At 64.2% G+C, this 57,317-nt stretch carries 51 protein-coding genes (1 of these 51 running past the window's edge); 15 read left to right on the forward strand and 36 right to left on the reverse strand.

Translation table 11 applies throughout. The features are described from left to right. Positions 1-139: 139 nt before the first annotated feature. Both TVB01_RS04490 and TVB01_RS04495 read right to left on the reverse strand, forming a co-directional pair. Positions 140-1,771 carry a peptide ABC transporter substrate-binding protein gene (locus TVB01_RS04490; protein WP_422454452.1) on the reverse strand — a complete coding sequence of 544 codons (1,632 nt, stop codon included), beginning with the start codon at positions 1,769-1,771 and terminating at the stop codon, positions 140-142. Between the two features lie 348 nt (positions 1,772-2,119). Next, positions 2,120-3,958, reverse strand: a complete 1,839-nt coding sequence (locus TVB01_RS04495) for an ABC transporter ATP-binding protein (protein WP_422454454.1) — start codon at positions 3,956-3,958, stop codon at positions 2,120-2,122. Between the two features lie 91 nt (positions 3,959-4,049). Between TVB01_RS04495 and TVB01_RS04500 the strand changes: the two genes are divergently transcribed. Next, positions 4,050-4,679 carry a PH domain-containing protein gene (locus TVB01_RS04500; protein ID WP_422454456.1) on the forward strand — a complete coding sequence of 210 codons (630 nt, stop codon included), beginning with the start codon at positions 4,050-4,052 and terminating at the stop codon, positions 4,677-4,679. Positions 4,680-4,714: 35 nt separating this feature from the next. Here the strand turns inward: TVB01_RS04500 and TVB01_RS04505 are convergent, their stop codons facing one another. The 3 genes from TVB01_RS04505 to TVB01_RS04515 form a co-directional block, all read right to left on the reverse strand. Further along, entirely contained in the window at positions 4,715-5,734 is a 1,020-nt protein-coding gene (locus TVB01_RS04505; RefSeq protein WP_422454458.1) for an ABC transporter permease, read from the reverse strand. Next, positions 5,731-7,272, reverse strand: coding sequence for an ABC transporter permease (locus tag TVB01_RS04510; protein WP_422454460.1), 1,542 nt, complete (start codon positions 7,270-7,272; stop codon positions 5,731-5,733). Before TVB01_RS04510 ends, TVB01_RS04505 begins: the two co-directional genes overlap by 4 nt. 194 nt (positions 7,273-7,466) lie before the next feature. Then, positions 7,467-9,266 carry an ABC transporter family substrate-binding protein gene (locus TVB01_RS04515; protein ID WP_422454462.1) on the reverse strand — a complete coding sequence of 600 codons (1,800 nt, stop codon included), beginning with the start codon at positions 9,264-9,266 and terminating at the stop codon, positions 7,467-7,469. A 433-nt stretch (positions 9,267-9,699) separates the two neighbouring features. Between TVB01_RS04515 and TVB01_RS04520 the strand changes: the two genes are divergently transcribed. The 4 genes from TVB01_RS04520 to TVB01_RS04535 all read left to right on the forward strand — a co-directional run bounded on the left by TVB01_RS04520 (position 9,700) and on the right by TVB01_RS04535 (position 12,954). Continuing rightward, complete coding sequence (locus TVB01_RS04520) at positions 9,700-11,301, forward strand: hypothetical protein (RefSeq protein WP_422454464.1); 1,602 nt, start codon at positions 9,700-9,702, stop codon at positions 11,299-11,301. Continuing rightward, complete coding sequence (locus TVB01_RS04525; protein WP_422454466.1) at positions 11,298-11,840, forward strand: NUDIX hydrolase; 543 nt, start codon at positions 11,298-11,300, stop codon at positions 11,838-11,840. Before TVB01_RS04520 ends, TVB01_RS04525 begins: the two co-directional genes overlap by 4 nt. Before the next feature lie 57 nt (positions 11,841-11,897). Next, positions 11,898-12,509: an NAD(P)-dependent oxidoreductase gene (locus TVB01_RS04530; RefSeq protein ID WP_422454467.1), complete on the forward strand. Its 612-nt coding sequence runs from the start codon at positions 11,898-11,900 to the stop codon at positions 12,507-12,509. 103 nt (positions 12,510-12,612) lie between these two features. Further along, positions 12,613-12,954, forward strand: coding sequence for a hypothetical protein (locus TVB01_RS04535; protein ID WP_422454469.1), 342 nt, complete (start codon positions 12,613-12,615; stop codon positions 12,952-12,954). Here the strand turns inward: TVB01_RS04535 and TVB01_RS04540 are convergent. Then, positions 12,934-13,947 (reverse strand): hypothetical protein, encoded by a 1,014-nt coding sequence (locus TVB01_RS04540; RefSeq protein ID WP_422454471.1) that lies wholly within the window; start codon positions 13,945-13,947, stop codon positions 12,934-12,936. The genes TVB01_RS04535 and TVB01_RS04540 overlap by 21 nt on opposite strands. A gap of 90 nt (positions 13,948-14,037) precedes the next feature. On the opposite strand from TVB01_RS04540, the gene TVB01_RS04545 reads away from it, so the two are divergent. After that, the gene (locus TVB01_RS04545) at positions 14,038-14,601 is read left to right on the forward strand and encodes a TetR/AcrR family transcriptional regulator (RefSeq protein ID WP_422454473.1); all 564 of its coding nucleotides are present in this window, start codon (positions 14,038-14,040) and stop codon (positions 14,599-14,601) included. Positions 14,602-14,757: 156 nt separating this feature from the next. After that, entirely contained in the window at positions 14,758-16,683 is a 1,926-nt protein-coding gene (locus TVB01_RS04550; RefSeq protein ID WP_422454474.1) for an MFS transporter, read from the forward strand. Positions 16,684-16,770: 87 nt separating this feature from the next. Here TVB01_RS04550 and TVB01_RS04555 read toward each other — a convergent pair whose 3' ends face one another. The 3 genes from TVB01_RS04555 to TVB01_RS04565 all read right to left on the reverse strand — a co-directional run bounded on the left by TVB01_RS04555 (position 16,771) and on the right by TVB01_RS04565 (position 18,620). Then, positions 16,771-17,475: a hypothetical protein gene (locus tag TVB01_RS04555; RefSeq protein ID WP_422454476.1), complete on the reverse strand. Its 705-nt coding sequence runs from the start codon at positions 17,473-17,475 to the stop codon at positions 16,771-16,773. Between the two features lie 76 nt (positions 17,476-17,551). Then, positions 17,552-18,109 carry a dihydrofolate reductase family protein gene (locus TVB01_RS04560; protein ID WP_422454477.1) on the reverse strand — a complete coding sequence of 186 codons (558 nt, stop codon included), beginning with the start codon at positions 18,107-18,109 and terminating at the stop codon, positions 17,552-17,554. 157 nt (positions 18,110-18,266) lie between these two features. Continuing rightward, positions 18,267-18,620 carry a DUF1801 domain-containing protein gene (locus TVB01_RS04565; protein ID WP_422454478.1) on the reverse strand — a complete coding sequence of 118 codons (354 nt, stop codon included), beginning with the start codon at positions 18,618-18,620 and terminating at the stop codon, positions 18,267-18,269. Between the two features lie 311 nt (positions 18,621-18,931). Between TVB01_RS04565 and TVB01_RS04570 the strand changes: the two genes are divergently transcribed. Beyond that, a complete protein-coding gene (locus tag TVB01_RS04570) occupies positions 18,932-19,576 on the forward strand; it encodes an NAD(P)-dependent oxidoreductase (protein WP_422454480.1) in 645 nt (214 codons plus the stop codon). A 180-nt stretch (positions 19,577-19,756) separates the two neighbouring features. On the opposite strand, the gene TVB01_RS04575 is transcribed toward TVB01_RS04570, so the two are convergent. Together TVB01_RS04575 and TVB01_RS04580 are read right to left on the reverse strand one after the other, a co-directional pair. Continuing rightward, positions 19,757-21,073: a GmrSD restriction endonuclease domain-containing protein gene (locus TVB01_RS04575; protein ID WP_422454482.1), complete on the reverse strand. Its 1,317-nt coding sequence runs from the start codon at positions 21,071-21,073 to the stop codon at positions 19,757-19,759. 67 nt (positions 21,074-21,140) lie between these two features. Beyond that, a complete protein-coding gene (locus TVB01_RS04580) occupies positions 21,141-21,884 on the reverse strand; it encodes a DUF262 domain-containing protein (protein WP_422454484.1) in 744 nt (247 codons plus the stop codon). Positions 21,885-22,060: 176 nt separating this feature from the next. On the opposite strand from TVB01_RS04580, the gene TVB01_RS04585 reads away from it, so the two are divergent. Then, positions 22,061-22,891, forward strand: coding sequence for a hypothetical protein (locus TVB01_RS04585; protein ID WP_422454486.1), 831 nt, complete (start codon positions 22,061-22,063; stop codon positions 22,889-22,891). Between the two features lie 233 nt (positions 22,892-23,124). Further along, positions 23,125-23,349: a recombinase family protein gene (locus TVB01_RS04590; protein WP_422454626.1), complete on the forward strand. Its 225-nt coding sequence runs from the start codon at positions 23,125-23,127 to the stop codon at positions 23,347-23,349. 333 nt (positions 23,350-23,682) lie between these two features. On the opposite strand, the gene TVB01_RS04595 is transcribed toward TVB01_RS04590, so the two are convergent. The 5 genes from TVB01_RS04595 to TVB01_RS04615 form a co-directional block, all read right to left on the reverse strand. Further along, a complete protein-coding gene (locus TVB01_RS04595; RefSeq protein ID WP_422454487.1) occupies positions 23,683-26,652 on the reverse strand; it encodes a type III restriction-modification system endonuclease in 2,970 nt (989 codons plus the stop codon). 3 nt (positions 26,653-26,655) lie between these two features. After that, on the reverse strand, positions 26,656-28,611 hold the full coding sequence (locus TVB01_RS04600; RefSeq protein ID WP_422454489.1) for a DNA methyltransferase: 1,956 nt from the start codon (positions 28,609-28,611) through the stop codon (positions 26,656-26,658). A 48-nt stretch (positions 28,612-28,659) separates the two neighbouring features. Continuing rightward, complete coding sequence (gene ychF, locus TVB01_RS04605; RefSeq protein WP_422454491.1) at positions 28,660-29,769, reverse strand: redox-regulated ATPase YchF; 1,110 nt, start codon at positions 29,767-29,769, stop codon at positions 28,660-28,662. 138 nt (positions 29,770-29,907) lie between these two features. Beyond that, a complete protein-coding gene (locus TVB01_RS04610; protein WP_422454493.1) occupies positions 29,908-30,981 on the reverse strand; it encodes a 4-hydroxy-3-methylbut-2-enyl diphosphate reductase in 1,074 nt (357 codons plus the stop codon). Positions 30,982-31,039: 58 nt separating this feature from the next. Next, on the reverse strand, positions 31,040-31,864 hold the full coding sequence (locus TVB01_RS04615) for a hypothetical protein (protein WP_422454495.1): 825 nt from the start codon (positions 31,862-31,864) through the stop codon (positions 31,040-31,042). A gap of 179 nt (positions 31,865-32,043) precedes the next feature. Between TVB01_RS04615 and xseA the strand changes: the two genes are divergently transcribed. Both xseA and TVB01_RS04625 read left to right on the forward strand, forming a co-directional pair. Then, positions 32,044-33,321 carry an exodeoxyribonuclease VII large subunit gene (gene xseA / locus TVB01_RS04620; RefSeq protein ID WP_422454497.1) on the forward strand — a complete coding sequence of 426 codons (1,278 nt, stop codon included), beginning with the start codon at positions 32,044-32,046 and terminating at the stop codon, positions 33,319-33,321. A gap of 37 nt (positions 33,322-33,358) precedes the next feature. After that, entirely contained in the window at positions 33,359-33,592 is a 234-nt protein-coding gene (locus TVB01_RS04625; RefSeq protein WP_422454499.1) for an exodeoxyribonuclease VII small subunit, read from the forward strand. A 9-nt stretch (positions 33,593-33,601) separates the two neighbouring features. On the opposite strand, the gene TVB01_RS04630 is transcribed toward TVB01_RS04625, so the two are convergent. From TVB01_RS04630 to galU, 11 genes are all read right to left on the reverse strand, one after another. Then, entirely contained in the window at positions 33,602-34,819 is a 1,218-nt protein-coding gene (locus TVB01_RS04630) for a pyridoxal phosphate-dependent aminotransferase (RefSeq protein ID WP_227894386.1), read from the reverse strand. Positions 34,820-34,939: 120 nt separating this feature from the next. After that, complete coding sequence (locus tag TVB01_RS04635) at positions 34,940-35,908, reverse strand: ABC transporter substrate-binding protein (protein ID WP_422454502.1); 969 nt, start codon at positions 35,906-35,908, stop codon at positions 34,940-34,942. Continuing rightward, a complete protein-coding gene (locus tag TVB01_RS04640; RefSeq protein WP_422454504.1) occupies positions 35,905-36,654 on the reverse strand; it encodes an ABC transporter permease in 750 nt (249 codons plus the stop codon). Before TVB01_RS04640 ends, TVB01_RS04635 begins: the two co-directional genes overlap by 4 nt. Beyond that, positions 36,654-37,346, reverse strand: coding sequence for an ABC transporter permease (locus tag TVB01_RS04645; protein WP_422454505.1), 693 nt, complete (start codon positions 37,344-37,346; stop codon positions 36,654-36,656). The genes TVB01_RS04640 and TVB01_RS04645 overlap by 1 nt, the downstream gene beginning before the upstream one ends. A gap of 2 nt (positions 37,347-37,348) precedes the next feature. After that, positions 37,349-38,518 (reverse strand): ABC transporter ATP-binding protein, encoded by a 1,170-nt coding sequence (locus tag TVB01_RS04650; protein ID WP_422454507.1) that lies wholly within the window; start codon positions 38,516-38,518, stop codon positions 37,349-37,351. A 124-nt stretch (positions 38,519-38,642) separates the two neighbouring features. Further along, positions 38,643-39,104, reverse strand: coding sequence for an NUDIX hydrolase (locus TVB01_RS04655; protein ID WP_422454509.1), 462 nt, complete (start codon positions 39,102-39,104; stop codon positions 38,643-38,645). Beyond that, positions 39,101-40,015: an N-acetylglucosamine kinase gene (locus tag TVB01_RS04660; RefSeq protein ID WP_422454511.1), complete on the reverse strand. Its 915-nt coding sequence runs from the start codon at positions 40,013-40,015 to the stop codon at positions 39,101-39,103. The genes TVB01_RS04655 and TVB01_RS04660 overlap by 4 nt, the downstream gene beginning before the upstream one ends. Positions 40,016-40,097: 82 nt before the next feature. After that, complete coding sequence (locus tag TVB01_RS04665) at positions 40,098-41,390, reverse strand: phosphotransferase (RefSeq protein WP_422454513.1); 1,293 nt, start codon at positions 41,388-41,390, stop codon at positions 40,098-40,100. Between the two features lie 8 nt (positions 41,391-41,398). Further along, the gene (locus tag TVB01_RS04670) at positions 41,399-42,175 is read right to left on the reverse strand and encodes a hypothetical protein (RefSeq protein WP_422454514.1); all 777 of its coding nucleotides are present in this window, start codon (positions 42,173-42,175) and stop codon (positions 41,399-41,401) included. Positions 42,176-42,463: 288 nt separating this feature from the next. Then, positions 42,464-43,078, reverse strand: coding sequence for a GNAT family N-acetyltransferase (locus TVB01_RS04675; RefSeq protein WP_422454515.1), 615 nt, complete (start codon positions 43,076-43,078; stop codon positions 42,464-42,466). 5 nt (positions 43,079-43,083) lie between these two features. Then, positions 43,084-43,986: a UTP--glucose-1-phosphate uridylyltransferase GalU gene (galU, locus tag TVB01_RS04680; RefSeq protein ID WP_422454517.1), complete on the reverse strand. Its 903-nt coding sequence runs from the start codon at positions 43,984-43,986 to the stop codon at positions 43,084-43,086. Positions 43,987-44,054: 68 nt separating this feature from the next. Here galU and TVB01_RS04685 point away from each other — a divergent pair, with 68 nt between their 5' ends. The 3 genes from TVB01_RS04685 (at position 44,055) to cpaB (ending at position 45,944) form a co-directional block, all read left to right on the forward strand. Then, entirely contained in the window at positions 44,055-44,666 is a 612-nt protein-coding gene (locus tag TVB01_RS04685; RefSeq protein WP_422454519.1) for a 5-formyltetrahydrofolate cyclo-ligase, read from the forward strand. 93 nt (positions 44,667-44,759) lie between these two features. After that, positions 44,760-45,056 carry an FmdB family zinc ribbon protein gene (locus TVB01_RS04690; protein ID WP_422454521.1) on the forward strand — a complete coding sequence of 99 codons (297 nt, stop codon included), beginning with the start codon at positions 44,760-44,762 and terminating at the stop codon, positions 45,054-45,056. Between the two features lie 144 nt (positions 45,057-45,200). Next, positions 45,201-45,944: a Flp pilus assembly protein CpaB gene (gene cpaB, locus TVB01_RS04695; RefSeq protein ID WP_422454523.1), complete on the forward strand. Its 744-nt coding sequence runs from the start codon at positions 45,201-45,203 to the stop codon at positions 45,942-45,944. Between the two features lie 70 nt (positions 45,945-46,014). Here the strand turns inward: cpaB and TVB01_RS04700 are convergent, their stop codons facing one another. The 9 genes from TVB01_RS04700 to guaB all read right to left on the reverse strand — a co-directional run. Further along, positions 46,015-46,230 carry a hypothetical protein gene (locus TVB01_RS04700; RefSeq protein ID WP_422454525.1) on the reverse strand — a complete coding sequence of 72 codons (216 nt, stop codon included), beginning with the start codon at positions 46,228-46,230 and terminating at the stop codon, positions 46,015-46,017. Positions 46,231-46,429: 199 nt separating this feature from the next. After that, positions 46,430-50,365, reverse strand: coding sequence for a DUF4011 domain-containing protein (locus tag TVB01_RS04705; RefSeq protein ID WP_422454526.1), 3,936 nt, complete (start codon positions 50,363-50,365; stop codon positions 46,430-46,432). Between the two features lie 102 nt (positions 50,366-50,467). Next, on the reverse strand, positions 50,468-52,096 hold the full coding sequence (guaA, locus tag TVB01_RS04710; protein ID WP_422454528.1) for a glutamine-hydrolyzing GMP synthase: 1,629 nt from the start codon (positions 52,094-52,096) through the stop codon (positions 50,468-50,470). Positions 52,097-52,140: 44 nt separating this feature from the next. Beyond that, positions 52,141-52,563 carry a DUF3817 domain-containing protein gene (locus TVB01_RS04715; protein WP_422454529.1) on the reverse strand — a complete coding sequence of 141 codons (423 nt, stop codon included), beginning with the start codon at positions 52,561-52,563 and terminating at the stop codon, positions 52,141-52,143. Continuing rightward, complete coding sequence (locus tag TVB01_RS04720) at positions 52,560-53,390, reverse strand: SURF1 family protein (protein ID WP_422454531.1); 831 nt, start codon at positions 53,388-53,390, stop codon at positions 52,560-52,562. Before TVB01_RS04720 ends, TVB01_RS04715 begins: the two co-directional genes overlap by 4 nt. 55 nt (positions 53,391-53,445) lie before the next feature. After that, positions 53,446-53,940, reverse strand: coding sequence for a PTS sugar transporter subunit IIA (locus TVB01_RS04725; protein WP_422454532.1), 495 nt, complete (start codon positions 53,938-53,940; stop codon positions 53,446-53,448). An 18-nt stretch (positions 53,941-53,958) separates the two neighbouring features. Continuing rightward, positions 53,959-55,683 (reverse strand): glycerol-3-phosphate dehydrogenase/oxidase, encoded by a 1,725-nt coding sequence (locus TVB01_RS04730; RefSeq protein WP_422454534.1) that lies wholly within the window; start codon positions 55,681-55,683, stop codon positions 53,959-53,961. A 52-nt stretch (positions 55,684-55,735) separates the two neighbouring features. Beyond that, entirely contained in the window at positions 55,736-56,875 is a 1,140-nt protein-coding gene (locus tag TVB01_RS04735; protein ID WP_422454536.1) for a GuaB3 family IMP dehydrogenase-related protein, read from the reverse strand. A 79-nt stretch (positions 56,876-56,954) separates the two neighbouring features. Further along, on the reverse strand, positions 56,955-57,317 hold the final stretch of the coding sequence (gene guaB / locus TVB01_RS04740) for an IMP dehydrogenase (RefSeq protein WP_422454538.1). It continues 1,155 nt past the right edge of the window; only the last 363 of its 1,518 coding nucleotides appear in the window; its start codon lies off the right edge, out of view; it ends in the stop codon at positions 56,955-56,957.

Here is a 57,317-nt window from a genome sequence, read left to right on the forward strand (position 1 = left end):
GCGATATATCTGGTCATCGCGGGGCCCTGCCTTGGTCATGGGTGTTGGCAGGTAGTGGCATGGTAACGATCCTGTTTGCTGCCTGGTGGCGCCGTCCGCTGCCCGGAAGCACCGGGACAGCGAACGGCGCGCAGGGTTCTTACTTGCGTGCGATGTTGTAGTAGACAGGCACGCCGTTCCAGCCGGTTTCAACGTCGGTCACGTTGTTGCTCCAGCCGGTCTGGGCTACCTGGTACCACAGCGGGACTACCGGAAGATCCTCCAGCAGGACTTCCTGCGCCTGGTTGAAGAGAGCGGCGCCTTCTTCAGCCGTGGGAGCAGCAAGGCCCTGGGCCAGGAGGTCATCGAACGCCTGGTTCGAGTAGTCACCGTCGTTCGACCCGGCCCCGGTGGCGTACAGGGGACCAAGGAAGTTGTACAGCGACGGGTAGTCCGCCTGCCAGCCGGTGCGGATGGCTCCGCTGAGGGTCTTGGCGGTGGCGTCCGAGCGCAGCTCCTTGAAGGTGGAGTAGGCCTTGCCCTGGGCATCCACGCCAAGGACGTTCTTCAGGGAGTTGCAGACTGCGTCAACCCATTCCTTGTGGTCGCCGTCGGCGTTATAGCCGATGGTGAAGGCCTTGCCTTCGGGCCAGGGGGAGATGGCTTCGGCCTCATCCCACAGTTCCTTGGCACGCTCGGGGTTGTAAGCGAGCACCTCGGAGCCGGCCAGGTCCGTGTCAAAGCCCTCGATCACCGGTGCGGTGAAGTCGGCGGCAGGCTCCCGTGAGCCGGTGAAGATGACGTCGGCAATCTCCTGGCGGTTGATGGCCATGGAGATGGCCTGGCGCCGCAGTGCACCGGCTTCCCCGGAGAACTCGTCGAGGTACCCGGGGATGGTGATGGTCTGGTTCTGCGCCGTCGGCTTCTCCGAGTAGCGGCCCTCGCCGAGGTCGGACTTGAAGGTCTTCTGGGCAGCCGCTGGCATCTGGTCCAGGACGTCCAGGTTGTCCGCCTGAAGATCCGCGTACGCGGCGTCGTAGGAGGAGTAGAACTTGAACGTCACGCCGTCGTTCTGCGGAACCCGGGTGCCGGTGTAGTCGGGGTTGGCCACCAGCTCGATCTGGACCTCATGCTGCCAGGCGTCGTCCCCGGCCAGCATGTACGGGCCGTTGCCCACGGGGTTTTCACCAAAGGCTGCCGGGTCCTCGAGGGCTTCGGAAGGAAGCGGGTAGAAGGCCGTGTAGCCCAGGCGAAGCGGCCAGTCGGATTCAGGCTGGCTCAGTTCGACCGTGAAGGTCTTGTCATCCACCACCTTCAGGCCACTCATCGTGTCCACGGTGGCACCCTCGGCGCTTACCTCGTCATAGCCCTTGATGCTCTCGAAGAAGTAGGAGTTGAGCTGGGCGTTCTTCGCGGCTGCACCGAAGTTCCACGCATCTACGAAGGATGAGGCGGTCACGGGTTCACCGTTGGTGAAGGTCTTGCCGTCCTTCAGGGTGATGGTGTAATTCTGCGAGTCCGTCGTCTCGATGGACTCGGCGATTTCATTGACTGTCTTGCCGTCGGCGTCGTAGCTCACCAGACCTTCAAAGAGGAGGTCCATGATCCTGCCGCCGCCCACCTCGTTGGTGTTGGCGGGGAGCAGCGGATTCTGCGGCTCCGTGCCGTTGGCCGTAATGCTCGTGTTAGTCGCAGCGGAGTCCGGGGGCTCCGATCCTCCGCCGCAGGCTCCCAGTGCAAGGGCGGCAACCACCGCCACGCTGACAGCCTTGGAAAAGCGCTGTAAACGCATTACGTCTCCTGGATAGTTCAAAGAGGAAGCCGGTCACATGATTCCGGCGCTGATGTCCAGGCAGCCGCCGACGGGACGCTCGTCCCGGGCATTGCCGCAGACTTCAGCCAAAGTGTCTTGGTTTCGCACCGTTTTCCGGGCTAACCAAAAGGGGTGCACGCTTTCGCCGAACGCCCGCATCGCAGACGCAGAAAGCCTGTCACCCTCTATGGAAGTATAGCGAGGGAGACGCCAATATAACGATTCAAGAACGATGTCTAATGTGTCACGCCCTTGCGTGGATAAATCACACTTAAAGTGCAGAAAGGGCCCTCAGAGAGGACCCTTTCCGCTGAGACGCTGGCTCCTTTAGCGGCTATCCGCCGAGCCGGCAAGCAACTTTGCGCGCAGCTCGCGCCGTTCACGCTGCTTCTCCGGATCCGGCAGCGGGACAGCAGCAATCAGTCGCTGCGTGTACTCCTGCTGCGGGTTGCGGAGGATCTGGTCTCTGGTCCCCTGTTCCACAATCCGGCCGTTGCGCATCACACAGATGTGGTCCGCGAGAACATCAACGACGGCGAGGTCGTGGGTCACGAACAGGCAGGCGAAGCCAAGTTCGCGCTGCAGATTCTGGAACAGCTCCAGGACCTTGGCCTGCACCGAGACGTCCAGGGCCGACGTCGGCTCATCAGCGACCATCAGCTTCGGCTTCAGCGACAGTGCCCGGGCAATGCCCACGCGCTGTTTCTGTCCGCCGGAGAGTTCGTGCGGGTAGCGGTTCCGGTACGCGCGGGGCAGCTCCACCTGGTCCAGCAGTTCTTCGATGCGCTGCTGCAGGGCAGCACCCTTGGCCTCCCCCGCCAGGAACATCGGTTCACCGATGCTCTCACCGATCGGCAGGCGCGGGTTCAGCGAGGAGGACGGATCCTGGAAAACCATGCCCACCTGGCGGCGCAGTGTGTGCATGGCCTTGGAATTGGGCTTAAGTTCGGAAATGTCCGTTCCCACGACCCGCAGTTCGCCTTCGGCGACGGGCAGGAGCCCGACGGCGGCACGGCCGATGGTGGTCTTGCCCGAGCCGGACTCGCCCACCAGTCCCATGACCTGGCCGGGCAGGATCCGCAGGTTGGCGCCCTCCACGGCACGGAAGGCAGCTACCCGGCCCTGCTTGGGGTACTCGATGGCGACGTTCTCCAGGACCAGCACCGGTTCCCCGCCTGCCGCGTCCACTTTGGCGGCGGCATCGGTCCGGAGGCCGGAAAGCACTTCAGCTTCACGCCGGTGCAGTTCCTCCTGGTCAACGGATTCAAGCTCCACATTCGTTGCCGCTGCCAGCGCAGCTACGACGTCGACGTCCCCAGCTTCTTCCGAGCCCTGACCCAGGTGCGGCACGGATTCCAGCAGCGCCTGGGTGTAGGGGTGCTTCGGGTTCGCGAAGATCTCCTTGGCCGTACCGGTCTCGACGATCACGCCCTGGCGCATGACGGCGATTCGGTCTGCGAGGTCGGCCACCACGCCCATGTCATGAGTGATCAGCACGATTGCGGAGTCCAGCTTGTTCCGCAGGTTGCGCATCAGGTCAAGGATTTCGGCCTGGACCGTAACGTCCAAAGCGGTCGTGGGCTCGTCGGCAATGAGCAGCTTGGGATCGCAGGAAAGCGACTGGGCGATCATCGCCCGCTGCCGCTGCCCGCCGGAGAGCTGGTGCGGGTAGGACTTGAAGGCCTTCTCCGGGTCGGGAAGTTCCACCATCTCCAGCAGCTTCAGCGCCCGCTGTCTGGCCTCATCGGGAGAGATCTCGTTGTGCAGGCGGAGCGTCTCCACGATCTGGAACCCCACGGTGTACACGGGGTTCAGCGCCGTCATGGGTTCCTGGAAGATGACGGCGACCTCATTGCCGCGCACCTGACGAAGCTTGGCCTGGGAGAGTCCCAGCAGCGGCTGTCCGTCGAGCAGCACCTCACCGGTGACCCGTGAGTTGGGGGGCAGCAGCCCAAGCAGGGCCATGGAGCTGGCGCTCTTGCCCGAACCGGACTCGCCCACGATCGCCAGCACCTCGCCGGCGCTGACGTGATAGTTCAGGTCGATGGCGGCGGGGACCCATTCCTTGTCCACCCCGAAGTCCACGGAGAGGTTGCGGACCTCCAGTACCGGCGGGCGGCCGGTGCGGCTCGCTTCGTCTGTGCTTCCAATGAAGGTGTCAGTCATGGCTGTAGTTTCCTTCCGTCCAGGCACCGTGCCGGTCCCGGGTCAACGGGCCGATTACGAGGGCACTTGGAAATGCTGTAACGATGGGGGTATGCCGAACCCGCAGAGCGAGCCCGAGACCGAAGTTTTCCGACCGCGGACCACTAAGTGGTTCACGGGTATTGCCGTTGTCCTGACGGCGGCTGCCCTGGTTTCCGCTGCGGTGAGCTCGGGAGCTTCCGGCCTGCTGGCCACGGTTCCCCTGCTCCTCATCCCTGCGGTTGCAGCCTGGCTGTTCTGGTACCCCAGCGTCCGGGTCGGACGCGGCGGCGTAGCACTGCACAACCCGTTCCGGACCATTGAGGTTCCTTGGGCGGCCCTGATTCATGTGGACACCAAGTTCGCTCTGAAGATCGTCACTCCGAAGGGTTCCTACACGGCCTGGGCCGCCCCCGCTCCCGGCGTCTGGGGCACCCACCAGGGCAAACCCGAACACCTGCGCAACCTGCCCGGCACCACGTACGGGGTGGGCGGTTCGGTGCGTCCCGGGGACCTGAGCAACACGGACTCCGGCCAGGCCGCACGCATGGTCCGCGAACGCTGGGAGGCCTTGGTCAACGCCGGCCGGATCGATCCCGACCAGACCGATGCCGCCCGCGCCGCCGTGAGTATCAACTGGCGCTGGATCCTTGGCCTGGTACTTGCTGCCGTGGTGCTTTTCGCCCTGGCGGGGCTGGCCTAGGAAGGCCGGCCCCGCTTCGGCGGACAGCATTCCCACTAGTTGCCAGCCGTCTTGCTCTTGACCCTCTTGGCATTGAACTTCTTCTGCCGGGGATCAAAGGCATCGCGCAGGCCGTCACCAATGAAGTTGATGCACAGGCAGATGGCCACAATGAAGAGGCCAGGCCACCAGAACAGCCACGGGCGGGTCTGGAACGCTTCCTGGTTCTGGCTAATAAGCAGGCCCAGTGACGTATCCGGCGGCTGGACACCAAAGCCGATGTAGCTCAGCGACGTCTCCAGCAGGATGGCCGTTGACATCAGCAGCGTGGTGTTGACGATGATCACGCCGACGGCGTTGGGCAGGATGTGCTTGAAGATGATCCGGTTGTTGGAAGCACCGGCGATCCGGGCTGCATCCACGAACTCCCGTTCACGCAGCGAGAGGAACTCGCCTCGCACCAGCCGGGCCAGGGACGTCCAGGTAGCCAGGCCAAGGAAGATGCCCAGCAGGATGACGCCGATGCCCGCACCGACCAGGCGGTTGGCGATCTGGCCCAGAACGGCGGCCATCACGATGATCGGGATGATGATGACGACGTCGGTGAGGCGCATCAGGACTGCCTCGACCCAGCCGCGGAAGTAACCCGATACCGCTCCCACAACGGAGCCTACGACACAGGCGATCAGGCCGACCAGGAACATCACGATGATGGACTGCTGCGTGCCGCGCATGGTCATGGCGAACATGTCACGGCCGATGCGGTCCTGGCCGAACGGGTGCTCGCCCCAGTTGAAGATGCTGACGAACGTCGGCGCACCGCCGTTGATCTGCTCCGTGAACTGGCGGTGGTCGTACTTCCACCAGCCCGGGATGCCGGCGAAACCAATGGAGGTGAACGCCAGGATGCAGATCAGCGCGAAGACCACCAGCGAGATGATCGCAGCGGTGTTGTCGAGGAACCGGCGGCGGACAATCTGGCCCTGGGAAAGGCCCTTGGTGTTGGCCTTGGCCGATCCTTCGGGTTCGGTTCCGGGCGGGTTGGAGGGGGTTTCGGCGGAAAACGTCGTGCTCATGACTTCACCCTTACGCGCGGATCAAGGACGGAATAAACAAGGTCTGCCACCAGGTTGAACACCAGTGCCAGGATGCCGGTCACCAGGAAGAAGCCCATGATCGGGTTGGGGTCAACGCGTCCAAGTGCCTGCACGAACAGCTGGCCCATACCACTGAAGGCGAAGACCTGCTCGGTGATCACGGCACCGCCAATGAGGGCTCCGATATCGAAGGCAACAATGGTGGCCAGCGGAATCAGTGCGTTCCGGAAGGCGTGGCGCATGACGACGGTGCGTTCCGAGAGGCCCTTGGCGCGTGCCGTGCGGATGTAGTCCATGTTCATGATTTCCAGCATGGAGGCGCGCGAGTAACGGCTGTAGCTGGCCAGGGACGCCAGCAGCAGGGCGATTGTCGGAAGCAGCAGGTGAGTAAAGGTGTCCAGGCCGCCGATCCAGAAGTCGCCGTTCAGCCCCGGAGTGGCGGCACCCACCGTGGCGATCGGCCGCTCGCGGATCCGGGAGTTGTCCATGTACTGCGGCCACGCAAACATGAAGCGGTCCAGGATGATCAATCCGCCCACCAGGAGACCAGTGAGTGCGGCACCGCGCATGCTCTGGCCGCGGTCGTAGCCGCCCATGAAGTAGCCGACAGCGCAGCCGACGGCAATTGTGGCCAGTGCGAGCAGCAGGATCATGAACCAGGTAGCCGAGTTCAGCAGCGGCTGGAGGGCGTAGTAGGCAACGACCCCCAGAGCCACGGTGATCAGGGCCGAATACAGGGCCTTGCGGTTCTTCAGGCCTGCACTCAGCAGGGTGACGCCGTAGGCGATAGCCACGCCGGTGACCGCGATGACCGCGGGGCCCAGGCTCGGGGTGGAGAACCAGCCCGTGTTGCCGAGTACGAAGAGGATCCCGGCTGCCGCCGCGAACCCGGCGGCGAAGGCAATCCCCCGCCGTTTCAAGGAGCCGCCCGCGAAAATGACCCAGATGACGCCGCTGGCCAGTCCCACGGCCAGGACCACGCTCAGTGGCACCTGTGGGTCAGCTAAGAAGTTATTGAAGCCGATGGCACCGTACTCCTTGAGGAGGACGGCGAGCCAGAAGATCGGCAGGGAGAAGAAGAGGAACGCCATGAACGTGACGCTGTAGTCCAGGGAGCTGTACTGCCGCAGTGCGGTGATGATGCCAAGGGAGATGCCCACGATGATGGCCAGCAGGGTTGCTGTGGTCACCAAGAGAATCGTTGCCCCCATGGCCCGTGCCAGAGCTTCGGTGACGGGTTCGCCCTGGATGCTCTGGCCGAGGTCGCAGGTGGCGGCAAAAGGTGCCAGGCACTTTACGGCGCCGCCCAGCCAGTAGAAGTAGCGCAACGGCGGCGGAACGTCGAGGTTCAGGAGCTCCGTACGGGCCCTGATCAGTTCGTCACGGTTGGGAGCAGGGTTTTCGCGGAGGTCGTGCAACGGGTCGCCTGACGCCGCTGTCAGGAGATAGACCAGGAACGATGCCCCGAACAGGATTAGCACGGCGGTCAGGAGCCGCCGGACGATGTAGGTAACCATAAAGTGTCAGCCTCATTAGAACGGTCCGGGGGTTCTCCCGGCACTCGCAGAAGTGTAGTGCAGGTCATAGTTGCTGGGAATTTGGTTAATCCCAATCACTTGTCTGGAAGGCGCTTGCAGGGAAAGACAAGGCGCCGGGACCGTTGAAGGCCCCGGCGCCTTGCGGGTTAGTGCTTAACCGTTAGGGAAAGCGCTTAGTCCAGAACTTCCCATTCCCAGAAGTTCCACCAGACACCGGTCTGGTTCGGCATGTAGGAATCGATGCCGCCGATGCTGTCGCTGTGCGCGTCAACACCGGGAGACTGGAACAGCGGCAGTCCGTAGGAGGACTCCCAGATCAGCTTGTCGATCTGGATCTGCAGTTCTTCCTGCTTTGCAACGTCCGTCTCGACGATGAGCTCGTCCATGAGAGCGTCGGCTTCAGGGCTGGAGAAGCCGTTGTAGTTCGACGCAGCGCCGGTCTTGAAGATCTGGGGAACGCCGGTCACGCCGACTCCCGTGTTGATCCAGCCGAAAATGGAGGCATCGTAGGTGCCGGTACCCAGGGCCGAGCCCCAGTCAGAGGCACCCAGGCCGCCGTCGACGACCTTGAAGCCGGCTTCGGAGGCAGACTGCGCGATCAGCGTGTAGGCGTCTGCACGGTTGGGGTTGTCCTTGTTGTACATGATGCGTACTTCAGGGGTGGCACCGGCAAGCAGTTCCTTGGCGCCTTCAATGTCAACCTCGGCGAATTCGGAGGAGCCGTTGTTCGCAGCAGCCTCTTCGTAGGCGGACTGGTCAGCCAGGAAGATCTCGGAATCCAGCGGAGCTGCATCCGGGTTGAGCTTCTTGATGATCGAGTCAACGATCGCCTGGCGCGGGATGACCTTCATGAAAGCCGTACGGACGTTCTGGTCAGCGAAGACGCCGCTGTAGTTCAGGTCAACGTGATCGTAGGAGAGCTCGTTGCCCGAGTTGATGGTGACGCCTTCAATGGCTTCGAGCTGCTCGACGGTGTCGGCCGAAGCCTGCGGAGCAATAATGTCCACTTCACCGTTCTTGAGTGCCTGCACCTGTGCCGGTGCCTCGCCGATGTAGCGGACGACGATCTCATCGACCTTGGGCTCCGGACCCCAGGCGTAGTCCTCGTTGCGGGTCAGCGTCATCGAGTTCTCGGGATCGATTTCCGAGACGATGAACGGACCGTTGGAGAGGTACAGGGACGGATCGGAAGGCAGTGACTTGGTGTCGAAGCCGGTGTTCCAGAAGTCGGCAACAGCCTTCAGCTCCTCGTTCACCGGAGCCGGGTTTGCCGGGTCGCCTGCAGGCGTGTTCTGGATCAGTTCGATCAGCGCATCGCCGTCGGCCAGTCCGGCCTTTTCCGCAACAACGTGTGCCGGGGTGCTGACGCCGCCGTCGGACATGAGGCCGAACGCGACTTCCCAGTCAGCGAAAGGCTTGGAGTAGGTCATCGTGATGGACCGTCCGTCGTCACCGACTTCGGGGACATCGGTCAGTGCCAGACCCGAGGTGTCGCCTGCGTAGTCGAAGTACGTGGTACCGGAAACGGTCTCGCCTTCTTCATTCGTCGTGGCGTCATTGAAGTGGCCGGAGTTGACGGCCCACATCAGCATCAGGTCGTCTGCATCGACGGGCTCGCCGTCGGACCAGTTAACGCCCTCGTTGACCGTGTACTTAACCTGCAGCGGGTCGTCCGAAACCTTCTCGTAGGTGCCGAATTCTTCCTGCGGCACAACTTCGAGATCATCGTTGATGTAGTTGAACCCGGAATGCGTGGCGTACGCAATCTTGCCGTTGATGTCCACGTTGCCGTTCGCAGTGTTGCTGTTGAACGAGCTGAAGGCGTTAACCTCCACAACGCGGACAGAACCGCCGGTGCTCTCGCTGTCAGTTGACCCCTCGTCGGTGGTCCCCTGGTTGGCAGCGCAGGCACTCAGTGCGAGCGCAGCAGCTGCTGCAACACCCACTGCTTTGGAAATACGTCCAAAACGCATTCCGCCTCCTATTTCTTAGTGCGATTTGTATCCGGCAGGGTTTGCCGGATCTGCGGACGGCAGCTGTGAGCGTGCCTGGTCGCATATGTGTAAGAGAGTAAACCGCGATTAGCTACTGGTCCGTAACTTGGTTCCCGCCACGGCGTGGTTGTTACACCATTGCAACCTGAAATTGATCGTTACGGACTGTGCTCTGGCGCACAGCGATTTTCTGGTCTAGTCTTCCCGCTTTCAGCCGACGGAGGTCACTCCGGACGGCGGCGGTCCATGCACGGCCTCATCTGACACATCCACGGGCTCCCGTGCCTGCACGGTCATGGGAGGTAGGCTTCCAGCCAGTCACAGTCCCACCCGGCCCAGCCCGCTGGCATTGTGTTGAGGTCCGGCCCGCGACCTGATTCACGGGCGGGGATTGAAAGGCGAAAGAGGACCCATGGGGGAAATAGACGGACGCGACGTTGTGTCCACACGGATCAGCATCTTCAACCTGGATCCAATCGAACAATCCAAGCTTTGGCTGCAGCTCGGACCTGTCGAGGCCAAACGGGTACTTGTCGGAGTACTGCGAACAGCGCTTCTGTTCGGCGGCACGGTAGTAGTCGACCGTAACCAGGTGCTGGAAGGCGTTTTCTTCGTCGCCATGTCTCCGGACCGTCTCGCTTGGCATCTAGGACTTGAGCCCGGAGCCCCGCTTCCTATTGAAGTGCAGCTGCTTCCCGGAACCGCCGCAGCGGAGGTCTCCCCCGGACCGTGGCGCCTGGCTGACGGACGGCGGAGCTGGGGAGTAGATGCTGAACTCGTATCAGCCATCGAGGCAAATCACGCTGCCGTCCGCGATGATCCCCACCGGGTTTCGTCCCCGATCATTGCCTTGACCGGAGGAATGTATGAACGCGCCGCCGTCGCGGACCCGAGCGCGCACTCTTCCTCCGGCGGAGTCAAGACGGAGGCGTGGAACATCTCGGATCCAGTGGTCATGCCGCAGATCCTGTGGAATGAGCAGGACCGGGAGGTGGCCCGGTCTCTTCGGGAGACCGGCCGCAGCGCCTGGACGGAGGCCATGCTGTGCGGGCGGGTCGCGGTGCGTGACAGCAAGGGCCTCACACCCAACCCGCTGGGTCCGGAGCTCGCTGCGGAGCTTCCCCCGAATCAGGCCGGGCTGCCCGTGGTTGATCAGCTCGTCAAGGCGCTCGTGAACCTGGAATACGCGCAGGAAGCTCAGCGCGCGGCCACCAGCAAGTGCCTGGTTGAGCATCCCGGCGATGAATCGCCCTGCGACCGGGCCCACGCAACAACCCGGTCCCTCGTCACCAGATGGCTCGACGGAGAGCACGTGGCGTTGCTTGATCCGCCCCGGTTACCCGAGCCCCTGCGGAGCGGCGACCTCGCCGTGCATCGCAGCGCTGCACTCGGCTGGTGGACGCAGGCCTACAACCGTGCCATCTGCAGCAGGGACAAGCTCCGGCTTCTCACGATCTACAACGCACTGCCTTCTCCCTCGGGGGTTCTGGGGGACGGTGCAGCTGCAGCGGAACTTGCTTGGGGACTGCGCCGCCCGCCGGAGACGATCAGGTCGAAACTGCGGGGTCGCCGCCGGCGTGGCCGTGTACCCGGTGCGACCGCAGCTTCGAGCACGCTGCCGATAGGCGGAGACGTCGTTGCGCGCCTGGCAGGCTTCACACCCGCAGAGTATTCCCGGCTCCAGGCGTTCGACGCCGTTGGTTCCGCAGAATTGCTGCGGAACCCCGGGCGCCGGTCGCTTTTCGACCTGGTCGTGGCAATCGATGAAATCGCCGGGGACACAACATCCAGATCGCGCCGCATGAGGTCCACAGCCGTGCGGGGCAGCATTGTGACGATAGGGGGACTGGCCGTCGTGCTTTATGAAAACGGGTTCATTGCGCTTTCCGGCCAGGTGTGGGCTGTCATCGCTTTCATTGCGGCTGCACTCTTCTCCGCACCTTGGTCAGACCTCGGCACGCTGCGCCGCATGTCCGGATCGCAGCTGCAGTCCACCCTGAGGTTCCAGGAATGACGGCGCCAAGCCCGTGGCGGGATGTCTGGGTATCTCCCGGCGAAAGGCTCCGGGTCCAGGCCCGCGACGAGGAAGACTGGACCCGCCACAGATTCCTGTCGAATTCCGAGGGGGACGGGGCCGTCGCCGTTGTCCTCGACGGAACACAGGTGTTGTTTATTGATGCCGAGCGTCCGGTCATCGGCCGCACACTGCGCGAGCTGCCCCGTGGACAGGCAGATGCAGCCGACTCATCCCCTACGGTCACAGCAGAACGTGAACTCCTGGAAGAGACGGGGCTGACGGCTTTGGACTCCACCTTGCTTGGGCAGATCTGGGCTGAAAGCGGACTCTGCGCCGACGCGGTCAACGTCGTCCTCATCCGGGTGGACCGCCGGCGCGAGCAATCGCCCGCGGAATACTCCGCTATGCACTGGATAGAGCGCGAACGCCTCAGCCAGGAAATAGCGTCCGGCCGGATCCGCGACGGCATCACGATCTCGGCGCTCGCTTTGGTCTGGGCACAGGGGGCCTTCGGGCCCTCTACGGCGAGTGGCTGATAGCTGCTGCGGATAAAGTGGGGACTATTCGAGGCCCCCGAGCAGTTAGAGGATTCAATGAAAATCACGATTATTGGCGGGTCCAAGGGCACCGGTGCACAACTGGCGGCCCAGGCGCGCAAGGCAGGCCATGAGGTCACTGTCCTCTCCCGCAGCGGCAACGCGCCTGAAGGCATCCATGTCGTCCGCGGCGACGCAACCGACCCGGCAGTTGCCGGCCAGGCGGTGGCCGGCGCCGACGCCGTCGTAATCACCGTGGGCGGAGCCAAGGGTGTCCCGAATCAGCGCGCCGCAGTCACCAGGGCCGTCATCGAGGCTATGAAGAAGGAGGATGTGCAGCGGCTGATGGTGCAGTCCTCCCTGGGTGCCGGGGATTCCGGATCACAGATGCCGGCCCCGCTGCGCATGGCCATGAAGGTTGCCCTGGCCAAGCCGCTCGCCGACCATAACGAGCAGGAAGCCGCCATCCAGAGTTCCGGCCTGGACTGGACAATCGTCCGGCCAACCGGACTCACGGACAAGGATCCAATCGGGTCCTGGCAGGCGCTTCAGACGTCGGAGCCCGGCACGCTGCGCGGCTCGATTCCCCGCGCGGACTTGGCTGCCTGCATGCTTGGGCTGCTTGACGACCCTGCCTCTATCGGCAAGGCAGTAGGCGTCAGCAGCTAATTCCCTGCTTGTCACCGCGCCGCAGCACTGGTTCGATAGCGGCGTGGAGACTAGATGGATTAGCCCGGCCTTGTTGGGAATCCAGTCAGCCTTTCAAACTGGTTTGGCTGCGGGAGCGCCCTGGGGCAGGGTCTCCTATGGAGGCAAGTACGACGCGCGGCTGCCGGACCGGGTGCGTCTGGCCAGCGGTGCGGCGGCACTGGTCTATGCGGCGGGCGCTGCTGCTCTTTGGGCCCGCCGCACTCCTCCGGGCCTGAAGCGTGCCGTCTACCTTGGCTGCACCGGCGTCGCGGTTCTGGGGACGGTAACTAATGCGATCTCCCCGTCCCGTCCGGAGAAACTCTGGAGCCTGTGGTCGCTGGGACTGGGCGCCGCTGCGTGGCACGAGCTGCGCCGGTCCCGCCGGGCCCGGCCCGGCACTTCCTCAGGCGGCTTGGAGGGCTGAGGCTTTCCTGGCCCGTGCGGCCTTGAGCTTCGGCGCGGCGAACCACAGTACGATCCCCGCGAGGACCCACACGGCCAGGGTCAGCGCGGCACCGGCTCCGCCTGCGCCGTCGAAATAGGCAACGGCACGCACCAGGGTGCCCGCCGCGCCCGGCGGCAGAAGCTGCCCAATCAGGGCGACGCCGGCCGGGAGCCACTGGGCGCTGGTGGCGATGCCGGCGAACGGGTTGCCCACAAACATCATGGACATGGCCGCAATGGTGAAGCCCTTGGTGCCGAAGCATTCGTTGAGTCCGGCTAGCGGCAGCGCCAGTGCAGCGATGCCGAGGGCGACGCTGGCGGCGACCGGAACCAGGGGTCCTTCAATGCTGCCGAACAGGTACTTCAGGACCGCAGCAACGACGAACCCGCCCGCTACCGAAAATCCGGTGAGCCCGGCGAAGATCCACCAGCGCTTCCCGGCCAGCATGGACCGGAAGGCCACGGCCGGCACGATGCCGCCGAAGACCAGCGGGAAGGCCAGCCCGCCAATGCCGACGCCCGTCGGGTCGGCTGCGGGAAGCGGAACAACGTCAACGGTGTCTGCTGTCTGTCCCATACTGCCGGCCATCGTGGCGCCGGCGCTGCTGACGGTGGCGGAGACAGCGGTTGAGCCGGCGCTCGCGACGTACACCCGCAGGTCTTCGGGATCGGAGAAGTCGAACCCGCCCACTATCTCCCGGTCCCGGATTCCCTGCTGCAGGTCATCGGCACTCTGGTACGGCTGAAGCAGGAAGGCACCGGGCTGCTGGGCATCCAATGCCGCGGAGACCCGTCCCGAATCTTCCTGCGTTCCTACGATGCCCAGGCCCAGATCCCGCGGTCCGGAAAGAATCGAGGGCGAGATGAAGAGCATCAGGAGCGCCAGCAGGACAACCGAGAGTCCGACGGTGAGGCCTGCCCAGATGGCTGCGTGCTTGCGGTGGCTTCCGGCTTCCGGGGTGGAGGTGGTCATGGGACTTCTTTCTTAGCGGAGGAATTTCCTCCGTTTTCACCGGATGATATTCCTCCGGTTTAGACTGAAGGTCAAATCTAAGGAGTTCGGATGAGGGCTGACGCTGCACGCCGGAGGCAGAACATCATCACGCACGCCAAGCACGTTTTTGCCCAGCGGGGCGGCGACGTCGCGCTGGAAGCGGTAGCCGCGGCCAGCGGCGTCGGCATCGCCACCCTGTACCGGAATTTCCCGTCCCGCGACGACCTTGTCCGGGCGGTGGTCCAGGACACGGTGGAGCAGATCATCCAGGCTGTGGACGGGGCAAGGGTCGCGTTGGATGCTGATCCCGACGCAGCGTGGGAGGACCTGCTGTCCAGCCTGACGGCGATGGAGCTGGGGGCACTCACGGACGGGCTCGCCCTGCAGGCCGGGGCTGCCCAAACCCTGGAAGCCACTCCCCTTGCACAGGTCCAGCAGCCCGCTGTGGAGGCCCTGAACGTGGTACTTGCCGAGCTCAAGGTCCGCGGTGCCGTCCGGGAATCCCTCACCGCGCTGGACGTGATCGTCGCCGTGGCGACCATCACCCGACCGCAGGTCTCCCCCATCCGCGGAGCAGCACCCGGCGTGCCGGAACAGTTGGCCGAGGCGTACCTGCTGTGGAGCCGCGGTTAGCTGGTTGAGCACGGGGCCCAGGCGCGTGGCCTGCTAGAATTGATGCGGCCTCAGGCCACCACGGCATCGATGACACGACACGCGGGGCACTTCAAAAAGTACCTTCTGACACGGCACGGTCGATCGCCTCCACACCGCCGACTGTCAGGAGACTCTATGGCGCCCTCTTCAATTTCCCGTCCGAATGTCAAGGATCGTGCAGGCGGGATGATCGCGGTCGCTGCGGCCGCTGCGTTCCTCGCCACCTTCAACGAGACGTTCCTCAACGTAGCCTTCACGCCGATCATGCAGGACTTCGGCGTCGAGGTCAGCACCGTTCAGTGGCTAACCACCGGCTACCTGCTCGTCGCCGCTGTGTTCGTTCCTGTAGCCAACGTCCTGTACCACCGGTTCCCCACCCGGCCGCTGTTCGTCGCCGTCGTCGCGATCATGGTCCTGGGTTCTGTGGTGGGCGCCCTGGCCCCCAGTTTCGAAGTCCTGCTGATCGCACGTCTGCTGCAGGCCATCGGGACCGGCCTGCTCACCCCCATCGGCATGAACATCACGCTGGCGGTGTCCCCGCGCGAGAAGCTTGGCCTCAACATGGGCATCATGGCTGCCATGACCACGCTCGGCCCGTCGCTGGCGATCGTTCTCTCCGGCGCCATTCTGACCGTCGCCCCCTGGACCACATTGATGTGGGTCTTCGGAGGCCTCACCCTCGCGGTGCTGCTCGCCGGTGCGATTGTCCTGCGGAACGTCACCGAGCTGGGCCGGCCGGTTCTGGACATCCTGTCCTTCATCCTCGTTGCTGTCGGCCTCGTCGGCATCCTCTACGGCGTCTCTGGCGCATTCGAGGGATCTGCCCTCTACGCAGGTGTTGCCGGCGTCGTTGGCCTGCTCGCCATGTGGCTGTTCATTCTCCGCCAGCGCCGCATCGAGAATCCGCTGCTCGACCTGCGCCCGTTCTCCAGCGCACCTTTTGTGTTCGGTGTGCTGATGACCATGCTCGGCCTGGTCTTTGTCTTCGCCATGAACGTGGTCATCCCCCTGTTCCTGCAGGGTGCTCTCGAGATGCCGCCGCTGGGTGCTTCGCTGACCCTAGCACCGGGCATCCTGCTGACCGTGGGGATGGGGCCGATCGCCGGCCGCCTCTTCGACCGCCACGGCGGCCGCTGGTCGATTCCCCTCGGATTCCTTGTCATGGCAATCTTCGTGACGCTCGTCGGGGTCGCTGCCGGACAGGGCTCGGTCTGGATCTTCGGACTGCTCTACGTCCCGGCAGTGCTGGCAACGGCATTCGTCGTCGGGCCGTCCCAGACGTTTGCGCTGGCCAATCTGGACCGCGAGACCAGCCCGCACGGCGTCACGGTGGTTTCAACCAGCTTCCAGATCGCCGGCTGCGTGGGCACCTCGCTGGCTACCGGAATCTACGGCGCCGTCATTGCGTCCAACATCGAGTCCGGGAGCAGTGAAGGTGATTCCCTGCTGGCCGGTTTCCACGGCTCCGTCGCCCTGGTGGTTGCCACGTCGCTCCTCGGTATTCTCCTCGCGTTCCTGGCCTACCGTTCGGTGCGCTCGCGCCGCACCGCGGAGAACGAACAGGCTCCGGCAGACACCGTCCAGTCGATCATGAAGTCCGACGTCTACGCTCTGTCCTCCGACGCGAGCGTGCTTGATGCCCTGCAGACCTTCGCCGAGCGCGGCATCTCGGGTGCACCGGTCCTCAATGCGGACGGCACGCTGGCAGGTTTCCTGTCCGACGGCGATGTGCTGCGCTACCTCTCCGCGACCCATCCGTCCTCGACGTCGATCTACTCCTACGCGATCGGCGCTGCGGACGATCTGGAACAGGCAATGTCCGATCTCGCGAACCTGAACATCATGCGGCTCGCAACGCACGACGTCGTCACTCTCGACGCCGGCGCATCGGTCAGTGACGCTGTGGCTGCACTGTCGGACGCACGGCTCAAGAAGGTGCCGGTTGTCAACGGGGACGATTCCCGTCCCATCGGTATCGTGAGCCGGTCGGCAGTCAACCGGCTGGCGATTGCCACCTACCTGCGTTCTCGCAGTGAGGCTGACGTCCGTACGCCGGTGTAGTCCCGCAGTCGTTACCCAGCAGCAGGCCGGACCCACTGCGGGTCCGGCCTGCTGTTTTATGTATTAAGTCCGGTGAGGGCTTCGGTGTCAGTGGCTGGGGACAGGCCATGGGATGTAATCGCTCCGGTCTTGCCAGGATCCATGTTCGGAGAGCGGCCGAAAGCGCAGCGTGGTGAATTCGTGGTGGAAGTCCCGGCGTTCGCGCTCGGTCATCGCTTCGGTATGGCGTCGTGCCGCTTCCCCGGCATCCCTCCCGGAAACCATGCCGGTCATGGCCCGGGTGCTGGTCCAGATGGAGAAGGTTGAAACTGTCCGTGGCAGACGGATACCTGCCATGGCCAGGCTCGCTTCGGGGTGGTCCCGGATCTGGGTTTCCACGGGACGACCCCAGTGGATGAAGCGGGGCAGTTCCGGCAGGCGCAGGCGGGCCAGGGTCACGGCCACTACCGGCTCGTGGGGGTTGGCTGATTCTGCGGATTCCGGCAGCCCGGAGAACTCGCTGACTTTCCCCCAGCGGCGCAGGAACTGCATCCGGACGTGCCAGCCCTGGTCCAGTTTCCTGCCAAACGGATGCCCGGTGAGGAAGTCCGTCAGCGACCGTTCGTCTTCCCAGTGCGCGAACACGGCCGTGCGCTTCAGCTGCATCCTGCGCGGTGAAACTATCGGCGCTCCCAGCTCCATGCCTGCGAACACTTCGGCGTGAACCAGGCGGGGGGCTTTGAGCGGCCGCAGCAGAGCACCCGCGGCAGCGAGCGGCGACAGAGCGGCAAGATGGAACGAGTAGATGCTCATAGTGCCCGCGCCAAGTGTTTCCCCATCCCCTGATCCTTGCCGGGCGCCGCGGCACGCGTCAAATAACTGCCGCAGCTCAGCCTGCCCGGCGGTAGTGCACGGAGAGCGCACCGTTGCTCATTGGCTCGGCTGAAATCAGCTCCAGGCGGCGAGCGCCGTCGAGCAGACCTCCGTAGAGGGTGGGGCCATGCCCGGTGATCATCGGGTGGACCAGGAACCTGTACTCGTCGATGAGGTCCAGCCGGTCCAGCGCTGACGCGAGCTTGCCGCTGCCGAGGAGCACGCCGTCGGGCGTCTGGTCCTTGAGCTCCTGCACCGCGGTGCGCAGGTCGCCTTCGAGGCGGTGGCTGTTGTTCCACGGGAAATCGCTGCGCGTTGCGGACACTACGTACTTGGGTTTGTCCTCCAGCGTGAGCGCCCAATCGCGGATCGCCGCAGGCGCCTCGACCTCGCCGCGGGCAACGAGCGGCCAGTAACTCTCCATCAACTCGTACGTGGTGCGGCCCCAGAGCATGGCACCGCTCTCATCCAGCAGGCGGGTGTAATGCGTGTGGGTCTCGTCGTCGGCGATCCCCTCCTGGTGGTCCACGCAGCCATCCAAGGTCACGTTGTAGCTGAAGGTCAGAGCGCCCATAGGGTGATTCTCCGGCGGTCGGCTCCCGCGTGCAATCCGTTTAGGCAATCAACCGGCCCAGTCGCGGCGCGAAGGCCACTCATTCGTGGGAGGAGGGGCAGCCCGCCGCCGACGGCGTTTCGTTCCGTAACGACGCCGGCGGAGGGCGTTACCCGTCCTAGTCGAGAACTGAGCGGACGATCTCAGCGATGCGCTTCTCCGTCTCGGCGTCGATGGTTTCGAAGTACCAGGCGGCAGGCATGAGAGTGCCGTCCGACCCGCCGGCTGGCCGGAACCGTGCCTTCTCCGTGACTGCCAGGTTCAGGCGTTCATCGTTGCGCAGGGTCAGCAGCGCCGGGGAACCCGCGGATGTGGCATACGCGGGCATGCCGTACCAGATGCGCGGTTTGAGCCCCGGCGCCGCGTCCATGATGACGTCATGGACCTGCTGCATTAGTCCGCGCTGCGGCTCATGCATGCCCGCGATCTTATCCACCACCTGGGCCAGGTTTTTCTCGTCTTTCGATGACATTTCGCGTCCTCTCGTCAGCCGATGCCTCGGCATCGGCGCAATGAAGCTGGCGCATTAGTGCGCCGCACTCCATCGGGACGTGTCCTGGGAAGCCAGGCCTCTCCGCGATGATTCACGTGGTCTTCACGTGGAAGCGCATTCGGTGGCAGCGCCACCGGCAACAGGATAACTCTGCCCCTGCGCGGAAGCCACCGGTTGTTCCTCCTGATTCCCACCCGATGACGAGCTTTCGGGCGGGAATAGGTGGACTCGGCGGCGGGTTCCATCTTCGCCGGGGAATTGCCGGTCCCGACTGCAAGGAGAGAACGCACATGGCACGAGTAGTTATCTTCGGCGGAACCGGCTACGCGGGCGGACACATTGCCCGCGAGGCAGCTTCCCGCGGGCACGAAGTGATCTCCTACTCCCGCAATGCACCGGAACAGCCGCTGCACGGAGTCGAATACCGCACGGTGTCGCTGGCCTCCCCGGAAGTGCCCGCCGCGGCAGCCGCCGACGCCGATGTCCTCGTTGTGGCAGTGCACGGAGCCGACGTCGACGGTGCTCCGCTCACTACGTATGTGCCGGCGCTGATCGAAGCCGCACGCACTAACGGTGCACGCCTTGCCTTCGTTGGCGGTGCCGGCTCCTCACTGGTCGCGGAAGGCGGTCCGAGGCTGGTCGACACACCGAACTTCCTCGATGACTGGAAACCCGAAGCCCTGGCGCACGCCGAAGTACTCGAGGCGCTGAGGCAGGCACCAGAGGACCTCGACTGGTTCTATGTCAGCCCCGCAGCTCTCTTTGGTGTCTTCGCTCCCGGCGAGGCCACCGGTTCCTACCGGACAGGCGGCGACGTCCTGGTGGCCAAAGACGACGGCTCCTCGGAGATCTCAGGTGCCGACTTCGCGCTTGCCTTCGTCGACGAGATCGAGAACCACGCGCATCCTCGCCAGAGGTTCACTGTCGGCCACTAACAGCACGTTCGACCCCGGCTAGGGCAGCCACTCCACACGCAAAAAGGCCCGGGATGCAAGCAGCATCCCGGGCCTTTCTCAAGCAATCGCCTAAAACCTAGACGTTAAACCTAAACAACACCACATGCCGTCACAGAATAACGTCTGCGGGTGTCGCTCAATCCAATGCCCCGACTACCGCTACTCAGTGGGGAACAATTGCGGCTGGTCTGCCGGGACGGCGCTCTGGAATTGGGTCCGGACGTCGCGGAGTCGTCTTCCGTCGCCCACAGCCCAGAAATACCAGCCGTTCGTCGCCTTCTTCCGGAGCGCCTTCGCAGCGGCGGACGGCGACGTGTACCGCTTGCCGTCCAAATCAATGGCTCCGTCAGGCATTAGTACGGCTTGTTTGCCCTTGAAGTCTCGGTGAGTCGCCACCAATGAGTCTCCTCCTTTGAGGAGCCCAGCTTCGATCAAGTGTTTAAGCTCGACCCAGTCGGACGCCTTCGTCTGAGGATCTACGACCTTACCGTGATGGCCTTTGGGGACAGGCCATATTTCGAGGACGGCATTGACCAGTTCAGAGGTTCGGTCGTCAATGCCCTCCTCGTCCCAGGCGTGGTGCTCGGTCTTCCCGACGACCCGACCGGTGAGTGTGATCGTGTTGTGCCGGAGGAGGGCGGCGCGCTTGGCTGGCCACGGCCCATTCGAAATCTTCGAGTTCAGGGACTTCGTCAGAAGGGTCAGGTTCCCCAAACGGTGCACCCTTGCCTGGCGTTCCTCTGCTGCCTCCGGTGTCTCCACAGGCCAGGTGTCAGACCATTTCCTCGGCAGGAGATGCTCAATAGGGTAATTCTTCCGCTCAACCTGTGGCTGGCGAGTTTCGGCGCGATAGTGATCCTCAATGGCTTCAAGGAACATGCGTAACCGCCCTCGTGGGTAGCGTGAGTAGGCTGCCTCCGTGGTTAGGGTCTGCCGGACCTCCTCATCTCCTGGCCAGTAGGTGCTCGTCACATTCAGCCGAGCCAGATGACCGATCACTCGATCACCTATTTCATCGGTGGGTGCGTCTGTGTTGGCCGCGATGATATCGGCGATGATGCGGCCTAAATCGCTCCCGGCTAGGCGGAGCATCTGACGACGGTACAACCAACTCTCGGCGGCTTGGACGATTTGATTAATGGCCTCCACGGGGAGGTTCCTGCCAGGTTCATACAACCAAACAAGCAGTGGCTTCAGGACCTCAACACCACTGGCACGCATTCGGTAAAAGGCCATCCCAGCAGCGTCGAGTGACCCACTGGGTTGCGCGGCGGCCTCAGTCCACGACTGATATTGCTGGGCTTGATGCTTGATCACCGGCAGCAGGTCTGCCATCTTCGTGCCCGACTCCAGTTCGACCCATGATTTGAAACGGTTGAAGGTTGCCTGTGGGCTGACTTCTTCGCCGGTCCTAGACACCAACCACTGATTGAGAAAGAGGGAACTTCGGCTGACCAGGTTTCGGCCGACGCTCACTTCTCGCATCCAAAACTTGGTCTCGAAGGGCCAGTCCTCGCGGTAGGCCCTAGATGTGTCACCACCCTCAGCCTCGAGGCGTTGGAAATACAAGATTTCGCACCAAATCGGCTGCCGTCAAAGGGGTCCCGCGCGCGTTGAGAGTCTCGAAGATCTCTTGTGAATTCTCTGCCGCGTCCAGTTCGATTGAGACGAGTTGCAGTCCGTCCAGGAGGACGTTGGTGAGTTCGTTCGCTTTAGTCGTGTACTCCGCGGTGCCCGGAGCCCCCAGCCATCGCTCCACGACGGTCGAGAAGTAGCGGTGGGCCGCAACGATCTGGGAGTCCTCGTGTGCAAGCTCTTCGTAGTAAATGGGCGGCTTTGCGGTCAAAACCTCGACGAAGGCCTCCTTGTCCTTATTCAGGTGTCGAAGTTTGAGAGGGCTAGCACCGTCAATCACGTACTTCTCGGAGTTGTGGGTCAAGTCTTCGAGTTGGCTGGCGAGCTTCGGGTGGTCAGCCTGTGAGAGCAGAGAGCCTGTCACAGCAGCCAAGACTTGCAGGGTGGTCAGCCGCTGCTGCCCGTCAATCACATTCCAGGTCATCAGTCGTTTGCTCTGCGCCTCATGTGATTGGATCACAACGGCTCCAAGAAAGTGCGTGGGATTTAGGTGCGGCTCAGCGATCCGAATCTCCGCAATGCGACGGATGTCCTTCCACATCGGCTCCCACTGCTCGGCCTCCTTCCAGACGTAGGGGCGCTGGAACAGAGGGATCACGAAGTACTGAGGCAGGTTGAATAGCTGCAGCGGCGTCCGCTTGAAAGTCTCCACCCGCCCAAACCTACCGTCTCAGAAGTCCCAAGAGCTCCAGACAGCGGGGCAACCTCACTAGTGGGTGGCGTTTGGAAATGATGCGAACGCTTTCCGGGGGTCTAGGGTGAACGAATAATGTTAGCGCCATGTGGCTCAGTGTTGAGCCTCGCCCGTGGCTGGTTTATAGGGGGGTCATGCCTGAGGAATCGGAATACATCGATGTCGATGCTGTCGTTCGGATGCGAAAGGGCGAGCGCTTAGCTGACTCTAAGAAGACCGAAGGATGGAGCCGCGGATACACCCCTAAGTCCACGGACAAGGGACCAGAACATGTCGAAATCCGACTCAAAGCCGATGGTGCGGATGCGGAACGCGACACGGGGCCCGCTGAGCCGCAAATTGTCTTCATCAACGAATACGTCGAACCGTCCCGGAATACTCGTGAACAAGATGAGCTCGAGGAACTATTGGGACTGCTAATCCTCCTCGGTATTGTCAAGGCGACCGCGTGGGTGCAGCCGCGCCTGCTCCGCCTCTGGAACGAACGTGTCATCCCCTTCTTCACCGTGAAACGGGGACGATGGCAGGAACGTCGTGCCCTGCGTAAGGCAGGCAAACAACCCACGTCCTCTGAGTCAACCGCGGTTGTCCAAGCTATGCCGGTCGATGGGACGAGCTCAGTCAGCAACACCCTTAAGGCATACCAAATGGACATGACCAGCGTCGAAGCCCGGCGCCATTTCACCGAAGCACTCATCGCCCAGCGGTTCGCCAACGAGAAAATGCGTCTCTTGGCTAACGCTCGCATAGAAGATGGCGGCTTGTCGCCTGAGCTGGCTACTGCAGTTAGTGCGCTCGCGCCCACGCAGGTAGAGAACGCGCTCGATGCACTCTTGGCATCGACACCTACGCTTCTGCATGACCTCGAGAACTTCATAAAAACAAATCCCCACGAAGGTCAACTTCAACTCGGAGGCGCCAAATTGAAAGCGGTTTTACACCTCACCAACGGTCAACAGCGGTAGGACAGCACTAATTTCCGAAAGCTCATTGGTAGACGGCAGCAGGCAAAAGGAAATAGTTCTTTCGGGCGGGGATGACCGATACAAGTTCAATTCCCTATGGATTTTGACAGCTAGAGGACTCTCCTCGCCATACTAAATCGACTTTCGTAACTGCGTGAGTTCTTGTCTCCGGCGGCGGCATAGGCCGCTGACGGAACCCCGCTCTCGCACCGGAGGTCCATCCTCCGGCGGTCATTACGACGGTAAACGATCTCGTCCACCGCGGAGTCGAGGTCCGGTCCCTCTCAGACGGCATCGATCCCTCGACCCGTGAAGGACGGCTGATGCTCAACCTCATGGCAACCTTCGCCGAGTACGAGGCGAACTCATCCAGGAACGCGTCCAGGCCGGCGTCGATGCTGCTAAGGCCGAGGCATCAAATTCCCGTCCGGCACCGGAAGCCGAAAAGGTTGCGCTGACCCTCCGGACGGTGAAGCACCTCATCGACGTCGAGGGGCTCGGAGTCATGGATGCTGCAAGGACAGTCGGTTGGTCCAGGGCAACCTACTACCGTCACCGTTCGGCAGCCGGAGTCTCATAAACCCCATCCTGTGTGGGTAACTTTTGCGACAGACCTGTTCACCGGCGTTCTGTCGGTGAACAGGTCTCGTCTCATTAGGAGATGTTCGTGGGATGCCTTATCTGACCTGCCTAGCCACTGGTTGGACCCCCAGATAGAAGTCCATATCGAAGCAGATGACTGTGTCAATGTTTTTGCAGCGTCTGGGACAGCAAGCCTTAACCCGAACGCCTCAGGCCTTCAGCAATTGCTTGATCATCGTGACCATGTCATCGCGCTTGACCTGGGGCTTGAATGCCACCTCGAATTTCTCGGAGCTCATCGACTCGAAGAACCGCTTCGCTGCTTGCATCCGTAGCTGCTCACTCTCACGCATATCGGAGTGCTTTTCGACATCCTTCGTTTCGACGACGAAGTTGAGAGACAGCCTTCCGTCGTCGCGCTTGAGCACGTACATAAAGTCAGGGCTTGTCGTGCCACCAAAGTAGAGCGGAACCATGATCGACCTCCGTGGGATCTTCCCGTAGACCACGACCTCGTCGAGTTTGGAGTCTCGGATCGTGTCCCGCTCCTTCGGGGAGTCGTACACGAAGGCATCGTAGAGGAACTTATCCGGCACCTTCTCTCCTTCGTCACGGAGCACGCCAATGTTGCCCTGGATGATGCTCTCGAGAGGCGCCCCATCTGCATCAGTAAGCGCAGTGCCGCCGACGAGACCGTCGATCCGCGAGTACGAGAAGCGCTCGAGGAACTCCTTCTGCATCCACTCAGTGAACTGCATGACGAACTCACCGAGCGTCGCCTTGTTGAAGAAGTCGCTCGGAAGTGCCGTCTTCGCGTTCCGACGTACGAGCCCGGCATGGACCCGGTCTATCGGCAGGTACGTCTGAGCGAAAGCGAGCTTGAGCCACTCCCCGTAGGGAATCGTCTCGGTGGCATCGAAGATTCTCTTGGTCTCAGATTGAATCTTCAGCCCTGCTTCGGCGTCCTTGACGATCGTGTCCTGCGTGAACCGTCCCACGACAGGGCGGTAGATCTCCAGATCGAGGACTGCGTCGATACACGCGTCGATCTCGTCCAGCGACAGGTCTTCTAGCCGGAGGTAGTACTTAGCGTTGACCGCTTCCCATAGCTCCTTGAGCTCGCTGTACCGCTCTGGACGAATGCCGACCTTGGTCGACTCTCCATCTTTGCGAATCTTGTCCGGCTTGAGTCCGGTCTTGTTGAACGCGGGGTAGGCCTCGTAGAGATCGTTCTCGCGTCCCGCGACGACGTTTTTGTCCGAATCGACGAGCCCTTTGGTGAGGAGCTCGATGAAGAGTTTGGTCTCATCGATGCCGAGCTCTGCAGCGACCTTGGGCAGCATCTGCCTGACCGTGGCTTGGCCGACGGCCGCGTCGGCGTTGATCTCGGACACCAGCGAGTCAGCAAACTCTTGCTCGGTGTAATCGATGAGGTATGTCAGGTAGAACTGCTCACCGGATAGGCGTGTGCCCTTGACATCGACCGGCAGGCGGAGACCGCGGCCGACCTCCTGGAGCTTGGAGATCTCGGATCCGGAGGAGCGCAGCTTCACGATCTGGAAGACGTTGGGGTTGTCCCAGCCCTCTCGCAGGGTCCACTTAGAGAACAGGAACCGCCGCGTGTTCGGTGCACCGTCCGCGTCGTTGAACGAAAGAAGCGACTCCTTGTTGCGAAGGATGTCGTCAACCTCGGCCTTGATCGCCTCGTCGGCAGTCGAGTTGTCGGCAGCGAAGTAGCCACCATTCGTCGCAGGCACATCTGCGAGCGATGCCTTTAAGTAGGCAACATACTCCTGTGCAGCCGGTGAGGTATCACCCTGGCGGTTCTCGATCTCGGCCTTCAACTTCGCGGTGAGCAGTTCTTCGAAGCGCAGCCGAAGGTGCCCACTGGTTCCGTCGCCGCGGTACGATGCGACCGAGTCGATGAAGAACAGCGTCAGTGTCTTCACCTTGATCGCGCGGCGGAAGTTCTCCCACTCTGCTTCGAAGTGGTTCTCAATCGCCTGCTGCATCATCAGGCTCTGGTACGTGTGTGAGTAGACCCGGGCAGCGAGGGTATCGCCGATCGCGAGCACCTGACCGTTCGACAGCGTCACACCCGACTTTATGGCGGGATGCTCGGACTTTCCGATCGATTCGACGGTGATCCCGCTGAAGGCCTTGTCCGCGGTGTTGAGCGATTCGCCGAGATCAAATGTCAGTGGTTTGCCTGTGCCCAGGTTCAGGAAGGTTGCCTTCTTGGGTTTCCTTGCGGACAGGCTGGTCAACCTCAGACGGGTCGTCTCGTCAGTCGAATCCTGCGGATACTGGATCGCGACGCCTTTGACCAATTGTTCGTTAAACGCCTCGACTGGGCCGAGGTTGAACACGAGATTGTTGTAATCGGTCGTGCCGTTCCTGTCGAGCTTCGGGAAGGTCGCACCGAAGCGGAAGATCGCCAGCGGCTGGATCTCATCTAGGACCGCTTGGTAGGCCTTGTTCTCGCGACGGAAGCGGTGGGGCTCATCTATGAGCACGATGGGTCGTGTTTGCCGGAGAGCTTCATATGGAACGCTCGCTGTACCGAGCACTGTCTGATCATAGTCGGCCGCCATCGTCGCCTTTGACAGCAGCATGCCATCGGTCAAGAGGAGCGCGGAAATACGCCCTTGTGCCAACCGCGAACGAAGGGCGAAGTCCGCGATGGCACTCGGGAACATCCTCCGGCCTTTAGAGCGTCTCTGGGGGTCGAGGACGTCTAATTTGAGATTCAGCCCCCGGCCATACTGATCAGCAAAGTACTTGCGAGCATAGTCGGACTCGACGAAAGCCTTGGTGCCCTCCTTAATCGGGGTGGACGGCACCAGAACGATGAATTTCGTGAACCCGTACTTGCGGTTTAGTTCGTACATGAGTTGCGTGTAAACGAGTGTCTTACCCGTGCCAGTTTCCATCTTCGCGTCGATGCCGAGCACGCCATCATCTTTGCGTCCCCGCCACGGACGTGGGATCGCAGCGATGCCGTCGAGCACGCCCGACTGGATATCAGCGATGTTCTGCGTAATCTGCGGGTCGGCCGGATCGAATGAAATGTTTGCCTCTGGAGGCGTGCTGGTGTCGAAATCTACCCCGTCAAAGACGTGGGTCAGCGCCTTCAGGGCGCGCTGTTGGTGCTCGAGAGTCTGCAGGCGGATCCGCATCGATCAGAATCTCTCGAGCACGGTAACGGTTCGACCCGACTTGAGCGATGCCAAATTCTTTTTCAGCTCATGCATTACCGAGAAGGTTACAGAGTAACCGAAGACAACCAGACGGCTCAGATCCAGTTCGTCCTTCTCCAGTTTGGACACTAGTTCGAGAACATCTTCCGTCGTCAAGCCTGCCTGGACGATGTACCCCGAACCGCTGCAGACGCGGAGTCCGTATTCCTTAAGCTGGATGGTGTGCACCTCGGAAGTCAGACCAAACCCGTCTTGGAGTAGCCATGTAGTCAGGGCCACATCGTCTCCGGGCGTGTTATCGAAGGCAAACTTGGACACAAAGTCACCGCTGAACAGGGCGTTGTTCATGCTCGGATCGAACGTCTGCAGCTCGTCCAACGTCTTTTGACTCGGCTCTGCAAGACGGAACAGACGGAAACCATAATCGATGTCCGCTTTGGACTCATTGCGGATTTTCTCAGCGGCGAGCTTGATGCGCTGTCGTCCCATTTGGTCAATGGAACTGAAGCCGGCCTTACCTGCTGCCGAGTTAGGGGCAATCTTTTCGGGCCATTGGACCGAAATATGGCGGCGTGAACCGCTGTCCTCCGCGTTCAACTGCAACACAGCGTGTGCCGTGGTGGCAGAACCTGAAAAGAAGTCGAGGATCGTTCCGTCCTTGGGAGCGAAGGAAACGAGATATTTTATCAGGGGCACAGGCTTCGGGTAAGGGAAGGCGATTCCCATATCAGCAAGAGCATTGCCGGCTGTCTCTACAGTTCCGAGATTCATGAGCACAGTCAGAATGTGGTGCTGGTCAGAACGCCGAATTTTAACGTTGTCGATGGCTCCGGTGTGCGTTAGTTCAAATGTAGTGCTCTGTCCCTTGGAGTCTACGACCGGGGCGTATTCGCCAGCGATGAAGGAACGCAGGAGGCTTCCATTTGCCCATCCCGTTCGTGCGGTCACCCGATTAACGAGCCTGCCGCCCGAAATCACGAGATCCGCATCATAATTTGGAAATTGGTCACTTCTGGCAGGAATGAGACCTTCGTCAAACCCCGCTGGGAATCCAGGTTGAAGTACGATCTCGGAGACAGGATTCTTGGGGCCGTTCTTGACAACGGAGTTCCGGATCTCCCCTGTGAAGAGCTTGCTGTGCTCAGGCAGATTAAGATCTTTCACACCAGCGATGTACATGCTTTGTACGTTCTTCGCGTACATGTGCACGTACTCGTGGTTGGTTTTGACGAGGGCTTGGTTATCTAGGTTGCCGTCCGTCCGCCAAGCGAAGCTGGCCACGAAGTTCTGCTCACCGAAGACCTCATCACAGAGTGCTTTGAGGTTCGCCTGCTCATTGTCGTCGATGCTGATGAAGATGAGGCCTTCATCCGCTAATAAGTCCTTGGCGAGTTCAAGCCGCGGGTACATGAAAGTAAGCCAGGCCGAATGTGAGGACTTACCCCGCAGTGCAATAATCCGTTGGGCTTCGTCCTCCCCAAGACCGACTTTTTCGACCAGTTGCGCCGCGGTGAATCCAAAGTCGTCGTTGTATACGAAGCCGTCAGACCCTGTGTTGTACGGCGGGTCGATGTAAATGCACTGTACCTTCTCGTGATAAGAGCCGAGGAGGTGCTTCAGTGCGTCGAGGTTGTCTCCGACAATGTAGAGGTTCTCAGAATCTGTATTCACTTCCTCGGCGTTGTGTTTCAGGTCCGGGACCACGACGGTCTCGGCTTTCGTCGAGGTCAGGTATTTAGCATACGACTTGCCAAGGAATTTGAGCTCGTAACCCTCCCGCGTCAGACTCACGTCGCCGGACCGGAGAGCCTCTTGGAGACGATCGAGCATGAACCCGCCATCCTTGTCGAAGTACTCCGGCAGAGCCGCGCGCAGGCGTGCGACTTCGAAGTCGTTTGGACCAACAGCTTCGTTGGTCTCATGAGCATCCCTGATCATTAGTTGTTGCCTATCGAATCGGAAGGTGCGACGGAATGCGCCGCGGAACTACTTCTTGCCCTGCGCGGCAGACGTTATTCCGTGACGGAACTCCACCACATCGCCGTCGGCCATAACGTAGTCCTTGCCTTCAATCCGGACCTTGCCATGCGCCTTGGCCTCAGCCATGGAACCGGCTTCGACCAGGTCGTCGAAGGAGACAACTTCGGCCTTGATGAAGCCGCGCTGGAAGTCGGTGTGGATGACGCCGGCAGCCTGGGGCGCGGTGTCGCCCTTGCGGATGGTCCAGGCGCGGGTTTCCTTGGGACCGGCAGTGAGGTAGGTCTGCAGGCCCAGGGTGTGGAAGCCAACGCGGGCCAGCTTGTCCAGGCCGGACTCTTCCTGGCCGCTCATCTCCAGCATCTCGCGGGCTTCTTCCTCGTCCAGCTCCACCAGGTCGGCTTCGAGCTTGGCATCCAGGAAGATGGCATCGGCGGGAGCCACGAGTTCACGCAGCTCAGCCTGGCGGTCCGGGTTGCCCAGGACGGCGTCGTCAACATTGAAGACGTAGATGAAGGGCTTGGCAGTGAGCAAGCTCAGTTCACGCAGGTGCTCCATGTCCAGCTTGTCGCTGGCGATGGAGGAGAAGATCGTATCTCCGCGTTCCAGCACAGCCTGGGCGGCCTGCATGGCAGCCAGCTGCGCGGCGTCGCGCTTCTTGATCTTCACTTCCTTCTCCACGCGCGGAATGGCCTTCTCCAGGGTCTGGAGGTCCGCGAGGATCAGTTCGGTGTTAATGGTCTCCATGTCCGAGCGCGGATCAACCTTGCCGTCCACGTGGACCACATCGGGATCATCGAACACGCGGATAACCTGGGCAATGGCCTCGGCTTCGCGGATGTTGGCGAGGAACTGGTTGCCCAGGCCTTCGCCCTCGGACGCGCCCTTCACAATGCCTGCAATGTCCACGAAGGACACGGTTGCGGGCAGGATGCGGGCCGAACCGAAGATCTCGGCGAGCTTTGCCAGGCGCGGATCCGGAAGGGATACGACGCCGACATTCGGCTCGATCGTGGCGAACGGATAGTTCGCCGCCAGCACGTTGTTGCGGGTCAGCGCATTGAACAGGGTTGATTTGCCGACGTTGGGCAGGCCGACGATGCCAATAGTAAGAGCCACGTTAGTAAATGTTACCGGGGCAGGCCGTCAGAGCCGAACCGGGCCATTCCGGCGCCTCCGCCGCATCGAAATGGCAGAAACTGCACGTTTCAGCTCTGATACGTGCAGTTTCTGCTATCTGGAAGGAGGCGGGCGAAGCTAGGAGCGGCGGCCGCCCAGGCCGCGGGAGGAATCTCCCATGGCCTTGAGCGTGGCGCGGATTTCCTTCGGGAGGGAGAAGATGATGTCCTCTTCCGCCGTGACGACTTCCTCCACGTCGCCGTAGCCGTACTGGGCCAGCAGGTTCAGCACATCCTGGACCAGGTTCTCCGGAACCGAGGCACCGGAGGTCACGCCAACGGTGGAGACACCTTCGAACCAGGACTCGTCCACCTCATTGGCGAAGTCCACCCGGTAGGAGGCCTTGGCGCCGTATTCAAGAGCAACCTCTACGAGGCGCACCGAGTTAGAGGAGTTGGCCGAACCAACCACAATCACCAGGTCCGCCTCCGGGGCAATCTTCTTGATCGCAGCCTGGCGGTTGGACGTGGCGTAGCAAATGTCGTCGCTGGGCGGATCCTGCAGGTTCGGGAACTTCTCCCGCAGCAGCTTCACCGTGGTCATGGTCTCGTCAACGGACAGGGTGGTCTGGGAAAGCCAGATGAGCTTGTCCGGATCCCGGACCTGAATCTTGTCCACGTCTTCGGGCCCGTTCACGATCTGCATGTGCTCGGGCGCCTCGCCGTAGGTGCCTTCGACTTCCTCATGCCCCTCGTGTCCGATGAGCAGGATGTCGAAATCGTCCCGGGCAAAGCGCACGGCTTCGCGGTGGACCTTGGTGACCAGCGGGCACGTGGCGTCGATAGTGCGCAGGCCGCGGTCCTCGGCGGACTGCACGACGGCGGGAGAAACTCCGTGGGCGGAGAAGATCAGCAGCGAGCCTTCCGGTACCTCATCCGTCTCGTCAACGAAGATGGCGCCGCGCTCTTCCAGCGTGCTGACGACGTGCAGGTTGTGCACGATCTGCTTGCGGACGTAAACAGGCGGGCCGTAGTGCTCCAGTGCCTTTTCGACGGCGATCACCGCACGGTCGACGCCGGCGCAGTAGCCGCGCGGGGCGGCAAGCAGGACCCGGCGCGCCCCGGACACCGGCGCAGCGGCAGCGACCTCTTCAGGGCTGCGGCGGCGGCGTGGCACGGTGGGCATCGGCACGGAAACGGCTGTGCTGGTCATGTCTCCATGCTAGCCGGTGCCTCCCCTGCCCATTCGCGGGCGGCTGGGCTGTCCGCTGTCAGCGCACCTGCCGCCGGCTTCCGGCGACCAGCCGGAAGATCAGTCCGACGACGGCGAGCGCCGCGGCACCCAGCATCAGCGGTATGAGCCAGCCCTGGAAGTTTTCGGCAGCCCGCGGAGCCAGCGCCGAGAGAAAGGTGGAAGCAATGGGGTTGGCTGGGAGGCGGCCTTCGACGAGTCCGGGCAGCGCGCCTGCCGCCAGCCAGAGCACGCCGCCCACGGCGAGTGCGCCGAGACCGGCCAGTGCCAGGGTGGTCGACCGGCGCCTGGCCGCCAGCAGGCCGAGCAGCAGGGCCAGAGCAGCAGCGGCAGTGAACAGCGGCCAGGACTCGGCAAACCCGGTCAGGTTGGCCAGTTCGGCGCTGCGGTCGGTGTTGGACACCACAATGGGGCGGGGACCGGCGTCGGGCGCTTCCGTTCCCATTTCCCCGGCGATACCCGCGGTGGCGAGGTTTAGCAGCGGACCGATGTCGAGGGTGGGGACGCCGGTGTTGAACGTCTCGGCGTGTGAGTTTTCCAGGGTCGCGGTCCAGGCTCCGGGATAGCCCGGGTCCTGCTGGATGCCGGAAACGATGCGCTCCACAATGGGCTCCACGAAGGACGCGATCGCCTCGGGCAGTCCGTCCGTGGCGGCTTGGCCGGCCTGGTCGGCAACCGCGGCAGACAGCTCAGCCTGGAACGCCTGGTCCTCTCCCAGGGGCTGGGCCAGGGAAGCGAATCCCGGGCCTGAGACCACATGCTGCGCGAGCCAGGCCCCGCATGCTGCTGTCCCGGCCAGCAGCACTGCCGCCACGACCAGGAGTGCCGAAGCAAAACTACGCATTCTTCCCCGCTTTTCTTCCACCATCAGCCGTTTGCCGGCCTTCCCTAAAGTACCGGCAGAAGGCTTGCCGGTGCCCGAGTGCCGGGTCCGCGGCCAGCCGTGTCCCCGGCACCTGATAGACATTAACCCAGGGACGGTTCCGCCTCGGCACCTCCCCACTAGATGACCAGGAGCTCGAATTGCAGGATGAGACAGGCCCCCAGGACCCTGGCGCTGCCGATGCGGGGACCGCGCTGGCACCCACCGCTGCCCTCACGTCGCCGGAGAACCCGTGGCCCCTGGCCCTGCTGTCGAAGAACCTGAAGGCCTACATCGACCGGGCCCCCGCCGCGTGGGTCGAGGGCCAGGTCATCGAACTGAACCGGCGCGCGAACGCCTCCTACATCACGCTTCGCGACGTCGATGCCGAGGTCTCACTCTCGCTGACAGTGTGGGGAACGGTCATGAACCGGCTGGAGCTCCCCCTCGAACGGGGCGCCCGCGTCGTGGCGCACATCAAACCGGATTTTTGGATGAAGACCGGCCGCCTGTCCATGCAGACCCGGGATATCCGTCCCGTCGGCCTCGGCGACCTGCTGGCCCGCATCGAACGGCTGCGGCAAGCCCTGGCGGTTGAAGGGCTCTTCGCTGCCTCCCGCAAGAAGCGCCTGCCGCTGCTGCCGGGCCGGATTGGCCTGATCACCGGCCGAAACTCAGATGCCATGAAAGACGTCATGCGCAATGCCGCCCTCCGCTGGCCTGCCGTTGAATTCGAGGTGCGGGAAGTGGCAGTCCAGGGTGTGAACGCCGTCGCGGAGGTCAGCCGTGCCCTCGCCGCGCTCGATGCCATGCCCGAAGTGGACGTCATCGTCATCGCCCGCGGCGGCGGTTCCCTGGAGGACCTGCTGCCGTTCAGCCATGAGGACCTGGTCCGGGCGGTTGCCGCGGCGCAGACTCCGGTGGTCAGCGCCATCGGCCATGAAGCCGACCGGCCACTGCTGGACGAAGTCGCGGACCTGCGGGCCTCCACGCCCACGGACGCCGCCAAACGGATCGTGCCCGATGTCGGCGAGGAACTCGCCCGGATTGGAACAGCCCGTTCGCAGCTGCGGCGGATCATGGAGCTGACGCTCAGCCGCGAGGCAGACCGGCTCATGCACATCCGCACCCGGCCGGTGCTTTCCGCTCCGCAGACCATGCTGGCTACCCGCGCCGACGACGTTTCACGGCTCCGCGACCGGGCCTTCTCCGCGATGCGTGCCGAGGTACGGCGCGACGCCGACCGGATCAGTTACCTGCGGGCGCAGGTCCTCTCCCTCTCACCGCAGAAAACGCTGGACCGCGGCTACGCCGTCGTCCAGCTTGCTGACGGTTCCGTTGTCCGGGAGGCTGCCGCCGTGGAGCCGGAGTCCGCCCTCCGGATCCGGGTGGCCTCCGGTGAGCTGGGAGCCGTAACCACCGGGCCGCACCACCCCTGAGATTCCCCGAACCACGATGAGCCACCAGGAGAAACCCATGAACGAACCAGCAGCACTTCCCGCCGATATCGAGGCCATGAGCTACGAGCAGGCACGTGACGAACTCGTCGGCGTGGTGACCCGGCTGGAGGCAGGCGGGGCGAGCCTCGAAGAGTCCCTCGCGCTGTGGGAGCGCGGCGAGGCGCTGGCCACCCGGTGCGAGTCCTGGCTTGAAGGCGCGCGTCAGCGGCTGGACGCGGCCCGCGCCGCCCGCGAGGGTTCCGCCGAGTAAAGCAGGCACCTACGGTTTGTAGGTGCTCAGGAATTCTGCCAGCCGCGACACCGCATCCTCGATGTCTTCCAGGGCCGGCAGCGTCACCATGCGGAAGTGGTCTGGACGGATCCAGTTGAATGCTGTTCCGTGCGAAACCAGGATTTTCTGCTGTTTGAGCAGGTCCAGGGCGAATGACTCATCCGACGTGATGGGATACGCTTCAGGGTCCAGTTTCGGGAAAAGGTAGAGCGCGCCTTCGGCGTTCTCGACGCTGACGCCGGGAATGTCGTTCAGCATCTTGAAGGCCAGGTCGCGCTGCGCTTTGAGCCGCCCGCCGGGCAGGATCAGGTCGTTGATGCTCTGGTAGCCGCCCAGCGCTGTCTGGATCGCATGCTGGGCCGGAACGTTGGCGCACAGGCGCATGTTCGCCAGCAGGTTGATGCCCTCGATGTAGTCGGCGGCCGCCCGCTTGGGGCCGGAGATGGTCATCCAGCCGCTGCGGAAGCCCGCGATCCGGTACGCCTTGGACAGTCCGCTGAAGGTCAGGCAGAGGACGTCGTCGCCCGTAATGGACGCCGCGTTCACATGGACGGCGCCGTCGTAGAGGATCTTCTCGTAGATCTCGTCGGCGAAAATGATCAGTCCGTGCTTGCGGGCCAGGTCCACGATCTGCCGGAGGACGTACTCCGGGTACACGGCGCCGGTGGGGTTGTTGGGATTGATGAGCACAATGCCCTTGGTCCGGGGAGTGATCCGGGCTTCCATGTCCTCAACGTCCGGCCACCAGTGGTTGTCCTCGTCACAGAGGTAGTGCACAGCTGTGCCTCCGGCCAGCGACACTGAGGCCGTCCACAGCGGATAGTCGGGGGTGGGCACCAGGATCTCGTCACCGTTGTCCAGGAGGGCCTGGAGGGACATCGTGATCAGTTCGCTGACCCCGTTGCCGAGGTACACGTCGTCGACGTCGATGTTGTGGATGCCTTGGCTTTGGTAGTACTGCACCACAGCCGTGCGGGCAGAGAAGATGCCGCGCGAGTCGCTGTACCCCTGGGCCGTGGGCAGGTGCCGGATCATGTCCACGAGGATGGCCTCGGGTGCCTCGAACCCGAAGGGCGCGGGATTGCCGATATTCAGCTTGAGGATGCGCTGGCCTGCGGCTTCCATCCGCTGGGCATGCTCAAGCAGCGGTCCACGAATGTCATAGAGGACGTTGTGGAGCTTCTGCGACTGGGTGAATTCGACCATCTACTCAGAATGCCATACGAGCTTCCCCGCCTCCTCAACGACGCCGCGAGATGGCAGAAACTGCCCGTTTCGCGCTTGAAACGGGCAGTTTCTGCCATCTCGGTGAGGAGGGAGGGAAGGTTAGGCCAGGCCCTTTTCCTTCAGCCAGGCCTCGGCTGCGTCCTTGGGGTCCTGCTTCTGGTCACCGGAGACGGCCTGGTTCAGCTTGATGAGGTCCTCTGTGGTCAGGACGGCGGAGACGTTGTTCAAGATGTCCTGGGCTTCCTGATTAACCGCGTCCTGGTTCACCAGCGGGACAACCTGCTGGGCAATGAAGTTGTTCTCCGGGTCTTCCAGCACCACCAGGCTGTTCTCCTCGATGGACGGGGTGGTGGTGTAGATATCCGCAGCCTGGACCTTATCGGTCAGCAGGGCCTGCAGGGTGGCTTCGCCGCCGCCGTCGTTGATGGCTTCAAACCCCCCTGGCACGCAGTTGTACTTCTCGGCCAGTCCCGGCAGTCCGTAGGCCCGCTCCTGGAAGGTGGTCGGTGCTGCGATGGTGATCTCGCCGCAGACCTCGGCCAGGTCCTCGAGCGAGGTGAGGTCATACTTCTCCGCGGTCGCCTGCGTCACCACCAGTGCGTCCTTGCTCTCGGCGTCGGCCGGCTCAAGCACGGCGAGGTTCACGTCCGGGGACTCTTCCTCCAGCGCTGCGGGCAGTGCATCCATGATTTCCTGTGCCGACTGTGCGGTCGCTTCGGTGTCGGCAAAAAGGAGCAGGTTGCCGCTGTAGTCCGGAATGATCTGGACCGAGCCGTCCTCCAGCGCACGATAGTAGATCTCCCGGGAGCCGATGCCCGGCTTTGTTTCGGCCTGGATTCCCTCTGCCCGAAGGGCACCGGCGTAGATCTCCGCGATGATCTGGGATTCGGGGAAGTCAGCAGATCCGATGACCAGGGTCGCGGAATCCTCCACTCCGGTCGGAGCGGTGCTGGGCTCCTGGCTCTGCGGGTCCGAGTTCGCTCCGCAGGATGCCAGCACCAGGGCAGCTGCCAGCCCGGCCGCGCCGGTCAGCAGGGTCTTGGCCCGGAGTCGGGTGTTTGTGCTCATGATGATGTTCCTCCTTGGAGACCGGCGGGCTGTGCCTGCCGGCGTTGGGTGAGCGGTTTCCGGGTGCTGCGGAAGCGCAGGCCCGGGGAGAGTACGAGGCGCTGGACGGCAGCCAGCACCAGATCGACGGCTAGGGCCAGAAGCGCAATGAGCAGTGCCCCGCCGAAAAGCCTTCCGTTGTCCCTCAGCTGGGTCCCCTCGATGAGATAGGTGCCCAACCCGCCGAGGGAGATAAACGCGACAACCGAGACCGTGGCCAGTACCTGCAGGACAGCCCCGCGGAAGCCGCCGAACACCACTTTCAGGCCGTTCGGCAGTTCGACCCGGAAGAGGATCTGAAACTCGTTCATGCCCATCGCGCGGGCCGCGTCAACCACGGTGCGGTCCACCGAGGAGATCCCGGCATAGACACCGGCCAGCAGCGGAGGAATGGCCAGCAGCACCAGCGCCCAAATGGGCGGCATGAGGCCAATGCCGGCGAGCAGGACGAAGAGGAACACCAGCCCAAGGGTCGGCAGCGCACGCAGGATGCCGGTGCCGGAGACCACGACGACGCGTCCCCGGCCGGTGTGCCCAATGTAGAGCCCGAGGGGCACGGCAATCAGGACGGCGATGCCGACGGCGAGCGCCGTGTAGCCAAGGTGCTCCAGGATCCGTGTCGGGATGCCGCTGCTGGAGGTCCAGTTAGCCGGGGCCGTGAGCCATTCGTACATCTGGACGAGCACGTTGTCGCTTGAGTAATCCATCAGGACGCCGCCGTCCGGGCTTCAACGGCGGCGACCGGAAGTCGGGGTGCACTGTTTCGGGCCGCGCGGGTCCACGGGGTCAGCAGACGCTGGGCAAGGACCAGGACCAGGTCCAGGACAAGTGCCAGCAGGAGGATCAGTGCAATGCCGATGACGATTTCGGTAGGGAAATTCCGGTACAGACCGTCCATGAACAACCGTCCAAGGCTGTCGATGCCCAGCAGTGCGCCGACGCTGACCAGGGACATGTTGGAGACGGAGATGACCCGCAGTCCCGCGAAAAGCACCGGCACGGCCAACGGAAGGTCGACGGCGAAAAACCTCCGCAGCGGGCGGTACCCCATGGCGGTTGCTGCCTGCCGCACGTCGTCGTCCACCGAGTTCAGCGCATCAACGGTGGAGCGCACCAGCAGGGCCACTGCGTACAGGGTCAACGCGACTACCACGTTGGTAATGTCCAGCACCCGGGTTCCCAGCAGCACCGGCAGCAGCACGAAGAGCGCCAGGGACGGGATGGTGTACAGGATCGCCGAAGAGCCAAGGATGAAGCCGCCGAGTCCGCGGTGCAGCCGGACAGCCTGCGCCAGCGGAACGGCGATGAGCACACCCAGCACCAGCGGGACGACAGCTTGGAAAAGGTGCAGGGCCGTGAGCCGTCCAATCAGTTCCGTGTTGGCAAAAAACCAATCCATGCTCAGACCGCCGAACCGTGCAGCGCCATGCCGCGCCGCAGCCGTGCCTGTTCAATCAGGTCGAAGATTTCCCCGGCCCGCACGACGCCGATCGCCCGCCCTTCGCCGTCGACCACCACGCCCATGCCGGACGGTGAGGACAGCGCGGCGTCCAGGGCGCTTCGAAGGCTGTCCCCCCGGCGGTGCAGCGAACCTCCCGGTACCACGTCCGCCGGTGCCGTCACGGCCGGGCGGCCGGACGCCGGCACCCAGCCCAGCGGACGGCCGCCGTCGTCGACGGCCAGGGCCCAGCCCTCACGGACGGGCACGGACTGATCCGCCAGCTCCACCGGATCAAGCATCTGGACGGGATGGACGGCCACATCGTTTCCTGCTTGGAACCCCAGGTGGCGGAACCCGCGGTCCCTGCCTACAAAGCCGGCGACGAAATCGTCCACCGGAGCGCGCAGGACCCCTTCGGGGGTATCGAACTGGGCGAGCCGCCCGCCGACGGCGAAAACGGCCACTGTGTCGCCAAGGATGGTTGCCTCGTCAATGTCATGGGTGACGAAGACGATGGTCTTGGCCAGGTCCCGCTGGAGCCGCAGGAGTTCCTGCTGCAGTTCGGCCCGGACCACCGGGTCCACGGCGCTGAAGGGTTCGTCCATGAGCAGTACCGGAGGGTCCGCGGCCAGTGCCCGGGCCACGCCCACACGCTGCTGCTGGCCTCCGGAGAGCTGGGCAGGGTACCGCTTGCCCATCGCGGCTGAGAGGCCGACGACGTCGAGCAGTTCGGCCGCGCGGGCACGGGACTCCCGCCGGGACACTCCGTTGAGCCGCGGAACCGTGGCGATGTTGTCGATGACGGTGCGGTGCGGCAGCAGTCCCGAGGACTGCATCACGTAGCCCATGGAGCGGCGGAGTTCGGAGGACGGGCTGTCCGCGGCGTTCCGTCCATCAATATGGATGGTTCCCGACGTGGGTTCCACCATCCGGTTGATCATGCGCAGCGAGGTGGTCTTGCCGCAGCCTGAGGGTCCCACGAAAACCGTGATGGCACCCTTCGCGATGTCCAGCGAGAGGTTGTCCACCGCAGGAGAGTCGGCGTCCGGATAGGACTTGGTCACGCCCTGGAACCGGATCATGGGCTCAGCAGTCTCTGCCCCTGGGGTTCGGACATCCGGGATGGACATGGCAGCCTCCGTGTGTTGTAGCAGCTGCACATACGTCCGGATAACCGGCAGTATGCTGACAAGCTGTGGACTTAAGCTATGTGTTTGCGCGCCCCTGAGTCCAGCGGTAAACGGCGTTACGCGCCTAGCGAAGCTGCGCGGGTCCGTCCGCGGGCGCGGTACTAAGCATTTCCAGTGCCACGTCCACCAAACCCACGCGCTCCAGGGATGGAACCTCATCCAGCGGGAACCAGGCCGCCTGGTCTGTGCTTCCCGACGTTTCGCTGGCGAGCGACCCGCCCGTGACTTCCGCACGGTAGACGATGCGCAGAGCGTGCAGCATCCGGCCTTCGCCGTGCATCCGCTTGGCCGGGGGAACAAAGTGGCTGTCCACGCCCAGCAGCCCGGCGAGCTCTACGGAGTACCCGGTCTCTTCGGCAACTTCCCGCACTGCTGCCGTGGGTGCGTCCTCGCCGAACTCGAGCCCTCCCCCGGGCAGGGTCCACGCCGAATTCCCGTGCTGGTTCCAGTGCGCCAGCAGGATCGATCCGTTCCGGATTACGACGGCGTACGCACCGATCCGCACATCAAAGTTTTTCGCACTCATGCGGCACCGCCTTCGAGCAGGTACCGCGCACCGAAGACGGGGTCCTGGGTGAGGAAGCGGATATCGCCCAGCCCGCGGGCGGAAAGACCTGCTTCGAGCAGTTCCTGGAGCAGCGGCTGATGGACCCCGATCCCGCCGCCGATGACCACCGGCCCGCGCACCTGAAGCTGCGCCGCGACGTCGCCCACCAGCCCTGCCAGGTCCCGGGCAGCGGTGGCGACGATGCTGCGGCTCGGAGCATGTCCTTCCTGTGCTGCCTCGAAGACAACCCGGGCCATGGAGGCCCAGTATCGGCGTCCGTTATCTGCATGGAACCGGGCGATGAGCTGCTGCGGTTCGCTGACTCCGACGGCGAGCATGAGTTCGGCGGCCAGCCGGTCAGGTTCCTGGCCGAGATCATGGAGGCGGAGGGTGTGGCGCACCGCCTCGCGGCCAATCCAGTAGGCGCTGCCCTCATCGCCGAGGAGGTAGCCCCATCCCCCGGAACGTGCCTGCCTGCCGTCCGTGTCCATTCCCCAGGCCACTGACCCGGTTCCGGCAATGAGGCCGATGCCCGCCGGCGCCTCCCCCGCTGCCAGGATCAACCGGGTGTCATGAACCACCGTCACTTCGGCTGCGGGAACGTGCTCCAGGATCAACTCGCGCAGTGCGGCTGCGTCCTCGGGCGTGTCCACTCCGCCGGAGCCGGCAATGACCCGGCTGACGCCGTCCGTGCCCAGAGCCGCAAAGATCTCGGCGAGGTTATGCCGTGCCTGTTCGCGGGAAACATTCTGGACGTTGGCGCTGCCGCTGACCGCCTCGGCAACTGCCTCGCCGCCCTGCAGCCTGATGCCGTGCGTCTTTGTTCCGCCAATGTCCAAACCGATGGCGGCGCTTTCCGCAGGTTCCGCGGAGTTGTGGCTCTGTTGCATCCCTCCAGCCTACGCAGTCCGGCAGGCGGGCCTGTCATCAATCACGCTTTTTGCCCGGGGTGTGCGCCCCAATAGCGAAACGCTACCTGCCGTGTCCGTTGCCGCGGCCGAGCAGTTTCACGGCCGCTTCCAACCGTGCGGCGGCATTCCCGGCACGCGTCAGCCTCCCCGCCCTGGCTCCGGGCACCAGGGACAGCGCCACTCCCGCGGCTCGGGCCGCCAAGGCCTCCGGCGAGCTTCCTGCCGCGGCAGCCGCGGACTCGAGCCCTTGCCGGTAATCGGCGAGCGCCTGCTCCAGCGCGGAGCCAGGAGCCAGCTCGGCGAGGACCGCGAGGTGGCCCGTGAAGCACGCGAGGTCGTCCACGCGGTGGCCGGGACCCATGCCGTCGACGTCGAGCACTCCGGTGATCCTGCCGCCGTCCACCAGCAGGTTCCCTTCGTACAAGTCGCCATGCACCGGCACCACGGGGCCCGGATCCAGCGAAGCTGTGAGCTCCTCGATCTTCCGGGCCATCGCGCTGATCCTGCCGGCCTGGCCGGGCAGCACAGCGGCAGCAGCACGGCCGTAAGCCCTGGCGCGTTCGGACCAGGCAGGCCGCCGTTTCAGCGACAAGGCGGCCTCGGGAAGCTGGTCCAACAGGTCCGAAAGCTCCTCCGGTCCCGGCGCTGTGCCCCTCTCCAGCGCCCGCAGCATGGGCAGGCCCTGCAGTTCGGAGAGAACGACGGCGCCGCTGGGCCAGGTGCCTGCCGCGCCCGGCGGGGGCACGAGTCGGGCGGCGGGAACAGCGGTACCGGCCAGCAGGCGGTGCCGCAGGATGAGTCCTTTTTCCTGTCCGGGGTGGAGGACCTTGATGTAGGCGCTTTGGCCGGGAAGTGCTGCATGTACTACTGCCCGGCGCAGGGGCCGGTAGGCAGCGAGGCGGAGGTCGGCGTCATTGCCGGTTAGGGGGCGTCCGAGAATCCTGGACGCTGCCCGACCGGGATCCAGTGCCCACGCAAGCGATGGCAGCAGCGGGTCATAGGGGTGCAACCAGAGCGTAAGCGGTGTCCCGTCCAGCGACGTATGCACCGCTCCCGGCGCGGACAACGGGACTTGCGACGTGGTGGCGCCTGCGTAGAGGCTGAGCATGGCTCCGCCGCGGTTGATGGCACGGACCCGGTACAGGGCAGAGACCCCGGCACCGGGACGGTGGAAGGTCCGTTGGTGGGACCACGAATCCAGGACCAGGTGGGAGCGGGTAAGCAATTCGCCGATCGGCACCGACATCCCGCTGCCTTCCACGGCGTGGCGGGCGGCCGGTCCGTCATGGACTGCGGCGCGGCTGCGCGGGTCCCGCCGGCCGGGGTTGCGTCCGCCGCGGGAAGGCGGCGTCATGGCGGGCCCTAGGCCCGGCGCCGCTGAAGAACGTCGTCGAGGTTGAGGATTCCGGTAGCGGGACGGGGTTCGATCGCTGTGCTTCCAGCCACTGGGGCCGCGACGGGGCGGATCGGTGTCTTGAGCACGGGTTTCGGGGAGGCGGGTGCCGCCAGCGGCTGTGGCGCAGCCCGGGGTGCGACGGGTGCGTCCACGTAAGTCGGTTTCGGTACGGCCACCGGTTCCCAGGAAGACGCTTCTGCACTCTTGGCAGCTTCTGCGAGGGCCGCGTCGCGCAGTTCCTGGGCAGTCAGGCGCGGTATGGGTTTCGGAGCCGGAGCCGCCGGGCGTGTTTCGGCCGGAAGAGCCGCCGCAGGGGCGGCCTTGGTCTCTGCTCCGGCGCCGTCGAAGACGGCATCAGCCCGGGGGTTGGCCGGGCGCGGGGCCGGCGCCTGTTCGCGTTGGGCAGCGCGGGCAGCAGCCTGGCGGCGGGCCTGCCGGTTGCGGCGGTCGCGCACCGCGAGGCTCCGCAGGGATCCGAAGACACCGGCGATGCCGATGGCGGAGGCAGCAGGAAGCCAGCCGGAGACGGCCCCCAGCAAGGCGGCGATGCTTCCAGCGAGGACCCCGGCGATGAACACCAGGCCCAACAGTGCCAGCGTGATGCGGCCGTAGCGCAGCCGCAGGGGCGCCGGGACAGGTGCAGCCTGCCCGGACGAGGGAACTCCGGCACTGCTGCCGGGCCCGGACGCCGGGCGCACGGATCCGTGCGGCGTGTGCTGGACGCCGGTGCTGGTGTTGTGCATGGTGTTCCCCTGAGTACTCGGGTCCGGTGCGTGGTCGGGACTTCTGCCTGCGGCGGGCAAGGTGCCTGCTCCGGATGAAACCGGTGCTGCAGGAGCCTGCTTGCCGTGCAGGTATTGCGGGGCAACCCACAGCAGCCAGAGTCCGACGGCTGCCGCCAGAACCAGGGAGCTATTAAGAGGGATGTCCACAAGTACGACCGTAGAAGAAAAGGAACCGTGCCCCCGGCATTAGTAACGGTGTGTCGGCGGACTTCGGGGAAAACTTGCCTGCCACGGCAAAACCCGAGGTCAGCGGGTCGCCAGCCACCGGTGCAGCAGGCCCTCCGGGACCTCTTCGGCGGTCAGGGCAAAGCTGAGGTGATCCGCCCACCTGCCCGCTATGTGGAGGTAGCGCCGGCGCAGCCCTTCCTCGCGGAAACCCAGTTTTTCGACCACTCTCCGGCTCGGCTGGTTCTCCGGCCGGATGTTGATTTCCATCCGGTGCAGCCCCAGGACCCGGAAGCAGTGGTCGGTAGCCATGGCAACCGCTGTGGGGGCAATCCCCCGGCCCGCACGGTCGGCGTCGACCCAGTAGCCCAGCGTCGCCATGCGCGCCGATCCCCAGACAATCGTGGACACCGTGAGCTGGCCTACGATCGCCGGAGGTACCCGGCTGCCCTGCCGTTCGGTGTTGCCGACGGGCAGGGCGGTGTCCTGGCGTGCCTGCTGGTTGAGGCTGCGGACCATACCCGCGTAGCTGGGCAGATCGGTCCCCGAGAGCGGATTGGTTGCTTCCCAGGGGCCGATCCAATCCGCATTGCGGGAACGGACTTCATTCCATTCCGCGCGGTCGCGGTAGCGTATGGGCCGCAGTACGAGGTCGCCGCACTCCAGCGTCACGGGCCAGATGGCCGACCCCAGCATGAAAGCTAGCCTTCGGAGGAGCCGTCGAATTCCTTCAGCCAGGCCCGCAGCTCAGGTCCGAGGTCTTCCCGCTCGGAAGCAAGCGTCACTACGGCCTTGAGGTAGCTGAGCTTGTCGCCGGTGTCGTAGCGGCGTCCGCGGAAGATGACGCCGTAGACGCCGGAGCCTTCACCCTCGCCCGACGCGAGGGTCTGCAGGGCATCGGTGAGCTGGATTTCTCCGCCGCGTCCCGGACCGGTTTCCTCGAGGACACCGAAAACGGAGGGGTGCAGGACGTAACGCCCGATCACGGCAAGGTTGGACGGAGCGTCGGCGGCGTCGGGCTTTTCGACCAGCTTGTTGACGCGAACGTAGTCTTCGCCTTCGATGACCGAGATGTCGGCGCAGCCATAGGCGCTGATCTGGTCCGGCTCGACCTCGATCAGGGCAATCACGGAACCGCCGGTCTTCGCCTGGACCTCAACCATGGTTTCGAGCAGCGGATCACGGGCGTCGATCAGGTCGTCGCCGAGCAGCACGGCAAAGGGATCGTCGCCGATGTGGAGCTTCGCACGCAGGACAGCGTGTCCCAGGCCCTTGGGGTCACCCTGGCGCAGGTAGTGGATCTCGCCGAGCTCGGAGGACTCCTGGACCAGGGCCAGCTTCTTGTCGTCGCCCTTTTCCTTCAGCGTCTGCTCGATGAACGGTACGCGGTCGAAGTGGTCCTCCAGGGAGCGCTTGTTACGCCCGGTGATCATCAGGATGTCCGGCATGCCGGCGTTGACAGCTTCTTCAACGACGTACTGGATGGCCGGCTTGTCCACCACCGGGAGCATTTCCTTCGGCATGGCCTTTGTTGCAGGCAGGAAGCGCGTGCCCAATCCGGCGGCTGGAATAACGGCTTTGGTGATCTTCGAGCGTGAGGTCATGACGGTAAGAGTACCTAAGGGAAGCTGCGGCGCGCCAAATGCAGCGCCGCTGGGGGCAGAATGGGGTCATGAGCGCCGAGAGCAAAGAAGATGTCAGGGCCCGTTTCAAGGTGCGCCGACGGCAGATGGCCGAATCGGACAGCTCGACGGCGCCCCGCTTGGCCGCTGCGGCCGCTCCCCTCCTGGCGTCCTTGCCCGGAAAGTCGTCGGTAGCCTGCTATCTGTCGGCCGGCACCGAACCGGACACCTCTGCCCTGCTGACCGCGCTGGATGCAGCGGGGCACACCATCCTCGTCCCGGTTTGCGAACCGGAACGGCAGCTGTCGTGGTGCCCGTGGACACCGGCAACGGAACTGGCTCCCGGACTCTTCCCCGGAATACCGGAACCCGTCGGACCACGGCTGGGAGTGGAGGATGTCCTGGACCTGGACCTGCTGCTGCTTCCGGCGCTGGCCGTTGACGCGTCAGGAACCCGGATGGGTAAAGGCGGCGGCTACTATGACCGCTTCCTGGCACAGTTCCGCGCCGGCGGGGGCCGCGCACCGGCAGTCGCTATCGTCCATGCCCACGAGTTCCTGCCCGAAGGTGGACTGCCCGCCGATCCCCTCGATGCTCCGGTAGATGGGGTCCTGACGCCTGCTGGGTTCACGCCCGTGCGTGGAACCGGGGTGTATACTTAGCACTCTAGACCCCAGAGTGCCAACGCTGATTCGGAATAACCGGTTTCGCGGGTAACGCTGAGGTCTTCCTTTCGCCCTTCAGGAGGAGTAAGAGTGCCCACGTATGCCTATGCCTGCAAGGATTGCGGCCACGCGTTCGACATCCAGCAGTCCTTCACCGACGACAGTTTGACGGTGTGCCCCGAGTGCAGCGGCAACCTGCGCAAGAAGTTCAACAGCGTAGGCGTTGTCTTCAAGGGATCAGGTTTCTACCGCACGGATTCCCGCGATTCTGCTTCGACGGTTCCGGCCGCTCCTGCCAAGGATGCCGCTGCGGCCAAGCCTGCAGCGGAATCTTCCGCACCGGCCCCTGCGCCGGCAAAGCCCGCCGCGGCCGCAGCCGCCAGCTAAACAGAACTACCTGGGACAGAACTACAGAGCCCGATCAAGAGATAAGGCGCCACCGGTCCTCCACAGGGACACCGGGGCGCCTTTCTCGTCCCCTGCCCCTGCTGGCTCCGGCAGAGCCAGCCGTCATGGTCCTAGCGTGGGATCATGCCTTCCAGACCGCGCCCGCTCGGGGACAGCAACCCGGGCCGCAGCCGCGGCCGCGGCAATTCGGCCCAGGGCTCGAGGGGGCAGAGCGGGAGCCGCTCCGGGCGCGGGAGGTTCCACCGCTTCCTGGTTCGACGCCGGCGCACCCTTGCAGGGCTGCTTGCGGCGGCTGCCTGCGGCATTACGGTCCAGGCGCTGCTGCCCCCTGATGCCCGCACGGAGGCAGGCGTGGCGGTCACGGGTGATCTGCCGGCAGGCCACCTGCTGGAAGCCGGGGATCTTCGGACCGCCCGCGTGCCCGAAGGGACTGCCCCTCCGGGCTCGCTGGCCGGACCGGACGCTGCCGCCGGCGAACGGCTGGCGGTTCCCGTCCGGGCAGGCACACTCCTGACCGACTCCTACCTTGTTGGTCCCGGACTGCTGGCCGGCGCACCCGAGGGCACAGCGGCGGTGCCGCTCCGCCCCGCGGACAAGTCAGCAGCCGGGCTGCTCTCCCCCGGCGTCATTGTTGACGTGATTCTCGCGTCCGCAACGGGATTCGACGGGACGGTGGAGACGAGTGTCCTGGCCACAGGGGTACCGGTGCTGTGGACAGCCGGTGAAGCGGGTGCCGGAGGCACCTGGCCCGGACCGGCGGCGGAGGATGCCGGGCTGGTGGTGGTAGCGGCGAGCGGCCAGGAAGCGGCTGCCCTTGCGGGCGCCGGCGAAAGGGGGAACCTCTATCTGGTCCTCAGTGCACGATAGAAGGCCTCACCCGTGATCCGGGACGCCGGAATCAGTAGCTGGATGCTGCGGCTCGAGGGATCCGCAGTAGTTAGCCCCAGTGGGGCGGGCGCTGTTCACGCAGCCAGTCGGCCGTGTCATCGGGACGGTCGCCCCAGGCCCGGGGATCGTCTTCCTCCGCCACGGAAGGCAGGATGCCTTCAGCCGGCGCAGCAGCCGGTGCGGGGGGTTTGGCAGCCGGAGCGTGCCGCGGGGAGGCTGCGGAAGTCCCCCCGCTCCCCTGCTTGGCCGTCGAATCACTGGGCACGGAAGTCCCCGGGGGAAGGCAAGGTGCGGTCTGCAGCAGTCCCGGAGCCCGCGCGAGCGTGGCCGGGGCTACCGTACTCCGTCGGGAGCGGCGGCTGCGAGGCTCCGCCGAGGGCGCCTTGTCCGAACCCGAAGGCTGGTTCTCCGTATCAGCTTCCTCCCGGGTCACGGGAGGATGCACGTCCGCCTGTGGAGCCGCCTTAAGCGTTTTGTCCTGTTGTGCTGCCATTGCCTGTGTCTTTCCCTCCAGCTGCTGCGGCTGCGGCAGCAGCCGCAGCAGCGCGTATTGCAGGATTCGGTTCATCCTCCGCGCGCGGCCGGATCCGGGTGCTGCCGTGGGGCACCACGATGTTCCGGACGGCTGCCGGCGCGGCCTCCTTGATCGGCTCCGGCTGCGCTGCCGGCGCAGGCAAACCCAGGTAGCGGCTGACGAGGCCGGCGCAGGCCGCGGGATCAGTAAAGACCTCAATGGTCCACAGCGGCATGTACCGCCACCCCAGGCGTTCCAGTAGCTGGGGCCGCAGGCGGCTGCGCTCGCGCACGCTCATGCTCCGGTAGCGCGCTGTGCCGTCAGACTCGATGGCCATGGGAACAGCAGGATCGGATGCGGTGTGCCGGTCTACGGTGGCGACTATGTCAATGACGCCGTCGTAATGGTCCCAGACCTTGGCACCGCGGGACCGCAGCCGGCCCACCAGGTCCGCCACGAGCGGATCGTCAGACATGATCGAGTTTCCAGCGGGCCGCGGCGGGGTGGCCGCTGCCGGAGCGGCGTCGAGTTCGCGCTGTATCAGGCGGTAGAAGTCCAGCGCACCGTGGCCGAGGCGGGACTCGTCCAGGTCCGAGGGTTGGAAGCAGGTCAGCACATGCAGCCGCTGGCGTGCCCTGGTCATGGCGTTCACGAACCGGCCGCGGCCACCGGGCTCGGAAAGCAGTCCGAAGTTGTGCAGGGCACGTCCATGAGGAGTGCGGCCGAAGCCCAGGGAGAAGATGACTGCGTCGCGGACCAGTCCTGCAGCGCGGTCGGCGGTGACTACGCGGAAGGATTCTGCACCCGGTGCGAAGAAATCGGAGGCCCACGGGAAATTGGCCATCTGCACCCGGATCGCCTCCCCCACCCGAGCCGCATGGCGGGGACTGGCAGTGATGACTGCCAGCGACTGGCTCGGACGGCGCCGAACGTGTTCGAAAACCAGGTCGACCACCCGGTTCACTTCGGCAGAGACGCTTTCCACGCCCTCCTGGTCCGCGCTCGGCATGCCGGTGCCGTCAGCGAGGTATTCAACGGTCAGCGGCTTCTCGCCGGTGGCGACTTCGTCTCCCCGGGGAACCCAGGAAAGCCGTCCGCCGTAGAACTCGTCGCTCAGCTGCTTGAGCAGGCTCTTGTCCGTACCGCGGTACACGGTGGACAGGGCACGCCCGGGCAAGATGCGCGCGAGTGCTTCAAATGCGCTCGGAAGGTCTTCAGCCGCTTCTGCGGGCTGCCCCTGAACGTTGATGCTGAAGGGCCTCGGGCCGCCGAGGTTGCCGTCGCCGAAGGCAACGACCTGGCCGGCACGGGCGATGGCCGGCACGGCGGCCTGCAGGCTCATGGATTCGGCATCCAGGATCAGGAGCGCATCGAACCGCCGGGAGCCGGGCAGCATCATGGGAAGCAGCAGCGGACTCGCGGCCCAGACCGGAAGCAGCGAAGATACGAGCGTCTCAGACTGGCTGCTAAGGGAATCCACCGTCAGGGGACCGGACTTGATGACCTCCTTCAGGCGTTCGGCGTCTCGCGGCTGGTCCTTGATGCCCTGGCGCCACCGGCAGGCGAGTGCCCACCGGAGGCGTGCCGCACCGGAGGCGATGTGCGCGTTGTCCGCCAGCCGGTACTCCGCTTCGAGCCTGCGCAGGCTGTCGCCATCGGACATGGCCAGGTAGTCGTCACCGCTGATCATGGCCTCAAGGGCAGACTGCCACCAGGCCAGTTCCAGTTCGTAGCCGACCTGGCGGGGCGTGACTTCACGGGTTTCCAGGTCATCGAGGAGTTCCCCGAGTCCCTGGCCCCGCATTTCGTCAACGAGCAGGGTCCGTTCCGGCAGTGTCTCCAGGGTTTCCTTGTCCCCGGCCAGCGCCCGCAGGCGTTTCTCGAGGTCGTCCAGCGACTGGGCCGCCAGGTCCGGTTTGCCCGGAGTCCCCGCGAGGATTCCGGTCAGTGTGTCGAGCTTCTCCTTGACTGCCAGGTAGGTCCGGTTCAGGTCTGCCAGTCCGGTGGGAACGGACGGATGGCGCTGGGTGGTTGCATAACGGGACCAGGTGACCCGCTGCTGCTGGACCTGGACCAGGGACGTGTGCAGGTCCGAAATGTGCACGCCGGGACGAATGTATTCCTTGGCCACGCGCCGCAGGCGTGAGCGGGTCATGGAACTCATGTCGACGCCGTGCTCACGGCGCCAGGAGGAGGACGCGGTGGCGGAAATCAGGTCTGTGACGGGACGGTCAAAGATGTCCGGCGTGAATTTATCCAGGCTTTCGCGCACGGCAACCAGCAGTTCGAGCTGCTCACCCCATTGCGCGAACGTCTCGCCGAGCCGGATCTGGGAGTGCCCAGCCACTTCCTGGACGCGGGCGCGCAGCTGCGGCAGTTCTTCCGCCAGCTCTTCCGTGAGCTGGTGGGCGGCCTCGGTTTCCTTGCGGTTCAGGAGCTTGGCTCCGAACCAGGGGCTGGAGACCGCAGCCCGGGAAAAGCTGCCAAGTTCCGCAGCCCGGCGCAGGCGTCCGGTAAGTTCTGTGCGGTCGGTGATGCTGTCCAGCACGCTTCGCTTCAGGCGCACGGTTGTGGCCGGAGCGGGTGTCAGGGAGGTCAGCTCAGCCAGTGACTGCATGGCCTGATAGGGCGAGCATCCCCAGCGCTGCCGGACATTGTGGAGGGACTTTACGTGGTCACGCAGTTGGTGGCGGCTTTCCTGCAGCACCTTGTGCAAGTTTCCGAGATTGGGTTCTGAGGCCTTCTCGTTGCGGACAATAGCCCGGACCAGCCGGTCACGGAGCGCTTCTTCACCCAGACCGGCATTGACCTGCAGCACCAGGGAGCCAAGGTTCAGCGCATCCAGTCCGGAGACGAACTCGTTCAGGGTCCCGCGGCGTTCGGCCACCACCAGCACGGATTTGCCGGAGTTCACCAGGGCTGCGGCGGCGTTGATGGCTGTCTGGGTCTGTCCGGTGCCCGGAGGCGCGGAAACCACCAGGGATTCTCCGGCGGCCACGAGGTCCAGCACGTCCTGCTGTTCCTGGTCGGCGTCCAGCACGAGCAGTTCATCGGCCGGGGACCGGTCGTCCAGCGGCGGCAGTCCCGGGTCGGCGGCTTCGGCCGGTTCGGCACTTCCGTTGACGGCCGAGTCCATGAGGGCACGGAGGATCGGGTGCGAGGGATCCAGCGCAGCGTCGGCCGCCAGGTCGGGAAGGTCGGCAAAGGTGGAGAGCAGCAGCCGGTGTTCAATGTTCATCCCGCGCACGCCGTCGGTCAGCGCCCGCAGTCGGTCCAGGACGGGGTGCGGGTCAAAACGTGCGGTCCCGTAGGCCAGCCTGGCCAGGGAATCGGCGTCGACATCCAGGCCCTGCTGGACCTCCAGGTGCCGCACGAGCGCCGGATTCAGCTCTGCCTTTCCGGTGAGCTGCAGTTCGTAGTCGTCCTGGGAAGCGTGGACCGTGAGGGTGACAGGCGTCAGGAGTACCGGGGCAGTGAGGGATTCCGGCCGCACGGCTTCATCAGAGGCGTACCGCCAGGACGCAGTGCCCGCGGCGAGGTACCCGACGTCGAGTCCGCGGTCGGAGCCGAGTTCGTAGATCTTTGCCCGCAGCAGGCGTGCGGCACGCATCGCCGTGCGGTAGTGGTCGGCGTCGCGCAGCAGGGTTGAAAGCCGTGTGCGGCGGCCGGCGAGGAGCTGCGCCAGGCCTGAGGGGTGCGCGTGGGTCAGGTCGATGCTGTTGTCTGCCGAGACGGTGAAATGGAGCAGGGTGTCCGACCCCGCGTGCTGGCCCAGCCCGGCCAGCCACGGCAGCAGGAAGTCCGAGGCGCTGTCCTCGGGATTCTGCTCAGACACTGGAGTCCTCTTTCCTGCACTTCCGCGCGACGATCTCGACCAAACTGGCATACCCTCCAAGCTATCGTCAATTGCCGGATAGCTCCGAATAGCAACGCGGGGGGGGGGGGGGGGGGGGGGGCGCGCCCCCCCCCCCCCCCCGCGCCTAAGATGCTATTCCCACTCAATCGTTCCCGGCGGCTTGCTCGTGACGTCGAGAACTACCCGGTTGACGCCGTCCACCTCGTTGGTGATCCGGTTGGAAATCCGGGCCAGCAGGTCATACGGAAGCCGCGACCAGTCAGCGGTCATGGCGTCTTCGCTGGAGACCGGACGCAGCACGATCGGGTGCCCGTAGGTCCGTCCGTCGCCCTGGACACCGACGCTGCGGACATCAGCCAGCAGCACTACCGGCATCTGCCACACATCGTCGTCCAGGCCGGCTGCCGTGAGTTCGGCGCGGGCAATGGCGTCGGCGCGGCGCAGCAGGTCCAGCCGGTCCTTGGTGACCTCGCCGATGATGCGGATTCCGAGACCGGGACCCGGGAACGGCTGGCGGCCGACGATCTCAGCCGGCAGGCCGAGTTCGCGCCCCACGGCACGCACTTCGTCCTTGAACAGCAGACGCAGCGGTTCGACAAGCTCGAACTGCATGTCCTCCGGCAGGCCGCCCACGTTGTGGTGGCTCTTGATGTTGGCTGCACCTTCGCCGCCGCCGGATTCAACGACGTCGGGGTACAGGGTGCCCTGGACCAGGAACCGGATGGGCTCGCCGGCAGCTTTGGCCTCGGCCATGATCGCGCGCTCGGCTTCTTCGAAGGCACGGATGAACTCGCGGCCAATGATCTTGCGCTTGGTCTCCGGGTCGGTCACGCCCGCGAGGGCGCTCAGGAAGCGCTCCTGCTCGTTGGCGACGTAGAGGTTGACGCCGGTGGCCGCTACGAAGTCGCGTTCAACCTGTTCGGCTTCGCCTTCGCGCAGCAGTCCGTGGTCAACGAAGACGCAGGTGAGCTGGTCACCGACGGCCCGCTGCACCAGGGCAGCGGCGACGGCGGAATCCACGCCGCCGGACAAACCGCAGATCACGCGGGAGGAGCCGATCTGTTCACGGATCCGCTCCACCTGTTCCTCGACGATGTTGCCGGTGGTCCAGCTGCGGTCCAGGCGGGCTCCCTTGAACAGGAAGTTCTCCAGGACCTGCTGGCCGTGTGCAGAGTGCTTGACCTCGGGATGCCACTGCACGCCGTAGAGCTTCTTTTCCTCGTTGGCGAAGGCTGCCACGGGTGCGCCTGCCGTGCTGGCAAGGACGTCGAATCCCTCCGGCGCTTCCTGCACGCTGTCTCCGTGGCTCATCCAGGTGTTCTGGTGCTCGGGAGTGCCTTCGAGGATGGAACGGCTGCCGTCTACTGCGGCGGCGTCGGTCGATCCGTATTCACGCAGGCCGGTCTTGGCGACCGTGCCGCCCAGGGCAGCGGCCATGGCCTGGAAGCCGTAGCAGATCCCGAAGACCGGGACGCCTGCCTCGAACAGTTCAGGGTCTACTTTGGGGGCGCCCTCGGCGTAAACGCTGGACGGCCCGCCGGAGAGGATGATGGCTGCCGGGTTCTTGGCCAGCAGCGCTTCAGTGCTGTAGGTGTGCGGCACAACCTCGGAGTAGACATCGGCTTCGCGCACGCGCCGGGCAATCAGCTGGGCGTACTGGGCGCCGAAGTCCACAACCAGGACGGGGCGCTCTTCAATAGGAGCAGTCGCGGGATTAGTCACGGTTTCAAGGATAGTCGCCGCGGTACCCCTGCCGCACATCAGGGCGGCTCGCCGGGCTGTGTGACAGCCCGGCCGTCATACGGCTAGTAGCGTTTGGCGGCCTCAGGGTGCGCGGCGAGTTCCGCCAGGACCTGCTTGTGGGTGCGTGCCTCCACGATGAAGGACAGGAAGGGCACGACGCCGCCGAGCGCAACGACAATGAATTTGGTGAACGGCCACCGCATGAGCTGCCACAGCCGGAAGTCGGCGAGCAGGTACACAACGTACAGCCAGCCGTGGGCGATCAGTACGGCCGTGTAGAGGTTCAGCCCTCCCAGCATGACCGGCGGAATGTTGAGCATGTACTTCATGACCATTTCCGCCACCAGGAGCAGCAGGAAGATGCCGGTGACCCAGGAGGAGATTTTGTAAAAGGTCAGGGCCGAGCGGATCTGCGCGTGTGTTCCGCCAAACCGGCGCTTCTTCTTCTTCGGGCGCGGGGGCCTGGTGACTGCGGGATCGCTCACTTCTTTACCTCACTGCTGGTTGGTGCCGGCGGCTGTTCTTCGCCGTCAACGTCTTCAAAGTCGTCTTCGTCATATTCGTCGTCCTCGTATTCGTCCTCTTCGAGGCTGCGCTGATAGGAGTCAGCGAGGAGTCGCCACCAGAGGAACACGGCAAACCCGGCGAACACCACCCATTCGACGGCGTAGAAGATGTTCATCCAGTTGATGGTGGTTTCCTGCGGCTGCGGCGCGACGGTTACCGTTTCCAGGCCGCCTGCTGCTGCAGGCTCACCGTCCACCAGGGTTTCGTGTGCCGTGACGAATGCTGAGTAGAGCGGCTCGTCCCAGAGGTTGCCGAGTTCGGCGGTGGACAGGGCTGCAGAGGTTCCCTCCGGTACCGGTCCGGCAATCGGGGCTTCGGTGGGCAGCAGCCGTCCGGTGATGGTGATTTCACCCTCCGGGGCATTCCCGGCCGCAGCAGGATCGGCGGCCCATCCGCGCACAACGGGAATGGCTGCCTCTGAGGGCGCGCCGTCGACGTCGAACGCCGTAACGACCCAGTAGCCCTTCTCTCCGTCCTGGAGACGGTTCTGGACCAGGATCTGGTCCTCCGGCTGGAAGGTGCCCGTAAAGGTCACCATTTGGTCTGCTTCAGTCGCGTAAAGCGGTACGCCGGGAGTGAAGACTTCCGTGAGCGGACGTACTTCCTCGGTGGCGGTAACCGGAGGCGGGCCTTCGCTTTCAGCGGCGGAGAACTGCCATTCCGAGAGCAGCACGAACACGGTGGAAATGGCCAGGGCAAGGATCAGGCCGGCGATCCATCGCGGTTGCAGGGCAGTCTTAAGCACGGCTTAACGGTACTTCGTACTCGTGTAGAAAACCCAATGGACGGCGCCCCGGCGCCTAATGGTCAAAGAACACCAGCGAGGAATTAATCAGCTCGGCGATGACTTCGGGATCCTCTGCACGCCTCAGGGAGTCCCGGAACGCGGGCCGGAAAAGGGAACGCGCCAGCGTCGCCAGGACTTCCAGATGTTCCGAGAAGGAGGCGGCGGGGGTAGCGATCAGCAGCACCACTGTCGCCGGGCCGTCTGACGCACCGAAGTCAAGGCTGTGCCCGTACTTGCAGATCCCGACGGCGATCGAGGTCTGCACCGCATGCCGGCTCCTCGCGTGCGGCAGCCCAATCCCCCCGGGCAGGCCTGTGGCCATCTGGTGCTCACGGGCACTGACATCATTGATGAACCCCTCCAGGTCCGTCAGGCGTCCCTGCCGGTACATCCGCTCCGCCAGCTGCGCCGCAGCGTCCGTCCTGTCCCTGGCCACCATTTGCAGGATGACCATTTCCGGCTCGGTCAGGACAGCGCCCTTTTCATTCAGGCTCAGTTCTTCGCTCATCCGCTGGTCTCCCCCGGGTCAGCGCTGCGGTGCTATGTCCTCGACGGCGAGCCGGGCTGCGTCGGCGGAAACATCATCCGGCTGCTTTTGGCTGAGCCGTTCTGCTTCGACGCGGGCCAGGTAGTGCCGTACTTCGCTCTGCACCCGCTCGGCATCCCAGCCGAGGACAGGGGCCATGAGGTCCGCCGCGACGGGAGCCGCGGAGACCCCCCGGTCCCAGGACTCGATGGAGATCCGGGTCCGCCGTGCCAGCACATCTTCCACGTGCCGGGCACCCTCGTGCGTCGTGGCGTATACAACCTCGGCGCCCAGGTAATCGTCAGCGCCGGGCAGCGGCTCACCCAGCTTGGGGTTCTCGGCAATCAGGTCGAGCACCTCGGTGGCGAGGGCACCGTAGCGGTTGAGCAGGTGCTCCACGCGCACCACATGGATTCCGTAGTCATCGGCTGTGCGGTGCCTGCGGTTCCAGGCTGCCTTGTAGCCCACGGCGCCAAGCAGCGGGATCGTCTGGGTGCAGCTTTCAGGCACCTTCTCATCAAGCGCCCGCGCTGCTTCGTCCACGGCGTCCTTGGCCATGACCCGGTAGGTGGTCCATTTACCTCCGGCCACGACGACCAGGCCGGGAACCGGGTGGGCCACCACATGTTCGCGGGAAAGCTTGGCGGTGGAATCGTTCTCCCCCGCCAGCAGCGGCCGCAGCCCGGCATAGACGCCTTCGACGTCTTCGCGCGTCAGCGGCGTCTTCAGGACGGTGTTCACGTGTTCGAGGATGTAATCGATGTCCGCTGACGTCGCTGCCGGATGGGCCTTGTCCAGGTTCCAGTCCGTGTCCGTCGTGCCGATGATCCAGTGCCTGCCCCAGGGAATAACGAAGAGCACTGATTTTTCCGTGCGCAGGATCATGCCCACGGTGGACTGGATGCGGTCGCGGGGAACCACCAGGTGCACACCTTTGGACGCACGGACCTTGAGCTGGCCGCGGTCGGTGACCATGGCCTGCGTTTCATCAGTCCAGACGCCGGTGGCATTGACCACTTGGCTCGCGGCGATATCGAACTCGCGGCCCGTTTCCTGGTCGCGGACCCGGGCACCGACAACCCGCTCGCCCTCCCGGAGGAAGTCGACGACGGAAAGCCGGTTCACAGCGGTGGCACCGTAATGGACGGCGGTGCGGACCATGTTCGCCACGTACCGCGCGTCATCGACCTGCCCGTCGTAGTAGCGGATGGAGCCAATCATGGCGTCATCCTTCAGGCTGGGCGCAGCACGCAGGGTTCCGCGCCGGGACAGGTGCTTCTGCATCGGAACACCCCGGGAGTTCCCGGAGGTCATGCCGAGGGTGTCATAGAGGAAGATCCCCGCGCCGACATAGGGCCGTTCTACAAACCGTTTTGTCAGCGGGTACAGGAAGGGCACAGGCTTCACCAGGTGCGGTGCGATGCGCTGCAGCAGCAGGCCGCGTTCCTTCAAGGCTTCCTGCACCAGGGCGAAGTCCAGCATCTCCAGGTAGCGCAGGCCGCCGTGGATGAGCTTCGAAGACCGGGAGGAGGTTCCCGAAGCCCAGTCCCGGGCTTCGACCATGCCGACTTTGAGTCCCCTGGTGACAGCGTCAAGCGCAGCGCCTGCCCCGACCACTCCGCCGCCCACGATCAGGACGTCAAGTTCCCCTCCGGGCTCTGAAGTGGCCTGGAGCTTGTCCAGGGCAGCTTCGCGGTATTCCGGACTGAGTGCATTTGTTGCCATGGTCAAGATTCCTCTCTGAAGCAGGTGCCCCGGGGTGTGGGGTCGAACGCGATCAGGTGTTGTAGAGATAGGGGGAAACCAGCACCTCGATGCGCTGGAAGGCCTTCAAGTCAGAGTATCCGGTGGTGGCCATGGCCCGCCTCAGTGCACCCATGAGGTTGGAGGTCCCGTTGGTGTGGTGCGAGGGCCCCCACAGTACTTCCTTCAGCGGGCCGACGGTATCCAGGTGGACCCTGTCGCCGCGGGGAAGTTCACTGTGGTGTGCTTCCTGTCCCCAGTGCCAGCCGCGGCCCGGAGCTTCTTCGGCACGGGCCAGAGCGGAGCCCAGCATGACGGCGTCCGCACCCATGGCGATGGCCTTGACGATGTCGCCGCTGGTGCCCATGCCGCCGTCGGCGATCACGTGGACGTACCGGCCGCCGGACTCGTCCATGTAGTCACGCCGTGCTTCGGCGATGTCTGAAATGGCCGTGGCCATCGGTGCGTGGATGCCCAGTGCGCGCCTGGTGGTGGTGGTGGCCCCTCCGCCGAAGCCGACCAGGACGCCGGCAGCGCCGGTGCGCATCAGGTGCAGCGCCGGGGTGTAGCCGGCGGCGCCGCCGACGATGACCGGGACGTCGAGTTCGTAGATGAACTGCTTCAGGTTCAGCGGTTCAACATTCTTGGAGACGTGCTCGGCGGAGACAGTTGTTCCGCGGATGACGAAGATGTCCACGCCGGCGGCCAGGACAGTCTTGTAGAACTCCTGGGTGCGCTGCGGGGTGAGGGATCCGGCGACGGTGACGCCGGCGTCGCGCATTTCTGCGAGGCGGGAGGTGATCAGCTCTGCGCGGATCGGAGCAGTGTAGATTTCCTGCAGCCGGCGGGTGGCCGCCGGGTTGAAATTCTCCTGGCTGAGGACGGCGATTTCGTCGAGGACCGGCTGCGGGTCCTCGTAGCGGGTCCAGAGTCCTTCAAGGTTCAGGACACCGAGGCCGCCCAGGCGGCCGAGGGCAATGGCCGTGGCCGGTGACATCACCGAGTCCATCGGAGCGCCGATAACCGGCATCTCGAACTGGTAGGCGTCTATCTGCCAGCTGACCGAGACGTCCTGGGGATCGCGGGTGCGCCGGGAGGGCACAATCGCTACGTCATCCAGGGAGTAGGCTCTGCGCCCACGCTTGCCACGGCCAATCTCTATCTCGTTAGTCACTGCTCTAGGTTATCCCAGTCGCAAAAGGAAGCAGGCACCGCTCCGGGAGGAAACGGTGCCTGCTTCGAGGATCTGCGGCCTAGCGGCGGCCGTAGTTCGGCGCTTCGACGGTCATCATGATGTCGTGCGGGTGGGATTCCTTCAGGCCCGCAGGCGTGATGCGGACAAAGCGCCCCTTGGCCTTGAGCTCGGAAATGGTGTGCGCGCCGGTGTAGAACATGGTCTGGCGCAGGCCGCCCACCAGCTGGTGCGCAACGGCGGAGAGGGGCCCGCGGTAGGGCACCTGTCCTTCGATGCCCTCGGGGATGAGCTTCTCATCGGTGGGGACGTCCGCCTGGAAGTAGCGGTCCTTGGAGTAGGAGGTGTTCTTGCCGCGGGTCTGCATGGCGCCCAGGGAGCCCATGCCGCGGTAGGTCTTGAACTGCTTGCCGTTGACGAAGAC

It is taken from the genome of Arthrobacter sp. 7Tela_A1 (assembly GCF_049311065.1).
Taxonomy (GTDB): Bacteria; Actinomycetota; Actinomycetes; order Actinomycetales; family Micrococcaceae; genus Arthrobacter_B.

Coding starts and splice junctions, on each gene's coding strand:
- TVB01_RS04585 (WP_422454486.1), top strand. CDS start 22,061: ATGCCTGAGGAATCGGAATACATCGATGTCGATGCTGTCGTTCGGATG.
- TVB01_RS04730 (WP_422454534.1), bottom strand. CDS start 55,683: ATGGCAACAAATGCACTCAGTCCGGAATACCGCGAAGCTGCCCTGGAC.
- cpaB (WP_422454523.1), top strand. CDS start 45,201: ATGCCTTCCAGACCGCGCCCGCTCGGGGACAGCAACCCGGGCCGCAGC.
- TVB01_RS04595 (WP_422454487.1), bottom strand. CDS start 26,652: ATGCGGATCCGCCTGCAGACTCTCGAGCACCAACAGCGCGCCCTGAAG.
- TVB01_RS04610 (WP_422454493.1), bottom strand. CDS start 30,981: ATGACCAGCACAGCCGTTTCCGTGCCGATGCCCACCGTGCCACGCCGC.
- TVB01_RS04495 (WP_422454454.1), bottom strand. CDS start 3,958: ATGACTGACACCTTCATTGGAAGCACAGACGAAGCGAGCCGCACCGGC.
- TVB01_RS04645 (WP_422454505.1), bottom strand. CDS start 37,346: ATGGATTGGTTTTTTGCCAACACGGAACTGATTGGACGGCTCACGGCC.
- TVB01_RS04640 (WP_422454504.1), bottom strand. CDS start 36,654: ATGGATTACTCAAGCGACAACGTGCTCGTCCAGATGTACGAATGGCTC.
- TVB01_RS04670 (WP_422454514.1), bottom strand. CDS start 42,175: ATGCACAACACCAGCACCGGCGTCCAGCACACGCCGCACGGATCCGTG.
- TVB01_RS04545 (WP_422454473.1), top strand. CDS start 14,038: ATGAGGGCTGACGCTGCACGCCGGAGGCAGAACATCATCACGCACGCC.
- TVB01_RS04515 (WP_422454462.1), bottom strand. CDS start 9,266: ATGCGTTTTGGACGTATTTCCAAAGCAGTGGGTGTTGCAGCAGCTGCT.
- TVB01_RS04625 (WP_422454499.1), top strand. CDS start 33,359: ATGAACGAACCAGCAGCACTTCCCGCCGATATCGAGGCCATGAGCTAC.
- TVB01_RS04550 (WP_422454474.1), top strand. CDS start 14,758: ATGGCGCCCTCTTCAATTTCCCGTCCGAATGTCAAGGATCGTGCAGGC.
- TVB01_RS04540 (WP_422454471.1), bottom strand. CDS start 13,947: ATGACCACCTCCACCCCGGAAGCCGGAAGCCACCGCAAGCACGCAGCC.
- TVB01_RS04630 (WP_227894386.1), bottom strand. CDS start 34,819: ATGGTCGAATTCACCCAGTCGCAGAAGCTCCACAACGTCCTCTATGAC.
- TVB01_RS04660 (WP_422454511.1), bottom strand. CDS start 40,015: ATGCAACAGAGCCACAACTCCGCGGAACCTGCGGAAAGCGCCGCCATC.
- TVB01_RS04675 (WP_422454515.1), bottom strand. CDS start 43,078: ATGCTGGGGTCGGCCATCTGGCCCGTGACGCTGGAGTGCGGCGACCTC.
- galU (WP_422454517.1), bottom strand. CDS start 43,986: ATGACCTCACGCTCGAAGATCACCAAAGCCGTTATTCCAGCCGCCGGA.
- TVB01_RS04685 (WP_422454519.1), top strand. CDS start 44,055: ATGAGCGCCGAGAGCAAAGAAGATGTCAGGGCCCGTTTCAAGGTGCGC.
- TVB01_RS04650 (WP_422454507.1), bottom strand. CDS start 38,518: ATGTCCATCCCGGATGTCCGAACCCCAGGGGCAGAGACTGCTGAGCCC.
- TVB01_RS04725 (WP_422454532.1), bottom strand. CDS start 53,940: ATGAGCGAAGAACTGAGCCTGAATGAAAAGGGCGCTGTCCTGACCGAG.
- TVB01_RS04600 (WP_422454489.1), bottom strand. CDS start 28,611: ATGATCAGGGATGCTCATGAGACCAACGAAGCTGTTGGTCCAAACGAC.
- TVB01_RS04570 (WP_422454480.1), top strand. CDS start 18,932: ATGGCACGAGTAGTTATCTTCGGCGGAACCGGCTACGCGGGCGGACAC.
- TVB01_RS04655 (WP_422454509.1), bottom strand. CDS start 39,104: ATGAGTGCGAAAAACTTTGATGTGCGGATCGGTGCGTACGCCGTCGTA.
- TVB01_RS04565 (WP_422454478.1), bottom strand. CDS start 18,620: ATGTCATCGAAAGACGAGAAAAACCTGGCCCAGGTGGTGGATAAGATC.
- TVB01_RS04530 (WP_422454467.1), top strand. CDS start 11,898: ATGAAAATCACGATTATTGGCGGGTCCAAGGGCACCGGTGCACAACTG.
- TVB01_RS04505 (WP_422454458.1), bottom strand. CDS start 5,734: ATGAGCACGACGTTTTCCGCCGAAACCCCCTCCAACCCGCCCGGAACC.
- TVB01_RS04520 (WP_422454464.1), top strand. CDS start 9,700: ATGGGGGAAATAGACGGACGCGACGTTGTGTCCACACGGATCAGCATC.
- TVB01_RS04635 (WP_422454502.1), bottom strand. CDS start 35,908: ATGAGCACAAACACCCGACTCCGGGCCAAGACCCTGCTGACCGGCGCG.
- TVB01_RS04615 (WP_422454495.1), bottom strand. CDS start 31,864: ATGCGTAGTTTTGCTTCGGCACTCCTGGTCGTGGCGGCAGTGCTGCTG.
- TVB01_RS04555 (WP_422454476.1), bottom strand. CDS start 17,475: ATGAGCATCTACTCGTTCCATCTTGCCGCTCTGTCGCCGCTCGCTGCC.
- TVB01_RS04490 (WP_422454452.1), bottom strand. CDS start 1,771: ATGCGTTTACAGCGCTTTTCCAAGGCTGTCAGCGTGGCGGTGGTTGCC.
- guaA (WP_422454528.1), bottom strand. CDS start 52,096: ATGTGCGGCAGGGGTACCGCGGCGACTATCCTTGAAACCGTGACTAAT.
- TVB01_RS04510 (WP_422454460.1), bottom strand. CDS start 7,272: ATGGTTACCTACATCGTCCGGCGGCTCCTGACCGCCGTGCTAATCCTG.
- TVB01_RS04500 (WP_422454456.1), top strand. CDS start 4,050: ATGCCGAACCCGCAGAGCGAGCCCGAGACCGAAGTTTTCCGACCGCGG.
- TVB01_RS04525 (WP_422454466.1), top strand. CDS start 11,298: ATGACGGCGCCAAGCCCGTGGCGGGATGTCTGGGTATCTCCCGGCGAA.
- TVB01_RS04560 (WP_422454477.1), bottom strand. CDS start 18,109: ATGGGCGCTCTGACCTTCAGCTACAACGTGACCTTGGATGGCTGCGTG.
- TVB01_RS04665 (WP_422454513.1), bottom strand. CDS start 41,390: ATGACGCCGCCTTCCCGCGGCGGACGCAACCCCGGCCGGCGGGACCCG.
- TVB01_RS04705 (WP_422454526.1), bottom strand. CDS start 50,365: ATGCCAGTTTGGTCGAGATCGTCGCGCGGAAGTGCAGGAAAGAGGACT.